Here is a 54,429-nt window from a genome sequence, read left to right as displayed (position 1 = left end):
CCGCGGAAGATCGCCATGTCCTCGGTGGCCTGGTGGCTCGGTCCGTACCCGGTGGTAAGGCCAGGGAGCCCCCCGATGATGTTGACGTTGAGGTTCGGCTCGGCGATGTCCAGGCACAGGAAGTCATACGCACGCCGTGCCGCGAACACCGAGTAGGTGGAAGCGAATGGGATCAAGCCAGTCTCTGCCATGCCTGCAGCGGCGCCGAAGAGGAGCTGCTCGGCCATGCCCATCTGGAAGAACCGCTCGGGGAACGCCTTTGCGAAGATGTGCATGTCCGTGTACTTACCAAGATCCGCGGTCAGACCCACGATCCGGGAGTCGGCTTCGGCCGCCTTGACCAGTGCATGCCCGAACGGGGCGGAAGTGGTCTTCTGGCCGGGATCGGCGAAGGATGCGATCATGGCCGAGGTCTTCAGCTTCGGTTTAGCCGTCGAGGCGGCGACCGATGAAGCAGCGGCACCGGCCGCCGTCGTAATTGTGCTCATGCTGAAGCCGTCCCTTCGTATCCTGCGGTCAACTGTTCGCGGCAGATCTGCCACTCGTTTTCTTCGATGCGCATGAAGTGCGCTTTCTCACGGGTCTCCAAGAGCGGCACACCGCGACCTACCTTGGTGTCACAGAGGATGACCGAGGGCCGCCCGATCGGCGCCGCCAGGGCAGCGATGTTGTCGAACGCTCCCAGCAGCGCACTCACGTCGTTCCCGTCGACGCGCTGGGTGTACCAGCCGAACGATTCCCACTTTTCGGTCACCGGTTCGGTGCGGAGCACAGTTTCCGTGGCCCCGTCTGCTTGGAGGGCATTGATGTCTACCATGGCGGTCAGGTTTCCGAGCTGGTGGTGGTGTGCACCCATGGCGGCTTCCCAGGTGGAACCCTCGTCCAACTCACCGTCGGACAGAAAGTTGATCACCCTTGACGTTGAGCTCTGAAGACGCAGGCCCAAAGCCATTCCGACGGCAACCGTCAGGCCGTGTCCAAGCGAACCGCCTGAGATTTCCATGCCCGGGGTGTAAGTGGACATACCCGACATCGGCAGGCGGGAATCATCGGAGCCGTACGTTTCGAGTTCGGCCACCGGAACGATTCCAGCTTCGGCCAGCGCTGCATAGTGACCAATGGCGTAGTGCCCGGTGGAAAGAAGGAAGCGGTCGCGTCCTTCCCAGTGCGGATCTTCGGCGCGGTACGTCAGCTGATCGGCGTAGACGGCGGCGAGCATATCGGCCGCACCGAGGGCCTGGCCGACATAGCCCTGCCCTTGGACTTCGCCCATATTCAGCGCGTGATGACGGATGCGGTAGGCGGCGGCGCGGATGCTGTCCACACGCTCGGGCGTAGGAGTGGCCACTGGTGCCACTTCGACTGAAGAGAGAGTCATTGGTTTCCTTCCGGAGTCGGGCGCGTGCTGATGGGGAGAACGCGCCTGACGTCGATGGCTGCTTAGGCGTTTACCGTCTGGGGAGTTTTGCTGGCGGCTTCTTCAGCGAGAGCACGCTCGCGCTTTCCCCAGGTTTCCCGGGTAATCAGTGCCGCCCACAGGCCGATGGCTGCGTAGATGCTGAACAGCAGGGCCGGCCCCATCCATCCCATGCTGACGAACAGCAGGGTGGTGATGAAGGGGGTGAAGCCGGAGACCATGGCGGAGATCTGGTAGGACAGCGAGGCGCCGGAGGAGCGGGTCTTGGCCTGGAAGAGTTCCGGGAACCAGGCACCCTGGGCGCCGGCAAGGGAGTTCTGGCAGACAGCGTAGGCGATGACGATGGTTGCGATGATCAGGAGGAAAAGGCCGGTGTTGACCAGCATGAACATCGGGATGCCGAACACAACTGCGAACGCTGTGGACCAGATGTAAACAGGACGGCGACCAACGCGGTCCGTCAGTTTGCCCCAGAAGTACGTTGCGAAGATACCGATGCCGGCCGCGATGCAGAGCGCCGCCAAGGTTTCGGTCTTGTCGGCCAGGTTGTTGGTGTGCAGGTAGGAGATCATGTACGTCACGGACACGGCGTAGCCGGCAGTTTCAGCGATGCGGAGGCCGATGCCGCGGACGATGTTGCGCCAGTCGGTCTTGATGACCTCGACGATGGGGGACTTCACGATGTCGCCCTTGGCCTTCACGTCCTCGAATACGGGGGACTCGGGAACCTTGGAACGGATGATCAAGCCCACAGCCACAAGGACAATGCTCGCGAGGAACGGCACTCGCCAGGCCCACTCACTGCCGAGGCCCACGCTGCTGAGGAAGACAAGGTTGGCGAGCAGTAGGCCCACCGGGAAGCCGGCCTGCACGATGCCCGTGAACTGGCCCTTTTTCCGCCACGGTGCGTGCTCGTAGCTCATCAGGATGGCACCGCCCCATTCAGCACCGAAGGCCAAGCCTTGAATGATGCGGACGAGAACCAGCAGTGCGGGAGCCAGGAGGCCCACTTGCTGGTAGGTGGGCAACAGGCCGATGGCGAAGGTAGCAAGGCCCATCAAAATGAGCGATGCAACCAAGACCGGCTTGCGGCCGAGCTTGTCGCCGAGGTGGCCACCGATGATGCCACCCAGCGGACGGGCAGCGAAGCCGACGCCGAGGGTCGCGAAGGAGGCCAGGGTGCCTGTTACCGGGTCGGCGCCCGGGAAGAACGCCGTACCGAAGTACAGTGCTGCGGCGGTGCCGAAACCGATGAAGTCGTAGGTTTCGATGACTGCGCCAACGCCGGAACCGACGGCGACGCGCTTTGCTTCCTTGGTTCCATGAACCGGACCACGCATGGTCAGAGCTTCATTGCTCATGTGTGTCTTTCCCTTTCAAGAGTGGGGTGCTTCTTCGGCAACCCCACTGTCGACAGTCAACATAATACGTCAACTGTGACCGACGACACCAGCAATGTCAACAGTCAACCTTGGAGGTTGACTGTTGACAGTCAACCTAGCTAACGTGGTGTCCATCACTAAGGTCCCTCTCTGGCGAGGGCCCCAATTTGAGGATCAACGACGATGTTTCATCAACGACTGGGCTGTTCGTCCATCAGCTTCCGCCACCAGGATCTGGCCACTGCCCTGCACACCATGCGTGGACTCGGTTTCGAGGAAATCGATCTCGGCGCACTCCCCGGCGTCTGCGACCATGTGCCCTACGTACTGGACGCCGAGGCTGTGGAGGCGGTTGCCGCCGTCGTAAAGACCTCGGGAATGCGCGTCCGCTCAGTGAACGGCGACGTCGGCGACCTGAACGCAACGCTCGACGCCGGCGCTCAGGAAGCGCGCGAAGGGCACCTCGATATGCTGCTCACCCTGGCCGCCAAGACCGGCGCGAGGGCGCTAGTCCTGCCGTGCGGGGCTATCGATCACGAGCCGCTGCGGAGCCTGGATGAGGACCTGGACCTCGTGGCCGCGCAACTGATGAGTGCCGATGGGCGCGCGGCGGAGTTCGGCGTAGAGCTGTGGACCGAATCCCTGCACTACTACCGGCTGTGCTGGAACACTGAGCGTGCACAGCTCCTCGCCGACCGCCTTGCCGGTTCCGACGTCGGAATCGTCATGGACTTCAGCCACATCGTCGCTTCCGGTGGCGACCCCGTGGACTTCATGGACCGTTTTGCCGGCCGGATCAAGCACGTCCACCTGCGGGACGCCGTGGCGGCAACCGTCTACGAGCCAGGGAACATCAACCTCAGCATCGGCAACGGCGAGGCCGACTTCGCCGCCGGACTCGCGGCACTACGGAGCGTTGGCTACACCGGCCACTTCTCCCTGGAACTGGAAACCCGGGACGTTACCCACGACGAACGCCCCGCCGCCGCAGCCAAAGCAGCCAGCTACATCTCAGACCTCATCTAAACCTCGTTACCTCATATTCAAGGAGCACCATGACCACCATCCAGCGCACCGCCGTCCTCACCGGAGCTACCTCAGATCGCGGCATCGGCCTGACCACCGCCCGCCGCTACGCCAACCAGGGCTGGGGCATCGTCATCCTGGACCTCGACGGCGAGAAGTCCGCCAAGGTTGCCGCCGAGATCGCCAACGAATTCAACGTTCCGGCCTTCGGCTATGAGATCGACGTCGCCAACGAAGCCTCCGTCACCGCAGCCCAGGCCGCAGTCGCCGCAGAAGTTGCCGCCGGAAACCTCCCGCCCGTGGGCGCCCTGGCCAACATCGCAGGTATCACCTCCCCCGTTCCTTTCCTGGAAACCACGCTTGAGCTGTGGCACAAGGTCATGGACGTCAACGCCACTGGCACCTATCTCGTCACCAAGGCGTTCCTGCCTGACATGATCGCCAACGGCTGGGGCCGCATCGTCAACATGTCCTCGGTCTCCGCGCAACGCGGCGGCGGCGTATTCGGCAAGGTTCCCTACTCCGCAGCCAAAGCCGCCATCCTCGGCTTCACCAAGGCACTCGCCCGCGAAATCGGCGAAACCGGCGTGACCGTCAACGCCATCACGCCCGGCGCCGTGGACACCAACATCCGCGTTGGCAGCACTGAAGAGCAGGAAGCCGCCATCAACGCCGGCATCCCCTTGGGCCGCAACGCCACCACGGAGGAAGTAGCCGCCGTCATCACGTTCCTCTCCTCCGAGGACTCCGCGTACCTCACCGGTACCACCATCGACATCAATGGCGGCAGCCACATCCACTAAGTCCCTCCCCCAGTCCGAAATCCACAACCAGGACCCACCATGACAAGAATCTTCAACGATCCCGCCGACTTCGCGGACGAAGCCCTCGCCGGTTTCTGTGACGCCCACTCGGACCTCGTCCGCCAGGTTGAAGGAGGCGCTGTCCGCCGCAGCCGCCCGGCAACGCCGAAAGTCGCCGTCATCGCCGGTGGCGGCTCCGGGCACTACCCGGCCTTCGCCGGCATCATCGGGCCGGGCTTCGCTGACGGTGCCGTGGTGGGCAATATCTTCACGTCACCTTCCTCGCAGCAGGGCTATTCCGTGGCCAAGGCTGCCAATTCCGGAGCCGGCGTTGTGTTCACCTACGGCAACTACGCCGGGGACGTCATGAACTTCGGCTTGGCCAGTGAGCGACTGAATGCCGAGGGAATCGCCACGGAGAACGTGCTTGTCACGGACGATATCGCCAGCGCCTCCCTCGATGAGATCGAGAAGCGCCGCGGCATTGCCGGTGACTTTGTGGTGTTCAAGGTCATGGGAGGAGCGGCCGAAGCCGGACTGGACCTGGACTCCGTGGTTCGCTTGGGGCGCAAGGCGAATGAGTTTACGCGGACCATTGGCACAGCCTTCAGCGGCTGCACCTTCCCCGGCGCCGATCAGCCCTTGTTCCGCCTTCCGGAGGGACAGATGGGCCTGGGCCTTGGTATCCACGGCGAACCGGGACTGTTCGATACCGAGCTGCCGTCCGCCGTCGAGCTTGGGCAGGAACTGGTGCGCCGCGTGCTCGCCGAAACGCCAGTGGGCGCCTCCACCCGTCTCGCCGTGATCCTCAACGGTCTGGGTTCCACGAAGCACGAAGAACTGTTCGTCCTCTGGCGCACCGTGGCTCCGCTGCTCCGCGAAGCAGGCTATGCCTTGGTGATGCCGGAGGTGGGTGAGTTGGTGACCAGCCTGGACATGGCCGGCGCATCGCTGACGCTGACGTGGTTGGATGACGAGTTGGAACAGTACTGGACCGCGCCGGCGCTGACGCCGGCCTACCGCCGTGGTGCTGCCGGGTTCGACGTCGCTGCTTCTCACGCGTCTGAAGCTGAGCTGGACGCCGTTACCGCTGCCAACTACTCCTCCACAGAAGAGTCCCGAGCTTATGCCTCACAGTGCCTTCAAGCTCTGGACACGACGGCGGCGCTCCTTCGCGATTGCGAAGCAATGCTGGGCGACATGGATGCGATTGCCGGCGACGGCGACCACGGCCGCGGCATGGTTCGTGGATCCGCGGCAGCCCTCGACGCCGCTACCGTTGCGTTCGAACGCGGCGCGGGTGCCGGCTCGCTGCTCGCAGCTGCCGGGGACGCGTGGGCAGACAAGGCGGGCGGAACGTCCGGCGTGCTGTGGGGCGCGGGACTGCGCGCCTTTGGCGAGCGGTTGGGAGATGCAGAGACCCCGACGCCGGATGTCCTCGCCCAGTCTGTTCGAGCCTTCGCGGACCGGATCTCGAACCTTGGAAAAGCCGAGATCGGCGACAAAACCATGATGGATGCGCTGCTGCCCTTTGCATCCTCATTTGAAGACCGCGTCCTGCCGGGCGCTGCTGCCGAGGACGCGTGGGCAGCCGCTGCATCGGACGCTACCGAGGCGGCTGCGTCTACCGCAGGTCTTCGTCCCCTCAAGGGACGCGCCAGGCCGTTGGCCGAGAAGAGCATAGGCACGCCGGATCCCGGCGCGACGTCGCTCGCCATGGTGTTTGCCGCCGTCGGGCCTCACTTCACCGCAATTCCCGTTCCCGCCGCAGCAAGCAATTAGGAGAATTTCCATGCGCATCATTGTGGGTGCCGATGAAGCCGGCGTCGACTACAAGAACCGAATCTTGGCCGACCTTGAGGCTGACTCCCGCATCACGGAGGTCATAGATATCGGCGTGAACCGTGCTGATGAAGACTTCACCAGGCCGTACCCCTACGTTGGCATCGCGGCAGGCGAAATGATCCGCGAGGGCAAAGCCGAGCGTGCCATCCTTTTCTGCGGCACAGGGATCGGCGTGGCCATCGCGGCCAACAAGGTCCCCGGGATCAGGGCCACAGCAGCACACGATTCGTTCTCCGTGGAACGCTCAATCCTGTCCAACGACTGCCAGGTCCTCACCATGGGACAGCGCGTTGTGGGCGTGGAGTTGGCCCGTCGCCTGGCCAGGGAGTGGATCGGCTACACATTCGATCCCGCGTCCAGATCAGCGTCGAAGGTGAAGGTGCTCAGCGACTTTGAGGGCTGCTGAGAACCTCTTGAAGGGCGTTGCGTCGGCGGCGTATTCTCCACGAACAGGCAATTGGGTGTCTTGGCTTCCGTCTGGAGGACGCGCTCATGAATCTACTGAGTCAGGTTCTGGCCGGCGCTACTGCGCTGGCACTGATCAGCGTCGGCCTGATGGAGATCTTCCGGCACGGTGATCAGCGTTTGCACCGGATTTTTCTGATCGAACCTGATGATGTTCGTGCCGTTCGCATGTGGGCAATGAACGTTGGCGCCTACAACGTAACCTTCGGGGTTGGCATGGCCGTGGGATTGTGGATGGTGAACTCCGGCAACCCGGCGGGTGGGGCAGCTATCGTCCTTTTTTGCTGTCTGAGCCATGTTTTTCTGGGTTTCTGGCTGTGGGTCACGGAAAAGCGCCTGCTGTTGAGCGCTATAGGGCAGGCACTCTTCCCTGGCCTTGCCGTGATCTTCTACTTGTTGTTCGGCTGAGCCAGCCCAGCCGTACCAGCCAGTCGAAATCGAACGCCCAGCCCTCGGGTTGGCCTAGAGTGTCAGGCATGTCTCCCACCACGTGCTTCAAGCGACCGGACACTCGATGGCTGAACTGATCCTGCTCAACGGCCCGCCCGGAATTGGAAAATCGACCCTCGCCGGAATGTACGCGGATGGCCATCCCGGTGTCCTCAACCTGGATGTCGATAAGGTTCGCTGCTTGATCGGAGGTTGGGAGGAGGACTTCCAGGCCGCCGGGAACCTGGTGCGTCCGATTGCGCTCAGCATGGCCGCCACGCACCTGATGGCTGGGCATACAGTGATCATGCCGCAGTATCTCGACTCCGGGGATGAAGTCTTGTTGTTCCGCAATGCTGCAGAAGAGGCCGGCGCAGGCTTCAGGGAAATCGTTCTGATGGACAGCCGCGAGGCATCTGTTGAGAGGTTCTACTCACGCAAGGACAGCCAGGACCCCTGGCACGCCCGCGTAACCGCCATTGTGGAACAAGGTGGAGGTTCACAGTTGTTGGAGTCGATGTATGAGCACCTCGCCATCGGCCTTGATTCCCGTCCAATGGCCACCACAATTACCAGCCGAAGAGGTCACATCGAGGAGACTTACGAGGACCTGACGGCGGCCTTGGCTCTGGCCGCCCCATAAAGGTAGAACGCAGGGCCGTTCTGGAGCAGTTAGAAGCCGCCACCGGCACCTGTTTCGCCCGCCATGTTGGCAAAGCGAGAGTAGTGACCTTGGAAGGCAACCACAATGTCCTTGGTGGGACCGTTACGGTGCTTGGCGATCAGAATGTCTGCCTCACCGGCGCGGGGCGATTCTTTGTCGTAGACATCCTCACGGTGGAGCAGGATGACCATGTCGGCGTCCTGCTCGATGGAGCCTGATTCACGGAGGTCGGACACCATGGGGCGCTTGTCCTGGCGCTGCTCGGAACCACGGTTCAGCTGTGACAGTGCGATGACGGGAACCTGCAGCTCCTTGGCAAGCAGCTTCAGGGCACGGGAGAACTCGGAGACTTCCTGCTGGCGGGACTCAACTTTCTTACCGGAGCTCATGAGCTGGAGGTAGTCGAGGATCACGAGTTTGAGGTCGTGCTGCTGCTTCAAGCGGCGGCATTTGGCGCGGATTTCCATGAGGGACATGTTGGGGCTGTCGTCAATAAACAGCGGAGCGTCGTTCATGCGGCCCATGGTGGTGGCGATCTTGGACCATTGCTCGTCCTTGATGGTGCCCTTGCGCAGATCCTGCAGACCGATGGTCGCTTCTGCGGAGAGAAGACGCATGGCGATCTCGTTCCGGCCCATTTCCAGGGAGAACATGACTGTGGCCAGGTTGTTCTTGATGGCCGCGGAGCGGGCAAAGTCCAGCGCGAACGTGGACTTACCCACGGCAGGACGGGCAGCGATAACAATCATCTGGCCGGGGTGAAGTCCGTGCGTCAACTCGTCCAGCTCGTAGAAGCCGGTAGGAACGCCCGTCATGCCTTCGCCGCGGTGACCAGACGCTTCAATTTCATCCACGGTGGATTCCATGACGTCCTTCAACGCCACGTAGTCCTCCGCAGTACGCTTCTCAGCTACCGCGTACACCTCGGCCTGGGCCTGGTTGACCAGGTCTTCCACTTCGCCGTCCTGGCCGTAGCCCATCTGGACGATCTTGGTGCCGGCGTTAACCAGGCGGCGCAGCACTGCGCGTTCAGCAACGATCTCGGCATAGTAGCCGGCATTGGCCGCTGTGGGGACCGTTTGGATGAGCTCGTGGAGGTAGGCAGGACCGCCGATCCGGTTGATCTCACCGCGTTTGGTCAGTTCATCTGAGACTGTGACGGCGTCGGCGGGTTCGCCCCGGCCGTAGAGATCGATGATGGACTCGTAGATGGTCTCGTGTGCTGGACGATAAAAGTCGTGCCCGCGGACGATTTCGACTACGTCGGCGATGGCGTCTTTGGAGAGCATCATGCCGCCGAGCACCGACTGTTCAGCGGGGATGTCCTGTGGAGGTTTCCGGCTCGAGTCCGAAGCGCGTGAGCCCTCGATTGAGTCCAAGTGCGTAACTGACAAAGCCGTCCTCCATTTGTGTACCGCTGCAGGTTTACTTCCTGGCGGTCCTTAAAGCGCAGTGTGGCTACAGGGTCCGCCTGATGCATCCCACGATGTCAGGCAGGTCCGACAGAATAGCCGTATCCACAAGTTATCCACAGTCGGTTCCGGAGACCCGTCACAAGTAGTGACTTTTCGGGAGTCCGAGAAACCCGGCACGGGATATTCATGCCCAAATTGGACACTTCAGACACGTTACAGCAGACGTCGCATACCCCCTGTGGAAAACCTGTGGAATACAAGCCCCACGTTGTGCACAGACTGTGCGTTACCCTGTGGATAGAGAAATTCTTTTAGGGGAAAATAGCCTCCGACCTGCGGAAACACTCTTCACAAGCTGTGGACCCAAGAAAGATTTGGGCGGAACTAATCCACAGAGGTCGCATGCCGCCAGGCCACCCGCACAAGCAAAATCATGCTAAACATGCCGAAATTGTGATGCATCTTACAAAGCGGACGTTAATTTGACACATCTCTCTCAGAAGCCTATGCCGAAAGTGGAATGTGCTGTGGATAACCAACTTCTGGCATAAGCTCTAAGCATGGGGATGAACTTTGGTGACGTACTGACGATTGTCCTTCCGCTTCTTGTCCTCGTGGGCCTGCTGTGGGCACTCACCGCGGCCTTCAAACCGCGGGACACGGGCGTCTCGGACGCCGAGAGGTATCAGCGTGAACTAGCGGCGCGTTCCGCTGCGCACCAAGCGTCCCAAGTACAGGAAGCGCTGGCCCTCCGTGCACGGATTGAAGCCACCACCAAGCCGAGCCAAAACGAGGCCAGTCAGAGGGAGCAGGCAGAGAACACCAGGACGGCCATCCAGGCGCAGGCGGCGCGGTCCCACGCAGCCGGCCAAACGGGTCGTCAACCTGCCGTCCTGCCCAATGGCCAGCTGAACCCGCAACTTGCCTTCGAGCTACAAAACCTGGTCCGGAGCGGGAAGAAGATCGAGGCCATCAAAGTCCTGCGCCAGGCCACCCACTCAGATTTGCTTACTGCCAAGAACTACGTAGATCGGCTCTGACAACGCCATGGATTCCATCCTCATCCCGCTATTGATCCTCATTGTGGTCATTGCGGGCGTGCTCCTGCTTATTCGCTCGTTCACCAAGCGCTCGGCTGAAAGCAAGGCAAGCATCGCAGCGGCGAATGCTCCCAAGGACCCAGTGGAGTTGGCCAAGGAGTCTGCGGCCAAACTCAATCAGGAACAGCACCGACAGCTCTACTCGCTCATCGCGCAGGGGCAGGGCATGGCGGCCATCAAGCTCTACCTGCAGGCTACTGGTGAGGGCCTGCGGGCCTCGCGTAACGCCGTCGGCGCCCTGGCGGCGCACCCTCAGCCGTTCACGCCGGAGGCTCCGCCCAAAGACTTACTGGCCGACGACGACGATGAGCCCGAACGCTTCCCCTACCGGTACAGGGCAATCGTCAGCAAGGGCGAAGTCACCCGGGAAGTGAGCAGCAACATGCTCAACGACGAGATCTACGGACGAATCCGCACGCTGGCAAAGAGCGGTGACGTGGAGGGCGCGGCACTTGCCTTGACGCGCCACTCAGACATCAACATTAAGCAGGCCCGTGAGTTCATCGAACTCTTGGACGACTAAACGCGACTAGAAGTCGAACAAGTCGCCCAGGAACCCTTCCTTCTTCTTGCGCTTGCGGCTGTACTGGTCGCGATCGTAGCCGTCACGGCGGTCGTTGTCCCTTCGGTCGTAGTCGCGCCTGTCCCTATCGTCGTACCGCGGCTGCTGGGGCCGCGACTCAAAGGGATTGTAGATGGGCGGCGGCGCGATAGGAGGCTGGGACGGCGCGGCGGCGGGCCGGACCGGAGCTGGGATGGTTTCCGCCGCGACGCGATCGATGATCTTGTCCAACTCCCCACGATCCAGCCACACACCCCTGCACTGGGGGCAGTAGTCGATCTCCACACCGCTTCGTTCGCTCATCACCAGGTCAATGGAATCCACAGGACATTTCATGTTTGCCCCAACGATCGGACCGTGGAATAAGTTCGGCCTATCTGCCTGCTGAGATACCGGCGAGCAGCTGTTCGAACGGCAGCGACTCGAGCGAGTCGTTCTTGCGGCGCGGCTGCGACCTGCTCAACAACTGCACGAGTTCACCTGCGGCCCGGTCTACGCGCACCGAGAGCGGCGAGGCGCCGTCGTCGGCGTTTCCCCAGTCCTGTGGCCCCGCGAAGACGCCGGTAGCCGCGATCCTGGTCCGCAAGTAGCTGAACAGGGGCCGCATTGCGTAGTCGAGGACCATTTGGTGGCGGTCGGTGCCGCCCGTAGCGCCCAGCAGCACGGCTTTGCCTTCCAGCGACTTCGGGTCCAGGACGTCGATAAACGACTTGAACAGACCACTGTAGGAGGCACTGAAGACGGGGCTGACTGCGATGATGGCGTCGGAATCCTCGACGCCGGCAATCACGTCCGCCAGGCGCGGTGCGGCATAGCCGGTGACGAAGTTATTGGCGATGTCCACCGCCAGGTCGCGCAGTTCGACGACGTCAATCTTCGCTTGGTACCCTGCCGCGCGCAGTTGCCGCTCTGTGGAGGCGGCCAGCTGGTCGGCCAGCAAGCGGCTCGACGACGGTACACCAAGTCCGGCGGAAAGTACGGTGATGCGGCGGGTTTCCATGGCGTTCTCCTGTTGCTCGTTCATCCAGCTTACATGCGTTTGCATCTAAATCAATGAACAGGGCCGTGCTACGAAGTATTCCCGAAAGGCCTGAATTGTGTCTTCTGCCGGGCGCTGGCTACCGCCTCGCGGCGTGAGTGGAGAGGAAATCGAAGGTCTTGTCCCGAGCCTCGCGCGCCTCATCGAAATTCAAGTGGAACTGGTACTCATGCGGCAGTTCAGGCTCGTGCGTAGCAGGCCAGAAGAGCTCCGTCACCGGGACCCCGGCGTCCTTCAGCCGATTGCTGTAGGGAACAGACTGCAGCCACGTGAGCCCGTCGCCATTGCCGCCGCTGATGAACGTCGGCGGGAAGTCGTCGGTCACGAAATCGATGGTGGACATGGTCGCGCCAGCGTAGGTAGCAGACCAATCCTTCGTGCCCGTATACGCCCACAAGGACGTCTTGAAACCCCAGGCAACGATTCCGCTAAGGTCCGCCATGGCCCGAAGGTCATAGACACCACAATGCAGGATGGTGGCCGCCAGCTCCGACTTCTGTAGCGCAGGTTGGATTCCCATCAGATTGGCATACTCGGGGTTCACGGTGAGCGTGGTCATCTGGCTCGCGAGTTGCGCGCCGGCAGAGTCGCCGGCCAGGACAATGCGGCTGGTGTCCACGTTCAGCTCGGCGGCATGGGCCTTGATGTAGGCAAGGGCTTCGTTGATGTCACCCACCGCCGTGGGATAGGTGGCCTCGGGGGCGATCGGATAACTCATGCCAATGGTGGTGTATCCCTCGGCCGCCAGGATCTGGAGATACGGATTCACATCGCGCTGGGCACCGGAAATCCAAGCGCCTCCATGAATCCACACCACGGTGGGAAGTGGCGCAGTAGTGCCTGCGGGACTGAAAACATCGAAGGTGGAACCGGGCTTGTACACGATGCCCGGCTGCGTTTGCAGCGGTGTATCAGGAACGTACGGTGTCATTTCGTCAATCGTTGCCTGCGCCCCGCGCTCAAAAACACTTCGGATCAGCATGGCCGAGGGCCATGGTGTAGCCGAAAGTGCCAGAGCGACGACCAGCACCAGCAATATCGCCAACTCCAGCTTTCGTTGCCGGTTAGACCGCTTCCGCTGGGTCTTCGAAGGCAATCCCTTTCGGGCTGTCTCACTCTGCCTCGTGCTCGCTTGAATTGATTCCAACGGCCCCATCACACTCTCCCCCGGTCGGCGCATCTGAAGACCATGCTAAGGCTGACGGGCGTCCCCGAGGGTCAGGACAGCGGCCGCGCCGCCTGCAGCAGGACCCCTTCGCCGCCGTCGAACGTTACCGTATGAAATCGGGGCCCCCGGGCCACCTCACGAAATCCCCACTTCCGGTGCAAAGCCAGCGACGCCTCGTTCTGCACGTTGACCACAAACCACGCGCGGTCAGCCCGCTCCCAAATCCACGCCATACGGGCGGCCGTCAGTTCCGCAGCTACTCCAAGGCGCCGGAAATCCGGCCGCACGGTGACACCACCCAAGTAGTGACCGGCCAACGCAGGGCCGTCGTCATAGTCCCAGTGATGGGTTTTCGCCCAACCCACGACGCCGGCCCCTCCGCCCACATTCGCGTCATCTTGCGCTTCTGCGACGACGACGAGACGCACGTGGTCCGCGACGGCGGCGCTAAGGCTCGCGGCGAATCTCTCAGCGAGGGCCTGCGAAGTCCGCACGGCCGCCATGTCCACGGCGATGATGCCAGGTACGTCAGCTTGGCTGGCGGGTCGGATCGCGAAGATCATGTTCCTATCCTGGTTTCGCGAAAGGACTGCATTATGAGTTCACGCTCATAATGGGGTTAACGATTTGGCCTCCCTCATCGCTCTTCATGGTCCCCCTGATCCTGCCATGAGCCTGCTGTACTGACCAGCCCCGCCAACCGCCTGCCGACCACGCACGAAAGAAGACCATGACACACCAATCAATCGCCCCTCTGGCTGGCGTCCGGGTCCTGGAACTCGGTAACTACATCGCCGCGCCGACGGCCGGCAGGCTACTCGCCGATTTCGGAGCTGAAGTCATCAAAGTAGAGCGGCCCGGGACCGGCGACGAACTACGCAACTGGCGCCTGCACAAGGGCAACACGTCAATGTTGTACCGCACGCTGAACCGCAACAAGAAGTCCGTGGTCCTGGATCTGCGCACAGAGGCAGGCAAGCAGGCAGTGCTGGAGCTCGTTGCCAAGTGCGACATCCTGCTGGAGAACTTCCGTCCCGGCACCTTGGAAAAGTGGGGCTTGGCCCCGGAGGTCCTCAACGAAGCCAATCCGGACCTGATCGTCACCCGCATCTCTGCCTTCGGGCAGACCGGGCCGCTGTCCGAGCGACCAGGTTTCGCCGCCGTCGCAGAAGCTTACGGAGGGTTCCGCAACCTGGTGGGCGACCCGGACCGGGCCCCGGTGCGGGTTGGCGTCTCCATCGGAGATTCCATCGCGGGCCTGTACGCCGCCTTCGGCTCCATGATGAGCCTGTTCCAGCGTGAAGCACGACGCCGGGACTCGGCTGGCGCCGTTCCGCTCACCGAGCGCATCATCGACGTCGCACTGAACGAGGCAATGTTCTCAATGATGGAATCGCTGATCCCGGACTACCAGGCGTATGGCGTGGACCGGCAACGTGTTGGTGGCCGCATGGAGGGCATTGCTCCTTCCAACGCCTACGTGTGCAAGGACGGCGCGAGCATTGTGGTGGCCGGCAACGGTGACTCGATTTACCAGCGATACATGCAGACTATCGGCCGCCCGGACCTCGCAGAGGATCCTTCCCTGCAAACAAACGCCGGGCGCTGGGAGAAACGCGAAGAACTGGATCAGGCCATAGGCGAGTGGGCAGCGACGCTTTCGGCTGCCCAGGCCCTTACGGCCCTCGAAGCCGCAGGCGTTCCTGCCGGCCCCATTTACACTGCTGCTGATATCAGCACGGACAGCCAGTACGCCGCCCGCAACATGATCCAAAAGTTCGATGTGTCCACGGGCGAGGAAATCCTTCCAGGCGTCGGGTTCCCGGGCATTGTCCCGGTGATCGGGGACCAGTCATTGCCCATTCGGAACCTGGGCCCGGACCTGGGCGAAAACACGCAGGAAATCCTTGGCGGACTCCTGAACATGGACGCCGAACAGATCAAGGCGGCTTCCGGCTGCGAGGAGGCGCTCCGACCATGAACCACTTTGAAAGCCCCCTTTCCTCAACGCTGGGCAACGTTCTCTTGCGGGACGTCACGCTGCGCGATGGGCTCCAGCTCACCGGCAAGCTCCTACCCGCAGAGCAGAAGATCGAGACCGTGCGGGAACTGCTGCGACTGGGAGTGCCCGCGATCGAGCTAGGTTCCATGGCCCGCGCAGACTTGGTCCCCACCATGGCCAACACATTGGAAGTGGTCCAGGCCCTCACCCCTGAGGAACTGGAAAAATGCTGGATTTGGGTGGCAACACCTGGTCACGTTGTCAAAGCGTCAGCCGCAGGTGCGAGGAACTTCCAGTACTGCTTGTCTGCCTCGGATACGCACAACAAGGCGAACATCGGGCGCACCACTGACGAGAGCTTGGCCGCTTTGCCCCTGGCCGTTGAGTACACCCGCGCAGTGAACGGCCAGATCCAGCTGTGCATAGCCACCTCCTTCACGTGCCCGTTTGAGGGTTACGTTCCGGAGGAGCGCATCCTCTCCATCGCCAACGATCCCCGGGCGGAGGGCACCACGGACATCGTCATCTGTGACACCCTGGGGCAAGCCGTACCGGCGCAGGTATCTCGGCTGATCACCCGGGTGCGGGATGAGTCCCCAGCGCGTCGGATCGTGTACCACGGCCACGACACCTGGGGTTTGGGTGTAGCGAACACACTGGCCGCCATCCAGGCCGGCGCCGCGATGGTGGACGGCGCCCTGGGCGGTCTGGGCGGATGCCCGTTCGCGCCCGGTGCCAGCGGCAACACCTCCAGCGAAGACATCCTCTTTGCGACACGTCCCGAGTGGCTGACTTCGGATGTTTTCCGGGAACTGGTTGTCCTTTCGGAAAAGCTGTTGGCGGAACTGGGTGAGCCCAACCGTTCCAAGGCAGCCCAGGGAGCCCGTTCCAAAGCTGAAGCCTTTGACTGGGCCATTCCTGGCGCAAATCAGCCTTCCGGTAGTCAGCCAGCCTCCGCTGGAGGTAACTGACCACGGGAAACCATTTCCTGGTAACTACTGCCCTGCCTTTAGTTCTTCCGGCCAGCCCCGCCCGCAGCCATGAGCCCCAGGCGCCTGAGGGTCTCGCGGTTTCGTACGGAAATCAGGGGATCCCGCAAGGCCTTGGGCACCACTTTTCCTGGCCCCCGCACCGCATCCTCAGCGATGGAGACACGGCATTGAGAGCCTCCCAGATCCTCAAGGGTGATCAGCACCTTTGCCTCACCCAAGGGCCACCCTCTTGCGAGCAGCTCCAACTTTTGGCCGGGTTCCATGCTTGTCACCCGGGTGCTGTCATCAATAAGGAAAGGCCAGGAGCCTACTGAATGGTGCAACTTTGCCCCCACGTGTGGCCACTGCTCGTCCACGGCACGGATTCTTGAGGCACCCACAACCCAGCCGGAATAGAGCCAACCATCTTCAATGACCTTCCAGATGTCGGCGGCAGGGGACTTGAACAGCTGCGTCACGGTAGACATGGTGTTCCTCTCTGCATACACATCAGGAAATGGCCTGACACCAAGCTAAGCATGCTTACTGTAGGCTCGCCACCATGTTTCAGGGAGTTGGCTTGCTGGCCTTCCCATCCAGCCAGAGCGTGTCCGAATCGTCTCCGTGGGTCCCGTCCGAACCAACGTGCTTGTTGTCGATCTTCGGCCCCTTTTTAATGACGTGCACCAGCGCCATTCCGTGGCCACGGCCAAGATCGTAATCGGCTTTAAGCCATTCAAGAATCACCCCGGCCTTAACCGAGGGGTCGTTGAATCCCTTGGTTTCCGCAATTTCAACCAGTTGTCGCGGGGTGAGTCCGGTTTTGTCTTCAATTGCGTCGAGATAAGCCTGGAATGACATCAACATCGCCTTTCGTCTTCTAATTCATGGAATTCCGGTCTAGGTGGGGACATCGTACCGGGCTGAACGACTCAGCTCTTGCTATCCGACTCGGGGTTGTTGACGTTCGACCTACACTGATCGCATGATGAGCTGGCGGTGGCGTTCTTTTGCGGTGAGTTCCGCTCTCGCCATGGCCATGCCGCTTGTGGCCGGATGTAACTCGGGCGGCTCCGGCAATACCGGATCGCCGACACCCAGCGAAATGTCCGGACCCATCACCGTGGAGGTCAATCAATCACGGGATCAATACGGCAAGCAAGCCATCCAAATACAGCTCACAAACACCACGGATTCACCCGTGACAGTGACCGGCGCACGGCTGCACTCTCCCCTATTTGAAGGAGACATCTCCTGGGAGCCGTCGGCGGGCAGCCTTGAACTACCACCCCGTCAGCCCAAGAGCGTTCCTGCTGTGTTGCCCGCGGCAACGTGCAATACGTCCGCGGACGAGTCAACGGAACTCAAGGCCGATGTCACCCACTCGACGCCTGGCAAGGACCCTGTGATGGTGAGCACGAGCGCATCCGATCCATTCGGCGTCCTGGAAAGGAACGCCTACGAGCTATGCATCGCAGCGGAAGCAGCCGCCGTGGCAACAATCGTCTTGGACCCGGGACTTGAACTGGCCGCTGACGGTCGCACCGCCGTCGTACGCCTTGTCATCACGCCAGCCACGCCGGGAGGGACAAGGCAAAGCCTCACTATTGCATCGATCGATGAAACCACGTTACTGGCCCAACCTCCCGCTGCCCCCTGGCCCAGGAATGTCGCCGTGCGCGCGGACAGGCAAGAAATCCCATTGACCATCCGCCCGGCCCGTTGTGATCCGCATGCTGTTGCAGAAGACAAAGTGGGTACCCTCTTGCCACTGAGGGTCGCCATTGGTGAAAGAAAGGGAGTACTGAAGGTTGCAGCGCCGAACGACCTGCGCAGCCGGATCTACGACTTCATCACGGACGCCTGCGCAGGCTAAGGGCCTAGCCGAGGGTGGCCAGGGCGCGGGGAGCGCACTCCACTTTGACCTTGACGTTGGCCCCTACGGACTTCACTTCGCCGTCCATTTGGTACGGCAGCGGCTTGAGCGTGGTGAATTCGTAGCTACTCACACTCGGCTGATCGCCCAGGCCCTGGGTGGTGGCCTTTAGCGCAGTGAGGACAGTGCGCCATTTGGGCATGTGCGGGAAGACGATCACCTCGAATTTCCCATCCGAGGGGTGGTCCTCTGCTTCGCTCAACGTGGCGTACTTGGCCATTTCATTGATGTTGGCGAAGACAAGACTGTCGAACTTTCGGCGCTTCCCATCAGCCAAGCGGATGCCAAAGGGCTCGAATTTGGAGAAGGTCTGGATAACAGCGACCATTTCCTTAAGAGCACCTTTGCTGCCCTTTTCGAGTTCAGTGGCAACCACGGGGGTGAGGCCAAATCCGATATAGGAATGCGCGTATTCAAGGGGCTCATTCTCTTTTTGGCCTGTGTGAATGCGGAGAAGGTCAATGTTGTGGACATGCCCCTCGGCGATGGCCTCTTCCAAAGATTTAGTCGCGATGATCCGGCTATGGTCGTTCGCGTTGCCGGCGGCCCTGACCGCGCAGACGGCCCGTGGGTTCCCGGCCTGCATCACACCGTTAACCACCTCGTTGTAGCCACCATCGCCACTCACCGAGACCACCAGGACGTCACCGCCCTTCGAGGCTGCTTCCCGCGCCAGGTCCACGGCATGCCCGGCGTGCTCAGTGGGCTGGAGTACTATTTCCGGCTGATATGTGAGCAGCTCCTTGAGCCTGTCGTGCAGTTGCTGCGCCAGCTCAGGCGCGTCCCCTGTGCTGTTGGGATTGAAGATGATGACAATCGACTCAAAGGTCCGTGCAGAATCCATACGTGCTCCTCCTAGGTGCGCCCGCTTAACTTCTACCCAATGCGCAGGGCGTCAATCAGGTGCCGGGTGGAGCGAGCGATGAAGGGGCGGCAAGCTCTCATTTGTTTGTCCAGCTCCTTGAGTTTGTCACGATAGCCCTCAACGGAGAAGTCGGGGACCTTTATCTCTTCCCTGCTGCCAGTTGGGCAGCAACCCTGGCTATCAGATCCAAGGGAATTTCTTTGGCCAGCGGGAATTTCAACGTCCCTTTGCCGGACAGGTAGGGGGCCAGCTCCACGGCTAAACCTTCATCACCACGAGGGACCGGATAGACGGAGATGTGGTGCGCCCAGGCAGCGAAATACACCACGTAGTGCCCGCCAATGGTGATGGTGGGAATGCCGTAACTAATCATCTCCCCGGCATCCGGCACGGCAGCGTGCATGGTCCGCCGTATTTCCTCAAGGATCTGCTGGGTGGCCGCAGGCTGGGCTGAGATGTACTCGTCCACTGTCGCGGGTTTCTCAGGCATCGTCATTGTCCTTAGGGTTGAGGATCCAGATCTATCCGGGGAACCGGCTGGACGTTAGAGGAGCACCGTACCTTCGATGCAGGTGGCCGACGCTCCACCAACCCAAATCTCTCCGTCTTCAGCTTTGATGTGGACCCTGCCAGCCCTGCCTAGGACAGTACCTTGAGCGGCTACGTACTCATCAGGGGCACGGCCGCTGCCAATCAACCACTGAGCTGCCCCGGCATTGAAACTGCCCGTCACCGGGTCCTCCACCATGGCGTCGCCCGGAATGAAGGTGCGGACTTCAAAGTCGACGGCGGCACCCGGCTCGTGGGGGCCAATCACCCCGACCTTGAGGTCGCCCATGGCAACAAGATCCGGTTCAATGGTCAGGACCTGGTCCGCAGAGCCCAGAAGCACGCCGATCCACCTAGGTCCGTTGACCAGCCACGATGCATCCAGCAAAGCATCCTTGGTCAACCGCAGGCCGGCAGCGAGCTGCGCCCGAACATCATCATCCACCGGGCCGAAGCGGGTCAGCGGTGGTGCAGCGAATGCCAAGCGACCGGCGTCGTGCTTTACCCTCACCAAACCCGCCCCGCATTCCTGGACCAGAACGCCGTCAGTCTTAGGCACTCCCCCGGCCTGCAACCACGTGTGCGCTGATCCGAGCGTGGGGTGACCGGCGAACGGGAACTCCTCGCTGCCTGTGAAAATCCGCACCTTATAGTCCGCTTGGGGGTCAGTGGGCGGGAGGAGGAACGTGGTCTCGGAGAGATTGGTCCAGTTAGCGAAGTGCTGCATCGTCTCCGTGCTGAGGCCTTCGGCATCAACGACGACGGCCAATGGGTTGCCGAGGTAAGGCACGTCAGAGAAGACGTCCACCTGGTGGAACGGGCGAATGCGCAGGGCTTCTGAACTCACCGGTGAAGGCTATCATCGGGTGCTGGCCGGTTTTTGCTGACGCAGCCTTCCCGCGTCTGCGAAACTACCCCTATGGCAGAGAACAAGACACAGCCTACGGACGTCTCCGTGGAAGAATTCCTGGCCGCAGTGGAGCACCCGAAGCGGCGCGAGGACGGCTTCGAGTTGCTGGAGATGATGCGTGACATTACCGGCCAGGAACCCGTCATGTGGGGGCCGTCGATCATTGGCTTCGGCAGCTATCACTACAAATACGAGACCGGGCGCGAAGGTGACTCAGCCGCCGTCGGATTCTCACCGCGCAAGGGAAATTTGGCACTGTACGGGCTCACCTACGGCCCAGATGCCGACCGCCTGCTTCCCGAACTCGGGATACACAAGACCGGGGCCGCCTGCCTCTACGTCAACAAGCTGGACGATGTGGACCGGGACGTCCTGGCCGAAATGATCCGCACCGGCTACAAGCACGTCATGGAAGAGCTCCACACTCCGTAAATCACGGCGTCGAGATGGCAATAAAAGACCCCCGCCACCGGAATCCGGTAGCGGGGGCCTTTAGGTGCAGTCAGAGACTACTTGCTGGCTACGACCTCGAGGTCGATGACAGCAGAAACATCCTCGTGCAGGCGAACGTTAGCCGTGTACGAACCAACAGACTTGATGTGGTTCGGCAGTTCAACGTTGCGCTTGTCGATGGCGCCGAGGCCAGCGGCCTCAACAGCAGCGGCGACATCAGCAGGCTTGACGGTACCGAAGAGACGACCGGACTCGCCGGCCTTCACCTCGAGCTTGACCTTCTTGGAGGACAGAGCCTGGGCCTGTGCCTGTGCAGCTTCAACAGAAGCGTGCGCACGAGCGGCACGAGCAGCCTTGATGGACTCAACCTGCTTCTCGCCACCCTTGCTCCAGGTCAGAGCGAAGCCGCGGGGCAGCAGGAAGTTACGTGCGTAACCGTCCTTGACCTCGACGACATCGCCAGCAGCACCGAGACCGGTTACTTCGTGGGTCAGAATGAGCTTTGCCATGTTAGTTAATCCCTTCCCTTAGCCGCGGCCAGCGCCGGAGTAAGGCAGCAGAGCAACTTCGCGGGCGTTCTTGATTGCCTGGGCGATCTTGCGCTGTTCCTGAACGGTAACGCCAGTGACGCGACGAGCGCGGATCTTTCCGCGGTCGGAGATGAACTTGCGCAGCAATGCTACGTCCTTGTAGTCGATGACAGTGATGTCAGCGGCCTTCAAGGGGTTGGACTTTGGTTTGGGCTTACGGAGTTCAGCCTTAGCCATCGTGGAGCTCCTTTTCTATGGAGCCCGTGGATATTGATCCACGGGATGGTGGTGTTCGACGGCGGTTGTCGCCATGGTGCCTTTCGGCACTTCCGGCGAGCGTCCGGCGTCGGACGTTTATTTGGTGTTTAGAAGGGAGGTTCGGAATCCGGGCCGTTGCCCCAGCCGCCAGCGTTGCTGACACCGGGCGTCGCCCAAGGGTCATCCTGCTGTTGTGCGGGCTGGTTGCCGCCCCAGGTTCCACCGGAGTTGCCGCCGCCTTGGTTTCCACCAGGAGCGCCACCTCCGAAGCCACCGGAATTACCGGCGTTACCGCCACCGAAGCCACCCTGCCCGCCGCCGGAGCGCTGGGTACGGTTGACCTTGGCGTTTGCGTAACGCAGGCTCGGGCCGATTTCATCGACCTCAAGCTCGATTACGGTGCGCTTCTCGCCTTCTTTTGTTTCGTAAGAACGGCTCTTCAAACGGCCGGAAACGATGACGCGCATGCCCTTGGTGAGGGACTCTGCTACGTTCTCGGCTGCTTCGCGCCATACCGATGCACGGAGGAACAGGGTTTCCCCGTCCTTCCACTCATTGGACTGGCGGTCAAAGGTCCGGGGAGTAGAAGCGATGGTGAAGTTCGCTACTGCTGAGCCAGACGGGGTAAACCGCAGCTCGGGGTCATTGGTGAGATTACCGATGACCGTAATAGTGGTTTCGCCTGCCATCTACTGCCTCCTTGTTCGTTCCTTCGGGGTAAAGATCTGGAAGGGGCTGATTACTCAGCAACGACCTTCTGGTCTTCAGGGCGGATGATCTTGGTGCGCATGATCGTCTCGTTGAGAGACAGCTGGCGATCAAGTTCCTTGGCGGTAGCCGGTGCTGCGGTGAAGTTCACCACGGCGTAGATACCTTCGGACTTCTTCTTGATGTCGTACGCCAGACGGCGACGGCCCCAGATGTCTACCTTTTCGATGGTTCCACCATCGGTGGTGATGACATTGAGGAACTTCTGAAGCGACGACTCTACGGTACGCTCTTCGACCTCGGGGTCGATGATTACCATCAATTCGTAAGGACGCATATGTGAACCCACCTCCTTTGGGCTAAGCGGTTACGGTATTTCCGTAACAGGAGGTTCATTTGCGATGCTGCGTTGGCGCTCCCCGACCGAAAACACGGCAAGAGGGCGTAACACAGACTTCAATATCTTAGTGCATCTCCTGCACTCAAAGCTATTCGGCGGGAACGTCGGCCAGAACCGGTCAGGTTGCGTATGTGGATAACTTGGCGTCGCAGCACGGAATACTGGGGATATGACCGTCCTGAAGTCCATCATTCTCTTCATTTTGGCCGCCGTCGCAGAGATCGGTGGGGCCTGGCTGATCTGGCAGTCCGTGCGCGAAGGCAAAGCCTGGTGGTGGGCGGGACTTGGCATAGTGGCCCTCGGCATCTACGGCTTTTTCGCGGCCTTCCAACCGGACGCACACTTTGGCCGGGTCCTCGCGGCCTACGGCGGCGTCTTTATTGCCGGCTCGCTTGCATGGGGAATGCTCATGGATGGCTTCAGGCCGGACCGCTGGGACGTCGTCGGAGCTGCAATCTGCATAGTGGGCGTAGGCGTGATCATGTTTGCCCCGCGACCGGGCGCCTAACCACACTGTCTGCCGGGTTGGTCGCTGAGGGCTATCAGCCTTGGGATCGACGTTTCACAACGATGCGACTCTCGTCTCCCGGCGCGCCTGGGTCGTACCAGACGTCCACCATTTCACCATTGACGATCGGATCGCCCGCCTCGATGATCGCTGCGCGTTTCAGGTACCGCTGGTCCCCTGCGCCATCCACGAACGAGTACGTCACCTGCGTAAGGATCCGGCTTGACTCGGAAAAGTGGGTGTATCCCTGATTTGTGACCGTCCCCAGCGCCCGCGATCCGGTGCGCATCATCTGAGCGGCACCATCGAGACGGGCCCTGCGTCGGACCCACGAAAAAATGGCCAAAATGCCAAGCACCACGGCTCCCGCCAGCAGCAATAACACCGTGAGGTTAGCGCGAGGTTCCCCGATCAGCTCACTCCTGGAGCGGGAGACCGATGCCCCGATCGCTGCTCCAAGCAAACTAAGCGCTGAAGGGATTGCCCAACCCGGGAGCGTTGGGTTGCGGGCAACGCGACTCACCCACGCGACCCAGGACAGCACCACCAGAATCCCGCCGACGGGCAGGAGCGGCATCATCACAACGAACCGGGTCATGGGCGATTCCGTGAAGTCCGGTTCACCGGCACCGGACATCCCCGTGAGTCCAAAGGCGAGAAGAGCGCCACCCACGAATGAGGCAATCGCCCACGGAATAAGATCGCGTAGCGTAGGCAGCCTCCGGGCACGATCGCGTTTTGCGGCATCCGGATCAACAAGGCTCATACTGGAGTCCCTTTCATTGCGGCCAGCCAAAGAAGTTCGTCGCACCGATGGGGAACGCGCGGATGCTGCCGTCAGGTGACACCACCACGATGATTCCCTTGCCATACGAACGATCGGCCGACGCCGCGGTGAACGCCACCAGGTTCTCTCCGGAGTATCCGCCGCCAACCGTGTATCCCACCTCGAGGCCGGCCCTTCCCAGCACAGCACCAGTGCTGAGGTCGACCGTGTCCACCCGGTAGGCGCTGCCACCAGCATTCGTCGCCGAGACCACGATGACGTAACCGGAACCACTACCGGCGGCGAGCTCCGTAATGCCGTCCTCCGGGCGATCCCGCTCAGCCGCGGCCTGACTCCGCCCGCCGTCGAGCACGAAACGTGCCTCGAAGAAGTCCATGTCGCCGAGGGTTTGGACGCCCGAGTCGCTGCTCAGCTCGAGCCGATCCTTGAGCGCGCCCGTGCTGATGGGCTGGCTGGCGATGGTGGTGCTTGCGTCAACACGGGCGGCATTTGCGTAGTCCGGAAGATCAAGGGCAAACCTGAAATCATCGGCAAGCACTGGGCCCCAGGTGCTGGTGGTCGACTGATCCGCAGGCTCAGCCGCGTCTTTTCCGATCGGAATCTGCCACAGCTCGCCCGACTGGTCGATCGCGACAACATGACCGCGCTCGGTGTCGACGTCGTACGCGCCCAGCTCTGGGACGTACTCGTCACCGAGGCCTTCGATGACATCCGGCTGCGCAACGGCAGATCCGTCCGCGAGCGAGCGAATGTGCAGCCCATCGCGGCCTGCGACGTAGACCCGCCCCGTTCCTGCGGCGAGCACGCGTACGTCGTTCGAGACCCTCTCGTCGAGCCGGACGTCCCAGACGTGTTCACCGGTGTCAGCGTCTACCGCGGCCAGTCGCGTCTGGAACATGGGCTGGAAGATGAGCTGAAACATGCCGCGCGAACTACTGCGGGAGTATGCGGCGACCACCACCTCCCTTCCTCCCAGCGTGGTCACGGCGACGGCCTCACTCACCGAGATCTCCGGTTCGGGCATCACGAGCCAGGAGAGTCCGAAGAACAGCCCGCAGAAGAGGATCAGTGAGGCGAGCGGTCCGCCGAGGAGGAGGAGCCGGCGCCGCGGGCGTTGTGGCGCGGCCGCTACGCTACTCTGACTGATGGTACTGAGCATGGTGCCCTCCTTGATCGACCGGCCTGCATCCTTCGTACCCGACGATAGGGCGCCGCCCCTGCCTCCCGATCACAGGTTTTGATGTGCGGATACAGTGGGGAGCGTGAGCATCGTCGCGTCACCCTCCCCGCACCCGGGGATCGGCGTGCCGCGAACCCTTGCTATTGCCGAGGCCTGGTCCGGGCTGGCGGGTGTCGAACCGTTCACCGGGCGCACGGGGTCACCTCTGGCCCGGACCGTGAAACTGGTGCTCGATCCTCTAATACTGCGTCCCGCACAGAACCCGCAACTGGCACCGGCACTGCTCTCACTCGAGGCCGCCGCAAGGTTGCGGGCGGCTATCAGCGCCGCCGGACACGACCTGGCCGCGGCCGCGTCGTGGTTCCTGCTGCTGAAGAGAGAGCGCCGTCGGGCGGGCATCACGGAGGGCAACCCGCAAGAACTCTACTTCCAGCGGGCGTACGAGCTCGCGCGCCTGCATGGCACACCGGAGGCGGATGCCGACGGCGTTGCCGCACACACCTTGGCCGGGATTCACGACGGCACGCGGCTGGCGTTCGCCGAATTGCGCGCCCATCTCTCCGATCCACGCGTCGGCCGTGAGGTGCGCCGCGCCGTCGAACAGGTTTGGGTCGCGGCCAAGTGCCCGGCGCCTGCCGTCCCTCGGGATCGGGTGATCCGCTTCCTCGAAGTCTGTGCGCAGGAGCACGGTGCTGCTGAGGAGTTCATGACGCTGGTGAAGGCCGGCGCCGGATCGGCGAGTGCCGTGCCGCTGATGCGTAAGGGCACGGCGCGCCACCTCGGCCTGACCGATCTGGACCTCCCGGAGGCGCCGGAACCCGGCGTCTCGGCGTCGAAGTCCACGCTGCCGCTGCCCTTCGACCGATCCATTCTCGAGCGCCTGTTCGCCTCCTATACCGCGATCGCTGACAGCGGTATTGAGGTGGAGGATCTGGTAGCAGCTGAGATCCAACGCTCGGCCGGAGGCTGGCAGCTGGCCGAGGAGTCACACCGGGTGCTGCTGCTCGCAGCTTCCCTCGCCACCAGCCTTCTGGCATCGGAGGACGATGCGGAAGCGGCGTGGGCGGAGCGGACGGACGCAGGCGAGCGTCTGCTTGCGCGCTGGCACCGCGAGCCGTTCGTGCGTCGGGCGCTGAGACTTGGTGAGCCCGCTTCTGAGACCAAGCACGTGCGCAAGGCCATCATGCGGCGGCTCTGGGCGCGCCTGCACGGGCGGGAGCTGCGAGCCGAACCAGTGCTCGCCAACGAAGCTTGGCAGCTGATCGACGGCGCCATGCGCTCGGTAATCCTCGATCGCCGGAGTCGTGTGAAGGCCGCTATCGCCCGCGATCTCTTGGAGGCGACCGCATGACAGTGCGCGTGACCAGAACGGACGACGGGCTCGTGCTGGGCAGCCCGGCAACGCGGCCGGAGTTCAGTGCCATCCTGGAGGCAGCCGGCGCCGTGCTGGTCTGGGATGTCGTCACTGAGGAGGCGCTCCCGGCAGCGATCGTGTGGGATCCGGTTCTCGCGACGGAATGGGCGTGGCAAATCTATGGGGTGGAGGTAACCACGGCGCTGCTCGCGGCTGATTCGAGTCCGTTCGCGGCCGTGCCGGGTGCGGCGCTCGAGTCGGCCAGAGTGGTGGCCCGCTGTCGGTGGGCACGGTCGTGGTGGCCGGCATCCCATCGTGCTGCCGTCCCAGCTCTGGATACAAGGCTGCTGGACCTGCAGGAGGCTGCTGAGCTGGTGGAGCTCGAACATCTGCTGGACGACTCCTACGGGGTTGACGACGAACTACAGAAGGGCTTGCGCGCCGCGGAGTATCTCGAGAATGAGGTGCCGCCATCGCTGCCAGGCGTAGTCGCGGAGCTCATCGAACGTATCCGATCGAGTGCGGATGACCGCGGTATCGGCCTCGATCCGATTCGCGCTGAGGCATCCGAGGGCGCGCAGGGCGAATTCGCCCTCGCCGCGGGCGCGATGAGAGCCGTCGACGTCGGGACGGACTCGACCAGGCCGATCGCGGCCGGCTCCGCTCCACTGGACCTCTCGCGCGTGGCGCCAGGAACGGCCGATGCGGCCGCGGAAGCACGCTGGAGCGTCCACCTCATCGACGGAGTGACCGTTATCGAAGTGGCGGTCGAGCGGGCACCAAGACGCGGATCGGAAAGTGCGCCGCAACCGCTCGGGGCCGATTTCGCCGGTGTCTCGCTGGAACTCGTGCCCAATGGGGCAAGCTTCTCCGGCCGGGCGACGGTACCGTCGGGCATACTGCTTACACGCCCCGAGGAGCGCACGCTCACCATCGCTTCACCGGGCTACGGCGATGGCTGGAGGGTCGACTCAGCAGCGCTCATCGACGCTGCACGGAAGGCATTGGCCCGGGCACTCACTGAGGCAGGCGAAGGCAGCGCGGGCAGCGCGTTCACCACCGTGGCCGAGCGCGAAGCAGCGGTGCGTGCATGAGCGTCTACGAGCCACTCGGACTGCGCGGGCCGGGCAGCGGCTCCGAACGCTGGCGGCATCTTGAGGCGATATTCGCCGAGATGACCGCGGCCTACGCATCCGGGGGCGCTACGGCATCTGAACCGGCAGCGCGTCGAATCCTCGAGACGACCCTCATGGATGATGTGGACGCCGCCGGCTTGGACATCCGTGCCCGCGCGCTCTCCAATCTGGCCGCAGTCGCCGAGGCGAAGGCGGATCTGGAGGAATCCATCGCACTGGCGACAGAGGCAATCGAACTGTGCAAGAGGGCCGAGGCGGTGCTGGGCTCCGAGCGCCGCACGGTGGACGTGCGGATCGGCTGCCTGATCAACCGCGCCCAGACCAAGGCACTTCGCGGCGACCACGCCGGCGGCTGCGCAGACCTCGCCGCAGCTGAGTCGGCCTTCGACGAAGAGACCCCCGCTCTGCTGCGATTCGGGCTGCACAACACCCGCGCCAATGCGCTGCTGTCTAACGAACATTTCCAGGAAGCTGATACGGAATTTAGGCGCGCAATTGAGATAGCCCTCGCCCACGAGCCCCGGGTGGCGTCCTACGGCTATGCCGGGCTGGCCGCTCTCGCGCACCGGACCGGTGATCGAGCGCTGGCGCGCGATCAGATGCGGCTGTCGAGGCAACTGCAAGCGACCGATCCCGCGTCCGCGGCGCAAGCCGGCGAGAATCTCGCCAGGATGCTGCTGGAGCAAGGTGACATTGCTGCGGCCGAAGAGCACTTCGCCGCTGCCGCAGAAGGGTATCAGCGCGGGGGCGACCCCCGGCGGGCGGCGGGATGCCAAATCGGACGCGCGGCCGTGCTCTTTACCCGCGGGAAGTTCACGCCGGCACGTAAACTCGCTCGGCAAGCACTCAGCAATTTCGCCGCGCAGGGCGCCATCGCGGCCCAGATCGAGACGCATCTGCTGCTCGGCGACATCCACGCAGGAGCAATGCGCTTCTACGACAGCGATAAGTCCTACCTTCAGGCCCGCACCCTTTGTGAGGCACAGGGGGCAATGCACGAGCTCGCACGCATCGACGTGCGCCGGGCGGGAATCGCGCATTTGGCAGCCTCCGCTGCGATCCGCGCATCTGAGAAGCAGCGCCGTCTTGACGTCGCACTGAATCTGGCCCTGCCGGCGGCTCTGGCAACCGACGCGATGCGCGCGAAATTCGCGCCGGGGCCCGTCCGGGAGCGGTGGGTGACGGAGGTTGCGTCGGTTGCGCTCTCCATTGCGTTGCAGATCATCACAGCGATGCAGCACACCCGGCTCGCAATCGAACTGATCGAGTTCGCAGCGTCATCGTCCACCCTTGAACCCGGCGGCACGACGGCGGAACAGAAGAGCCTGCCTCTGCTCGCACAGGCGCACTCTCCGTTCGGCTCGGACTTCGCTCTCACGGCGGGCTTCGGAGCAGATCAGAATGCCACCCTGCAGGCCGAGGAGGACGGCCTAGAACTCAGCCTCCCCCCGAGGCTGCGTGGTCTCCCGGACGGTAGTGGTGCGTTCCACCTCTGGATCGCAGAGTCCGAACGACGATACAGGCTCCGCATCCGCTCGGATGAGGTGATCGACGCGTGGTGAGTGCGATGGGAAGAAACCGGGAACCACAGCCCGATCTCAGCGTGGTGAGTGCAGATATTGCCGGGCAGCCGCGCGTGCAGCTTAAGTTCGTCGACGCCGGCGACCTCTACCTGGCCTGGCGCTGGGAGCACGATCCAGGCCAGCCACGGGCTATCGCGATGCCTCGGGAGCGTGTGCAACCGGTGCTCGACGAGCTCGATGACGCCATTCCATCGCAGAAAGCGGGTGAGGATGTGCGGGGCTCCCTGGAGCGTGCTTTCGCGGGCCCGTTCGGGGACCCGGAGCGGGAGGCTGCACTGTCTTCCAAGCTGGCGCAGGCACTGATCCCGTTCTCGCTCGCCGCCGAGGTCAACCACCTGCTCGAACGCGGCATCCGCCCCCACCTGCGGGTCCAGGTGTCGCCGTCGCTCGGCCGGGTGCCTTGGGAGACGCTCTTGGTGGACGGGGGGCGCCGCATGGTGCATGAAGCCGATGTGTCGATGCTGCCGCCGGCGGGCGTGCGCAACGCAATCGGACGGAAAGTCTCGGCATACGACCCCGCCGGCGTGGTGGTCGCTGTGCTCGATCCAAAGGTACCCGGGGGCGTGCTCGGCCGGGTCCTCCGCGAGGGGGCAGACTCCCCGGTGGCGGAGTTGGTTCGGCGGCTCGGTGAGCGGCGTCGTGGTGCCGACCCGGCGATCGGCGGGTCGATCGGCCGTGGTCGCCTCCGCGGTCTGCTGGAAGATGCGGATCGGCTGTTGTACGTCGGCCACGTGTCGAGCGCCCGGCACGGCCTCGACGTGCGGCTGCACCTGTCAGACGGCGCTGACACACCGGGACGTGCCGCGCCCATCGGCGCGCATCGCCCGCTGGCCGCCTCCGACCTGGCATTTGGGTCCAAGGGCGAGGGGCCGTGGCGAATACCTGCGCGGGTCGCGCTCATCGCGTGCGAGTCCGGTGGCGACCAGCGGTTCGCCGAACCGGTGGGCCTTGTTTCAGCCATGGTCAGACACGGTGCCGAACATGTCACGGCGACCCGCTGGACCCTGCCCACAGACGATGGCCTTTCCGCAGTGGCGGGCATTGACGAGCCGGTCTTCGCTTCGACCGTCTCGGCGATTGATCACGCTCAAGAGCAGCCGGAGCCTATCTTGGCGTTGGGCGCGTGGCAGCGCGACCAGGCCGAACGCTGGGCGGCTACCGGGTCCAACGCGCATTCCCCGCTGATGTGGGGTGCGTTTACAGCCACCTGGGCACCGGCGCACGTGCAGTGAACCTGTGGTCGGGAGGACCCTCAGGCCGGGAAGCTGGATGTCCTACGGTGGCGCGCCGCGCGGAGTGTCCACCTCGTGAAACGGGAGAGCCCCCTGCATCGCAGGGGGCTCTCCCGTTTATTCGTGTGCGCGGAGGGGGACTTGAACCCCCACCCCCTTTCGAGGACTAGCACCTCAAGCTAGCGCGTCTGCCATTCCGCCACCCGCGCAAGGTGATCAGGAGAACATGTTTCGTTATTCTCCTTGACAGCGTCAAAAACACTAACACGAAGAACGGCAATCTGTGGATTCCTGTTGACCCGGGAGCCTCCCATTAGGGTTGGGGCCATGGATGCCACACCCCTGAACGCTCTGGTCCTGACAGTTGTCTTCTCCGCGATCGCCCTCTATTTCTTGTACTACGTGATCCGTGCGGGTGTACGCGACGGCATTCTGCAGGCCGCCAAAAAACACAGCGAGCAAGCCGAGCAATAAAACGAAACGGAACAGCCGCCGTCGAACATTAACGGCGGCTGCCCCGCTGCAGAAAAGGCGACGGCGGTCAGGAACCGATCTTGGCGCGTTCGGCTTCCCGGCCAAGAACTGGAGTGGCAGGCGTATTTCCTTTACCGCGATAGCGCAGCACGCCGATGCCCACCACAATCGCGGCCAAGGCCAGCGACAGGAACAGCGATTCACGGGTGGATTCAATAATGACCATACCGATGATGAGAGCCACGATGGCGCCGATCGCAATCCAGGTGAGGTACGGGAAGAACCACATCTTGAGGTCGAGATCCTTGGCGGCCGCGCCCATTCGCTTACGCAGGATGAGCTGTGAGCTCGCGATGACCAACCAGACAAACAACGCGATGGCACCCGAGGTATTCACGAGGAACAGGAACACCGAGTTCGGGGCAATGTAGTTCGCGCCGACGGTGAGGAAGCCCACCACGGTGGAAGCGAGAACTGCCGCGGCAGGCACGCCACGCTTGGAGATCTTCATCCAGGACTTGGGAGCGTCGCCGCGCTGCGAGAGCGAGAACAGCATGCGGCTGGCGGTGTACAGGCCCGAGTTCAGGCAGGAGAGCACCGAGGTAAGGACAACAATGTCCATGATGGTGCCGGCGCCCGGGATTCCGTAGAGCTCGATGACTGCAACGTACGGGCTTTTGGCGACGGAGGCGTCATTCCACGGCAGCAAAGTCACCACAATGGCAATGGAGCCGATGTAGAAGATCAGGATGCGCCACACAGTGGACTTCACGGCCTTCTTGACGGCGTCCACCGGGTTCTCGGATTCGCCGGCAGCAATTGTTGCGATCTCCGCGCCGAAGAAGGAGAAGACCACAACGAGAATGCCCGCGAGGACTGCGCCCGGCCCATTCGGCATGAAGCCGCCCTGCTCCAGCAGGTTGGCGACGCCAGGTGCGGAGACGCCCGGCATGAAGCCGAGGATGGCCACGATTCCTGCCAGCAGGAAGATGACGATTGCAGCTACCTTGATGGACGCGAACCAGAATTCGAACTCGCCGTAGGACTTCACTGAGCCGAGGTTGGTCAGCGTGAGGAGCACCATGAGAATGAGTGCCCAGACCCATTGGTCAACGCCCGGAACCCAGCGATGCATGATGGCCGCACCGGCGGTGGCTTCGATGCCGAGCACGATGATCCAGAACCAGGCGTAGAGCCAGCCGATGCTGAATCCGGCCCAACGGCCTAACGCTTTGTCGGCATACGTGGAGAACGAGCCGGTCTCCGGGTTGGCAGCAGCCATCTCACCAAGCATGCGCATGACGAGAATGACCACGAGGCCCGCAGCAAGGTAGGCCACCAGGATGCCCGGTCCGGCCTGCTGGATAGCGGCGCCCGAACCGACGAACAAGCCCGCGCCGATGACGCCGGCGATGGCGATCATAGACAGATGTCGGGGCTTGAGGGACTTTGAAAGCTGTTGGTCAGCGTGCATGGATCGGCGCCGTCCTTTTGGTTTTGAGGTTGGCCGCAGTGGTGTGCCACGGGCCACATGACTAGATCACGCTAGCCTGCAAAACCTAAATCCTGTACAGCTGAACAGTTTGCTCTCTGGTAAACAGGGAACATGCACAAAATGTAAACCGCAACACACCGAAAGTTTCCTGTGGGAAACTTTCGAAACACCCCTGAAACGAGTCCTTGAGGCTTAGCGCTACACGGCAGTGCGGAAGAACAGCTCCACAACGCGGGTCAGATAGTGTGGGTCGTCCACGCCGCACAGCTCGCGCGCCGAGTGCATGGACAACAGCGGAATACCGACATCCACCGTCCGGATCCCCAGCCGGGTTGCCGTCAGGGGACCAATGGTTGAGCCACACGGCAGATCGTTGTGGGAAACGTACTCCTGATACGGCACCTCGGCCTCGTGGCTCAGCCTCGCCCACAGCGCAGCCCCCGTGGCGTCCGTGGCATAGCGCTGGTTGGCGTTGATCTTCAGGAGCGGTCCGCCGTTCAGCACCGGCTTGTTGGCGGGATCGTGCTTCTCCGCGTAGTTCGGGTGCACAGCGTGGCCGGCGTCCGCAGACACACAGAACGACGCCGCCAGGGCCTGCCGCCGTTGGCTTACCGTTGCGCCCAACCCATCGGAGATACGGGTCAGGATGTCCTCAAGGATGGGTCCACACGCACCGGAGCGTGAGTTGGAGCCGATCTCTTCATGGTCGAACGCGGCCAGTACGGCAATCGGCCCATCAGCGGGAGCCGCGGCTGCATGGCCAATAAGGGCCACCAGCCCAGCGTGTGTAGAGGACAGGTTGTCCATACGTCCGGAAGCAAAGAACTCCCCCTTGGCCCCGAAAACCGCAGGCGCCTGCGTGTCTGCCACCACGACGTCGTAACCGCCGATTTCCGCAGCATCAACGGCGGTGCCATCTACATGGGAGGCGAGGAGCCCCAGCAGGTCCTCACCGGCGGGGTCACCCTGACCAAAGATGGGATTCATGTGCTGCTGCTTGGAAAGGTGGAGGCCGTTGTCGTTAACGCCTCGATCCAGATGGATAGCCAGCTGCGGGAAACGCAACAGCGGTCCGGTAGCAGTCAGGTGCTGGGTGCCGTCCCGCATCACCAAACGGCCCGCGAGCTGCAGTTCACGGTCCAGCCATGAGTTCAGGAGCGGTCCGCCGTAAACCTCGACGCCGGCCTGCAGCCATCCGAACTTCCCGGTGGTGGGTTTGGGCTTGAGTTTGAAAGACGGCGAGTCGGTGTGGGCACCCAGGATGTTGAATCCGGTGGTGGGGCCTGCGTTCCGGGGCGTCACCCACGCGATGAGCGCACCGTCCCGGATCACGTAGAACTTGCCGGCTCCGCCATCCCACGGCTCAAGTTCATCCAGCCCCGTGAAACCAACCGCATCCAGCCGACGGGCGGCCTGGTGCACCGCGTGAAAGCTCGACGGCGACGCAGCTACATACGTACCGAGGTCCTGGATATGGTCAGTGGCGGCAGAGGCTTTCGGAGACATGCCCCCGAGTCTAGCCCCGCCCGCGGCCCATCGAGTGTCTAGACGGTGACGTTCAGGGCCGCCGTATAGCCCCCGGCAACCGAGCCGGATATAGTCGCCAATTGGTATATACCCCCATCGTCACCAAACACGTTGTCCGAGGCCAGAGTGGTATTGGGGAAGTTCCGCGCACTCGTCTCGTAGCCTTCAGAGGCATAGACCTCCTTGCAGGCCTTCTCCGTCAGGGCGATCTGCGAGACTGCCAACACCTGTCCGGCTCCGCTGGTGTTGCTCATGGATTCAAATACCTCAAAGTGAATATGTGGCCAGCGGCCGTTGTACGCTCCGGGATAGATGGTGCTGAAGGTGAGCTGGCCGTTGGCATCGGCTTCCTGAACACCCCGGAGGTAGTTCTCTTCCTCCACGCCGGAATCGTAGAGCGAGTACTTGCCGTTTTGATCGCAGTGCCACGCATACACTGCGGCGCCGGCCAGCGGCGAGCAGCCGTTCGCGTTGTCCAGGAGTGTCAGGGTAACCGTCAGGGGCACGCCCTCCGCTGTGGTGGTGGATGTCCCGAAGCTGGATCGGATGTCCCGCCGGACAACCCCCGAATCTTCAAGGACGTTGGGGCCGTTCGATCCATCGCCGGGGTATGGGCCCAGCGTTTCCTCCGGGATCTCAACTCCGCACTCCGCGAACGCACGGGTAACGGTACTTGAAGCGGACGGCGACGCGGCCGCCGTCGTACTTCCCGTGGCGCTGGCAGCACCCGACGTCGGTGCGCTGCTGCCGCTGGCGCCTCCCGACCCGGGGATGCAGGCGGCCAGGGCGGCCGCCGTTCCTGCGCTGAAGAGAACACCCAGGGTGCGTCGCCGGTTCAAGAGCGTAGAGAGATCGAACTCGAGGCCGCGATCGTGGTTGGGGTGTGGCTGGCCCTGGTCTGCGCTATCCGGGGACTGGTGAGGTGAGGTCATGCATCCATGAAACGCGTGCTGCCTATGCCTTGTACATGGGGCAGGTGTGCCGGGGCTGTGATCACAACCAGAGTCCAACAACCCTCACCGTGCAGTATAAGCAATTTCATATGCTTGTAATGCTCGTCACGTTGTGTCACGATAGCTCACAGAACGCACATCCACGGAAGGTTCCACCCATGAAGATTCACTTGAAGCCAGTGCGGAAGCTCCGCATCCACTGGCCAATCCCGGTAGAAACCATGACGCAACTTGCTGGCGGTGACCTCGCCGCGCTCGAAGCGGACGCCGGCATCTCGTCCCTGCTGCAGGCACTGACCGAGAGCCCCGAGCTGGGCGGTTTCGGCAACTACCACCACGTCTTCGAGTCCTCCGCGGGTTACGAGGGCTTCACCGTTGCCGAGGGCGCAAACCCCACACTGGGCCGTGTAGGCCAGCGAACCATCTCGCCGACCTTCGTTTTCACCTCCTATTTTGACGACTCACTGGATGACGAGGCGGTCCAGCAACTGGTCCAGAGGATCGTAGACATCCACCCCTGGGAGGTCCCCGTTATTGAAGTGTCCGGGCCCCTGAACGTCTCCAGCAGCGTCCTGACCCCGGTTGCCGAAAGCCGGGTGGCCTCATGACCACAGGACTTTGGCAGGAGCTCGCTCCCCTGCTCCGCGACAGAACCTTCACGGACCTCACCCACGCCTTCCACCCCGGCCAGCCCCGGTTTGCCGCCTTTCCGGACGAATCCCGCGAAGCCCTCTTCGATATGGAGAAAGGCGACGGCTTCACTGCCCACCGCTATTCGATAGTGGGCCAGTGGGGTACCCACGTGGACCCGCCGTCGCATTTTGTGCGCGGCGGACGGACGCTGGACCAGATACCCGTGGACGAGATGGTGCTTCCCCTTGTTGTCCTGGATATCAGCAACCGCGTGCACACGGACAATGACGCCACCCCCACACTGGGCGACGTTAAGGCCTGGGAGGCGCGAAACGGCACCATCCCCAATGGTTCATTCGTGGCCCTCCGTACAGGGTGGAGTCACCGATGGCCCGACTCCGTGGCCATGGCCAACAAGGACGAATCCGGAACGAGCCATACTCCCGGCTGGTCGCAGGAAGTCCTTGAATACCTGATCGAACAGCGGGCTGTGGCGGCGGTGGGTCACGAACAGACCGATACGGACCCTGGCATGGCCACCTCCCGGCAGGACTTCAGCCTGGAGACCTACGTCCTTGCACAGGACAAATGGCAGATTGAGCTCCTGGCACATCTGGATGATCTGCCCGAAGCCGGTGGCGTTTTGGTGGCCACCTGGGCCAAACCCCTGGGAGGCAGCGGCTTCCCAGCCAGGGTTTTCGCCATTCACTAGGGCTGCGTGTCGCTAGAATCGTTCCATGTCAAAGACCTCCAGCATGGGCCGCGGGATGATGGCTATCCTCGCCGTGGGGGCGCGCCACGCAGAAGGGCACGACGGCGGTACTGTAGCCGACGTCGCGGCCCACCTGGAGAAGGACCGCAGCCAGGTGTCGCGAAGCCTCAAAGGCGCCCTGCAGGAAGGCTTCCTTGCCCGCACCGACAACAGGGAATACAGCCTGGACTGGTCCATCCTGACGGATGCCCAGTTGGTCACGGAGCAACGCCTGAAGACCGACGGGCTCACAGCGCTGGAGGGCTTGGCAGCGGAAACCAACGAAGCATGCTTCCTGGGTGTGCTGAGTGGAAACAGTACGGTCACCATTGGCGAACAAGTACCGGCCAGCGCCAACCTGGTGGGTTCATGGCTGGGCCGGCCCTATCCTGCCTATTGCAGTGATGCCGGCCAAGCGCTCCTTTGGGATGCCCCGGATGAGGAAATCCGGAAGCTCTTGAGGACCGTGGAGTTCGTCAAGCACGGGCCCAACACGCCATCGTCCGTTGAGGACTTCCTGGAACGGCTCAACCAAGCCCGGGCACGTGGATACTCCATTGTTGATGAAGAAGCCGAGCCAGGACTCTATTCACTGGCCGCGCCCGTCCGGGACTTCAAGGGAGAGATCGCTGCTGCGCTGCAGATCGTTGGCCCCAAAACGCGGTTAGAGCCACAACGCGAAAGCTACGCCATCGCACTCCGGTCATGGTGCGAGTGGCTGGAAGCCATGGTGGGCGGCCGCACCACGCTGCCGCTCTAGGCCGGCATGGTACCCGGGGCGCCGAGCCTCCGGGAAATTGCATGGAGCACCCCGGCGATCTCCGGCGCTGCCTTCTCAATGCTGGATCGGTTGCCCAGAATGCTGAGTGCCGCGAGAATGCTCCCCCCGGCGGACCGCACGGGGACAGCCAATTCCCACACGTCATGCTCGAATTCCTCGGCCGCAACAACAAAACCCCTGGGCTTGTCGCGTTCCATCAGGTCACGGACTTCCAGCACGGAATGCGCCGCAGCAGGGCCACCCACACCGATGAAATTCACGTCGCGGAGAAGGGATTCCAGCTCACCCTGCGTATGGTCCCACAACAAAGCCCTGCCCGCGCCAGTACACCAGACCGGCGTCACCATACCCGGCTTGGCGAAGCCACCCAGGACAGAGTTGTTAGTGGATGAACGCAAAAGGAGCACCTTGACGCCGTCGCGCACTGAAAGCCGCGATCTCAGGCCAAAGGTGGACACCAACTCCTCCAGCTCTGCCCGCGCCTCCTGAACCCAGCCAACGTTGAGGGAAGCTGCCAGGCCAAAGAATCCTGGACCCGCGCGGAATGGACCCCGGTCCACCCGTTCCAACAGCCCAAGGTCGCATAGCTCCTGAGCCAGGCGGGAGACCCGGCTTTGTTCCATATCCAATTCAGCGGCCAGTTGCGAGACACCTAGAAGCTGGCGACCCTGCTTTTCGCGGTCCGTTATTAAGCGAACCAGGCGAAGGCCCTGGGCCAACGACGACGCCTCCGGTGACACCTCCACGAATCCGCTCCTTCCACCAAGCGCTCACGCCATTCTCACATGGCAGTGTCACCGGCAAGGATCCGGGAGTCCTTTGCCCACACTGTGTATAGATCTGCGAGTATCCCGCGATTGGCAGACTCCAGTTCCCCGGCCGTGATTTCCGCGCCATCCTGAGAGCCAAACAGCACCACCTCATCACCTGGCCGCACGTCAGGGATGGCCGATACGTCTACCACCATGGAGTTCATGGAGATCGCATCAACAACCGGCACCCGATGGCCCCGGACCAAGACAGTTCCGCCCCGCCCCAGTGCACGCCGATACCCGTCCCCATATCCCACCGTCACCGTGGCAAGCTTTGAATCCGCCCGCAGCGTATGGGTGTGCCCGTAACCCACTTTGCTTCCCGCCGGGTAGTTGTTCACGGAGCCGATCCGGGCTTTAAACGCCAGGCAGCGCCGGAATCCCGGGTGACTGGGATCCGAATCGCCGTACAGCACGGCGCCAGTCCGCACCATATCCAGCCAGGTTGCCGGAGCATTCAGCGTGGCAAACGAATTCGCTGCATGAAGAAGAACCTGCCTCCGCGGCACGTTGGCCGACCGCAAGATGGACATGGCTTCAGCTTTGAAACGCACCAGACCTTGCTCGATATGCCCAACGTCATCCAGGGGAAAGTGCGTCATGATGCCGGCGAGTTCCAGCTGCGGGTGGCTCACCACTCCTACCGCACTGGCCCGGCCCAGCGGCGACGATACGTCAAGGCTGTGCCTGCTTATTCCGGAGGAGTTGATGTCCAGGTGGATCCGGATCTTTCGTCCAGCCTCACCGGCGATCCGGCTCAGTTCCCAGGCGCTCTGCGGATCAGCCACGAGTTCTTCCACATCATGGGCCACCGCTGCCGCTATTTCCTGGGGCGCAGCGGCGCGGACCCGCAGCAGCCGGCCGGTATAGCCATGGAATCGAGCCGTCTCTGCTTCTGAGTTGGAGCCCACTCCGATGTAGGGCACTCCCAGGCGCACCAAGGACGGGATCAAGAGATCCGCCCCGTGGCCGTAGGCATCAGACTTGATCACGGCGCACAGCATGGCGCGCTCCTGCAGCATGGCCAGCATGGTCCGGACATTGGATTCGAACGCGTTGCCGTCAATTTCGAGCCAACTGGAAAGGTTCTCGATCCCCAGCCGGTGGTTCACAACCTGCGTCATCATTTCCCCTGGATCAGCGCCATGCGGCCGGGCTCAGGACCCGGCCGCATGGCTCAGTGAATGGATGTTCAGGACGTCCGTTTGGACTGTGCCGGACGCCGGTACCTGAAGTAGAAGTAGGCATAGCAGGCCCCAACAAAGGGAACGCCGAAGTACAGCGCGGCGATCTGATGTGGGTCAAACGCAATGCCCACCAATGAAATCAAGCAGAGAGTGAAGGCCAGAATCGGAACCAGCGGGAAGAGTGGCGCCTTGTAGGCAAGGTCCTTCACCCGCCCGCCGTTCCGCACGAAGGCCCTGCGGTGGAAGAAGTGGGAGGCGGTGATGGACATCCACACGCCAACAACTGCGAAGCCGGCCACGGAAACCAAGGCCAGGTACACCGTTTCCGGTGCAACCACGCTGCTGATCAGCGATGCAATGCCGCCAACCATGCTGACCGAAAGGGCTATGAGCGGTATACCCCGCCGGGTGAGCCTCTTCAATGCCTTCGGTGCGTGTCCCTCATCAGCCAGGGAGTAGAGCATACGGGCGCAGGAGAACAGTCCGCTGTTCCCGGCCGACAGCAGCGCCGTGATGATGACGAAGTTCATGATGTCAGCGGCGTAGGGAATTCCGACGGAGGAGAACACGGTCACGAAGGGACTCTCGTCAAGCCCCACCTGGTCATACGGGACGGTTGCTGCAATCACTGCGATGGCGCCAACAAAGAAGATCAGCAGCCGGATGACGGTGCTGCGCATGGCCTTGGGAATGTTCCGTGCAGGATCAGTGGTCTCCCCCGCGGCCACGCCAATGAGCTCCGATCCGGAGAACGCGTAGAAGACCGCCAAAGCCGTCACCAGGACTCCGGTGAAGCCATTGGGGAACAGTCCACCGGAGGTGTTGAAGTTCTCAAAGAGGAACGGATGGTTGCCGGACTCCGAGAGTGGGTGGAATCCAAAGAGGGCTGCGCCACCCAGCACGATCAGGGCAATGATCGCGCCCACCTTGATGATGGAGAACCAGAACTCTGATTCCCCGAAGAACTTGGAAGATACGGCATTGAATCCGAACAGGATGGCGGCGAACACGAGGCACCACACCCATACCTCAACGTCAGGGAACCAGCGCTGCATGAGGAGACCCGATGCCGTGAATTCCGAGCCGATAGCAACTGCCCAGCACAGCCAGTACAGCCAGGCTGTGGCGAAGCCCGTGGCTGGACCGATGGATCGGGACGCGTAAATGTGGAAGGCACCTGAAACGGGATAGGCGATGGCCAGCTCGCCAAGGCATGCCATGACGAGGTAGACCACGAAGGCTCCCACAAGATAGGCGATCACAGCCCCGAGCGGGCCGGCTTGGGAGATCGTGTAGCCAGAGCTCAGGAACAACCCGGATCCAATGACACCTCCCATCGCGATCATGATGAGGTGCCGTGGACCCATTGACCGACGCAGTCCGGTTTCGGCAGGAGCAGGGGCGGCCTGGGGTTGATGGTCCAGTTGCAAGGGTGCTGAAGATCCCATGTGGTGTCTCCGGTTTGTGGCAGATGCGAACGGTACGCCTTGTGAAGTCCGGGGCTGGGGTGCCGGGGAGGGCGTCTGTAGTGATGAAGGTAACACAAAACCTCGCAAGATGGTCATTAAAAACATTTGTTAATGCGTATAGCGCACATGTCGAGGCGGCTTGGGAGGCAAAACGGCAGTCAAATGGTCAGAATGGCCACTCTTTGAGGCGTTTCCGCATGCTCCCACGGACACCGAGGGGCCACAGGATTGAACCAACACCCCCCACCTACCTGAGGAGCACCATGAAAACCTACGACCTCGCGCTGATCGGCTTTGGCGGCGTCAACCGGACCCTCGCCGAAATCATCGCCAGACGGGAAGATGCCCTCCGTTCGGAGTTGGGGTTCGGCCTCAGGGTTGTGGCCATCACCGATCTCAGGCTCGGCTCCCTGGTCGAGGCCGAAGGCATCGATCTTCACATGGCGCTGAACCTGGGCGCCGGCGAGACGTTTGCTGAGCATGGCGGTTCCCTGGATACCAACAACGAAGCTGTGATCCGTTCCTGCACGGCAGACATCGTCTGCGAAGCAACCTTCACCAATCCCGACGACGGCGAACCCGCCGTCTCGCACGTCCGGTGGGCCCTGGAATCGGGCAAGAGCGTGTGCACCACGAACAAGGGACCCGTGGCCCTGCGGGGTCCTGAACTGGCCGGTTTGGCCGAGAGCAATGGCGTTCACTTCGAATTTGAAGGCGCTGTCATGAGCGGCACCCCCGTCATCCGCCTGGCCAAAAAGATGTTCGCCGGCCTCAAGATCGATGGCTTCGAAGGAATCCTGAACGGCACCAGCAACTACGTACTGGGGCGCATGGAGTCCGGCCTTGACCTGGACGCCGCTATTCGTGAAGCCCAGGATCTGGGGTACGCGGAAGCCAACCCTGCCGCTGACATTGAGGGCTACGACGTTCGACTCAAAGTGCTAATCCTGGCCAATCAACTGCTCGAGGCAGGCATCACCTTGCAGGACGTCTCATGTGAGGGCATCTCCTCCTTGACCCGGGACGACGTCGAAGACGCAGCCCGCCAAGGCCTGCGCTGGAAGCTCATCGGCTCAGCGAAGAGATCTGCCGGCGGCGCGGTAACAGCCAGCGTGAAGCCCGTGGCGGTGCCCTTGGCCCATGGACTGGCTGGGATCTCCGGCGCCACCAACGCAGTTTCGTTCAGCACCGATCTCCTGGGCCCCGTGACGGTTTCCGGGCCCGGCGCCGGACGCGTCGAGACGGCCTACGCCCTGCTCTCGGACATCATCGCCATGCACGCCACCTCGGAGGTTCCCTCCCATGCCTAAGACCGCACCCAGCACCCCCGACGCCTCGGTTCTGCCGATGTTCCAGAACGTCACCAGCCCCTACGACCACCGCGTGGTGGGTGCCGTTCCGCTGACCGATGCCACCGCCGTCGAAAGTGTCCTGAATACTGCCCGCGCGGGAGCCAAGGTGGCTGCGGGCCTCTCCCGGGACGCGCGGGGAAAGATACTCGACAGGGCAGCCAACCTGGTGGAGGACCGGCGCGATCTCTTTACCGAAACCATCGTCGCTGAAGCTGGCAAGACGGTGAGGCAGGCCCGCAAGGAGGTCCTGCGTGCAGTCAATACGCTGCGGCTTTCAGCGGCAGAAACCCGCCGCAACGCCGGTGAAGTGGTCCCCTTTGACGCCTACGAAGGGTCCGAGGACCGGCTGGGCTGGTACTCCCGTGAACCGCTGGGCATCATCCTGGCAATCACGCCCTTCAACGATCCCCTCAATCTGGTAGCTCATAAGGTGGGGCCGGCCATTGCAGGCGGAAACGCCGTTATTCTCAAACCGTCGGCCCTCACTCCCCTCTCCGCGCAGCTTCTCACCGAGGCGCTCCTGGAGGCCGGGCTCCCCCAGGACGTCCTCACGGTGGTTCATGGCGACCGCGAAATTGCCCGGAGGATCATCGCTGCGAGGGACGTGCGGATGGTGTCGTTCACCGGCGGGTTCTCTACTGGAGAGGACATCGCCTCAACAGCCGGACTGAAGAAGCTCTCCATGGACCTGGGCGGAAACGCACCGGTCATCATCATGGCGGACGCCGACCTCCAGGAAGCCGTGGCTTCCTGCGTTTCCGGCGCGTTCTGGGCTGCCGGCCAAAACTGCGTGGGCGTTCAACGAATCCTGATCGACAAGTCCATCTACGGCGAATTCCGGGAGCTCTTCCTCGCCGCGACCAACGAATTGGTAGTTGGCGACCCCTCCGACGAGCTGACGGACGTGGGGCCCATGATCACCTCACGGTCCCTGGAAGATGTCCGGGCGAAAGTCCACCAGGCGACCGAGCACGGTGCCGTTGTTCTGACAGGAAACCAGGCCGCCGGGAACATCCTCCACCCCACGGTTCTTGAGGACGTTCCGGAGGACAGCCGCCTGTGGTCCGAGGAAGTATTCGGCCCGTTGGTGATGCTCCGCCCTGTGGACACCCTTGAGGAAGCGATCGGGATTGCCAACTCCATCGAGTTCAGCCTCCATGCCGGGATCTTCACCGCATCCCTTGGGGATGCGATGAAGGCAGCCAAGGAAATCCAGGCCGGGGGTGTGATGATCAACGACTCATCGGACTACCGGTTCGACGGTATGCCTTTCGGCGGTTTCAAGTACGGAAGCCTGGGCCGCGAAGGTGTTCACTTCGCCTACGAGGAAATGACCCAACCCAAAGTCATCTGCATCAAGAACTGACGGACCACCTATGACGAATCGCCTCGAATCAGATTCCCTGGGATCCATACGCGTCCCAGCCGATGCCTTGTGGGGCGCGCACACTGCCCGGGCCTTGGATAATTTCCCCATCAGCGGGATCCCCGTATCCCGCTACCCCGGGCTCGTGGTGGCCCTGGCGCAGGTAAAACGGGCAGCCGCCCACGCCAACTCCGGCCTTGGAGTCCTGGATCCCGCCATAGCTACCGCTATTAGTCACGCGTGCCGTGACATCGAAGAAGGGCAGCATCACCAGCACTTCTGCGTGGACATGATCCAGGGCGGCGCCGGGACCAGCACCAATATGAACGCCAACGAGGTCATCGCCAACGTGGCCTTGGAAACCATGGGCCATCCCCGCGGCAGCTACCAGCATCTGCACCCCATCGACCATGTGAACAAATGCCAGTCAACCAACGATGTCTACCCCACCGCCATCAAGCTCGCATTGATCACCGCCGTGCAGGATCTGGACCAGGAACTAGGCCAATTGACGCAGTCCATGCGGGAGAAAGGGGCCGCCTTCGCCCACGTGCTGAAGATAGGGCGCACCCAGCTACAGGACGCCGTCCCCATGACGCTCGGTCAGGAGTTTGGAGCCTTTGCGGCAACGATTGAGGAAGACCGGTGCCGGCTGAGGGAGTCCGCGGGGCTCATGCTCGAATGCAGTCTGGGAGCCACCGCGATCGGGACAGGGATTACTGCCGAGCCCGGCTACCAGGAGCGGGCCATCGATGCCCTCTGCGAAATCACCGGGTTGCCCCTGATACCGGCAACTGACCTGCTGGAAGCGACATCCGACGTCGGGGTTTTCATGCATGTGTCCGGGATGCTCAAGCGATCGGCCATCAAGATCTCGAAAATCAGCAGCGACCTGAGACTGTTGTCCAGCGGCCCACAAAATGGCTTCGGGGAGATCCAACTACCACCCCGCCAGGCGGGTTCATCCATCATGCCGGGCAAAGTAAATCCGGTGATTCCCGAGACCTTGAACCAGATCGCCTTTGCCGTTGCTGGTGCTGACACCACCGTCACCATGGCCGCTGACAACGGTCAGTTGCAACTGAATGCCTTTGAGCCCGTCATTGCGCATGCCTTGCTGCAGGGCTTTTCCTGGCTCACCAACGGCGCGCGGATTCTCAGGACCCACTGCGTCCAAGGCATCACGGCAAACGAGGAACTGCTTGGGGGGCGGGCTGCGGGCTCAGCTGGGTTGGCCACCGCCCTGATACCCGTCCTTGGCTACACGGCCGCGGCGGAGGTGGCCAAACGGGCGTTGAACGGCCAGGTGGCGGTGGTCGATGCCGTCGCGTCGATGGGACTCATGGAACGGGACGCCGCCCAACTGATTCTTGACGGCGTCACTACGCGTGGCACCTAAGTTACTTCGATACCCGTCGAATCACGTTGGACAGCGTCATGGCAGTGACAGTGTTAGTGACACCGGGGAGGGCAGAAATCTGCTCCCAAATCTCCTGCACCCTGCCATGGGAACGGGCTTGGACTCGCACGATCAAATCAAAGTCACCGCTCAGGACATCACATAGGACGATTTCGGGGATCGCCCTGAGCTCACTCAGAACATCGGCCCCCCGCATGCGGTCCTTCCGGTAGACCATCAGGAATGCAGACACAAGATCCTGGGTCTCTTCTCCGGCAACGACGGTGTAGCCCTGGATGTAGCCCTGCCGCTCCATGCGCTCGATCCGCTGACGGACAGCGTTCCTGGAAAGCAGGACCTTTCCTGCCAGCTCGGCGTGCGGGACACGGGCGTTCTTGGTGAGCTCTGAAAGGATCCTCTGATCGATGCCGTCCAGGCCCGCTCGCTCCATGAATGCCTTCCAGAAAATAGCCCCTCAGGAGCCCCGAAGCTCCTCCTTGACCGAAAGGCCACGAAGAAAATGATACGTCCAGAGCACAACAAACCACTCCCGGGGGCCTACTCATGCATCCTGTTCGACATGGATGGCACGCTGGTGGACTCGGCCAAGGGAGTCACCGCCAGTGCGGCCGAAGCGCTGACCTCCGTGGGAGCCGCCGTGCCGGGTCCTGACCAGTTGCGCCGGTTCGTGGGGCCACCCATGATGGACTCTTTCCGGACCGTTGTTGGGCTGGACGAGGACGTAGCGAAGGTGGCGCTCAAGCACTACCGGACGGCCTATGCCAGGACCGGAGCTCTTCAGGCCCAGCTCTACCACGGTGTTGAGGCGCTCCTTCATCAGGTGCACTCACAGGGCATACCCATGGCTGTGGCAACATCAAAAGTAGAGGACCAGGCCATCAGGCTGACCCGCCACTTTGGCTTAGCACACTTCTTTGAAGATGTCTGTGGCGCATCCGACGCCCTGGGCCGGTCGCGCAAAGGCCAGGTGATCGCGGAGTCGCTGAGCCGGCTCCAATCGCGGGGCGTGGACACATCGCGTCCAGTCATGGTGGGCGACCGGATCCACGACATCCAGGGAGCCGCCAGCCTCGGAATACCAACCATCTTTGCGCTCTGGGGCTACGGGGAACCCGAGGAGTCCGCCCACGCCGCGGCCGTGGCATCCTCACCCGGCGAACTCCTACCGCTGCTGCAGGAAGCGCAGCAACGACAGACGACGGGTCAGTAGTCCGGGTTGCTCGGCACCACCAGGCCTGTCTCATACGCGTACACCACAACCTGCACCCGGTCCCGCAGTTGGAGCTTGCTCAGGATGCGGCGCACGTGCGTTTTGACTGTGGCCTCGGACAGGAAGAATTTGTGGGCGATCTCAGCATTGGAGAGGCCCTCCGCGATGGTGGTGAGGATTTCGGTTTCCCGCGGTGTGAGTTCATCCAAGAGCGGGTCCCGGTGCGGACTCGGTGAGTGCCCAGGTGTAACGGTGCCGCGCACATACGTTTCCAGCAGCCGTTGGGTAACACGCGGCGCCACTACGGCATCGCCACTCGCGACCAAGCGCACAGCGTGGACCAGCTCAGAGGGAGCAACATCCTTGAGCAGGAATGCGGAGGCCCCGGCTTGCAGCCCGGTAAAGGCGTACTCATCAAGGTCGAACGTGGTGAGGATGATGACCCGCGCCTCGGCGCCTGAATCCGAGATTCGGCGCGTCGCCTCTATACCGTCCATGCCGGGCATGCGTACGTCCATCAGTATGACGTCCGGCTGCAGGGCTTCCACCTGGCGGACGGCTTCAATCCCATCTGACGCCTCGCCCACAACGTGGAAGTCCTCTTCGCCTTCAAGAATGAGCCGGAAGCCCATCCGCAGCAACGGCTGATCGTCAACCAGCAGCACTTTAATGTTGTCTTCGCTCATGATTCCCCCTTTTCGCCGTTCCAGCGGAGCTCGGCATGGACTGCCCAGCCTCCCCTTTTTCCTGGACCGGCAGTAACGATTCCAGCATAGATTCCGGCACGTTCATTCATTCCGGCAATACCCTGTCCGGTTCCCAGGCTGCCCACGGATTCGCTGCTGTCCTCGCGGGTTCCGCGGCCGTCGTCGAGCACGTCAATGGTGACTAAATCGCCGTCGCGGGCCACGTGCACGTCGACGCGGCTCAGCGATCGACCGTACCGCAGGACGTTGGTCAGCGACTCCTGCACGATCCTGTAGACGGTCAGTTCAAAAGCGGGGTCGGCAGGGAGGCCCGGCCCCGTATGGGCGTAGTGCAGCGGCAGCCCGGCGGTTCGGAAACCGTCGAGTAGTTTCGCCAGGTTCTGACCGGATTCGAGGGGCGTCAGCGGTGCCGGCCGCCCGGAATCGTCCCGCAGGACCCCGAGTACCCGGCGCATATCGGCCAGCGCGGCCCGGCCTGTGCGGGACAGTTCACCGAGAACGTCGCCGGCTCGCTCCGGGTCCTTCTTGACCACCACGGCGGCCCCGTCCGAGAGGCTGATCATCACTGTCAGCGAGTGCGCCACGACGTCATGCATCTCGCGGGCGATCCTGTTTCGCTCGGTGACCTTGCCGAGCTGCGTAGTCCGCGCGGCCCACGCCGCGATTTCTGCTTCATGCTCCCTGCGCTGCCGCACCGAGATGCCGATGCCCGTGGCCAGGAGATTGGAGAGCATGATGGTCACGGCAGTGGCGATGTTGTTGATGAGATGGAAGTTCTCCGGGACGTCCTGCAAGTTGTTCATCTCGCTGGGACTCGTCCACATGAACAAATAGAGAAGGCTCAGCGGCAAGCTGGCTGTGGCAAAAACCACCAGCGTCAGCGCACGCTTCCGGAGGGACGCTACGGCATAAAGCGCGAACCAAAGACCCGCAGAAACGTTCGAACCCCATGGGTTCAAGATGGTGGCCGCTATTTCCAGAAGTGCGACGGCGAGAACCACTTGAAGCGGGAACCGGCGCCTGAAAATCAACGCGGTGGCAATCAACAGGAGTATCGCGACAACGAGCCATTTGCCGTCGACGGCCGACGGAATGATGGTGGGCAGCGCCAACAGAAGGTAGCAAAGTATCACCACTGCATCCATGGCGCGAGGGCGCTTGTAGAAGTAGCGGCGGATCCGGCCCCTGCGACGCTGGGCAATTTCAGCGAAGGACGCGTCGGCCGTGGTGGCTGACGCGTCCTTCATCTGTGGTGCTTCAATCATGAATTGAGCCTAGACGGCAACCCGTCCTAGACGTCCCGCTTCTTGAGCAGGATCATGGCCAGAGCTACGGGCACAACCACCCAGGCACCGAGAACCAGCGTAGCCTGCCAGACTTCCAGGGTGTCCGGGACATGCTCGACGGCGGTCAGCGGGTTGATGGTGTTACCGGGAAGGTACTTACTGGCCTCCTTGAAAAAGTCTCCGGGGATGAGCTGGAAGGCGATCGGCAGCACGAAGAAGATGCCCACCAGGCTCATAATGCCGCCGGCCGAGTTGCGGACGATGGTTCCCAGCGCCATACCAATGGCGGCCACGGCTGCGATGTAGATGCTGTTCACCAGCAGAAGCTTGACCGACTGCGAGCTGCCGAGGTCCAGCTTGAGGTTGTAGCTGTCAACGATCGGCAGCGACACCAGGCCGGCGATGTAGGTGGAGACTGCGGTGAGAACAAAAGCGCTGACCATGACCACAATGAGTTTGGCCAGGAACGGCGACATGCGCTTGGGCACGGCGGCAAAGGTGGAACGTGCCATGCCGGTGGTGAACTCGGAGCTCATGAGCAGGACGCCCAAGGAACCGAGGATGAGCTGCGCGAAGGCGATGCCCGAGGTTGGGATGGTGACCGCGAGGTCCCCGCCCTGCGCGGCGATGGCCGCAGCGGCTTGGGGATCCTGGGCCGCCTGCTCTGCGAACTGGCCCGTTCCCCACGCGCCAAGTGCTGCGAAGCCAACCATGACAACCGCAGTGGAGGCCAGGAGGATCAGGGTGGACATCAAGGTGCGGAACTTGATGAATTCCGAGTTGAGTACGCGGTGGAACGCCGGTCCGGGACCGACGGAGTTACGGATGGACTTGCGGTCCAAGGTAGTGGTGCTCATGTCTATTTCCCTCCGGCCTGAGCGGGAACCGAGGCCCCGGTGGTGATGTGCGAGTGGTATTCGACCTCGTCCTTGGTCAGTTCCATGTAAGCCTCTTCCAGGCTTGCCTGGAGCGGGGTCAGCTCGTAGACCATGACCTGGTTGTCCAAGGCGGTTCGGGCGATTTCTCGGGGATCGAGCCCGGAAACCTCCAGAAGCTCGCGCTCGTGGACCTCCACGGAAACACCGGTTCCCGCAAGGAGCTGCATGAGGCGTTCCGGCTGATCGGTGCGGACACGGGTGCGTGCGTTGCCCTTGCCGGTGATGATTTCGGCAATGGGTGCGTCGGCGATGATCCTGCCGCGACCGATCACTATCAGGTGGTCTGCCGTCAGGGCCATCTCACTCATGAGGTGGCTGGACAAGAAAACTGTGCGGCCTTCGGAGGCCAGGTACTTGACGAGGTTGCGAACCCAGACCACACCTTCAGGGTCGAGGCCGTTGACCGGCTCGTCCAGGATGATGGTCTGCGGATCACCCAGCAGCGCGGCGGCAATACCGAGGCGCTGGCCCATTCCGAGCGAGAATCCCTTGACCTTCTTCTTTGCAACGTCACCCAGGCCGGTCATCTCGATGACTTCACGAACCCGGCTCTTGGGGATGCTGTGCGTTGCCGCCATGGCAAGAAGGTGGTTGTAAGCGGTGCGACTCGTGTGGACAGCCTTGGCGTCCAAGAGGGCACCAATCTCGCGCAGCGGCGCCTTGTGCTGGGCGAAGGGCTCACCGTTCACAGTTACAGAGCCTGACGTAGGAGCGTCCAGTCCCATGATCATGCGCATAGTGGTTGACTTGCCGGCACCGTTTGGGCCCAGGAAGCCCGTCACCCGTCCGGCTTGGACAGTGAAACTGACGCCGGCAACGGCGGTCTTCTCGCCGTAGACCTTGGTCAGGCCTTTTGCTTCGATCATGGAAGCGTTCCCTCCTCGGAGCACATGTGTGTGCAAGTGAGTTTTGAATGTACCTACAACGCTACTCACGGAGGGGACGTAAATCGCCTGTCTCAGGGATGATTCAGGGTTCAGTCAGGGTAGTCCTCGCGGATGACAGGCAGCGCCGAGTACACGGTGAGCTCGCGTGGTTTCACAGTAAACGTTGCACGTCGTACTCCGGGCTTGGGTTCCCCGTCAACCGCCAGGACCAAAGGTTGCCCAATAGCCTCCACCGTGATGGAGGTGGTCTCGGTCAAGTGGGTAACTTTGGAGGCGGCGACGGTGCCGGTCACTACCGCCCACAGCAGTCGCGCCCGGGCGAACGGCTCGTCCGCAGTGATCATGCGCAGATCAAAAACACCGTCGTCCAGCACAGGCCTGCGAAGCGGTGCATGGTCGCTGGGATAAAACCTGCCCCGGCCCATGTAGAGGATCCAGAGTTTGTGCTTCACCCCGTCTACCAAGAGGGTGGTGGGGGAGTTCACTCCGAACGTTCGCAGTGATGCAACCAAGCTGGCCAGCGGTTTGCCCATGGCTGGCTGGAGCCGCTCCCGCCGCCTCACCAAGTTGGGGTACACGCCTACGCTGGCTGTGTTTAGCATGGCCAACTCGGTGGTCTCCGGTGTCTCAGGAAGCCCCCGTTCCACCGCTACGTGTCCAAGGTCGACATACGCTGCATGTCCTTTAGTCACGGCATCAATCGCGTCGTCAATCGAGCTGGTGCCGAGGTCGCGGGCAAAGTGGTTGAGGGTTCCGCCCGGGAGTACCAGGAGGGGCAGTGAATGCTCGACGGCGGCCGCCGCCGCAGTGCCCACCGTTCCGTCACCGCCCCAGACACCGAGCGCAAAGGTGCCAGGCCGGACTGCGACTGCACCGATCTCTGCAGCTACGTCTTCGCCCTCCACAATCTCCCTTATGTACGCTTTAGGGAATATATTCTTCAGCAACTCGGCAGTCTCGGGGGAGTAAGACCCACCTAGGACGTTGACCGCGATACTCAACCCTTCGCCGTCGGATATTGCCGGTGCCTCCGCAGGCATCCGCCGGGGAGTCGGCTCGGGCGGTCGGGCTGGCCACCATTTGCGGGTCAGCAGAGCTGCGCCCGCGCCGAGAGCGGAACCGAACACCACATCGGAGGGCCAATGGGCACCCGTATGCACTCGCGAGTATGCAACGCCGGCAGCGACGGGAGCCAGTACGGCGCCCAGTGCCGGGGAGACCATACCGGCCCCTACCGCAAACGCCACTGCGGACGCGGAATGACCGGACGGCATGGAAGAACTGATCGGCTGGGGGTGCACGAAACGGAAGATTGGCAAGTGCTCCGGCAGTGGACGAGTGCGGGGCAACGCCGTTTTGAAGACCAGGTTCGTAATCCCGGAGGCGACGCCCAAGGCAAGGAGCCCGTGCAGGGCTGCCCTCCGGGGCTTTCCGGGGAACGTGGCCATGATCCCCGCGATACCAAACCATAGTTTGCCTTTTGTGGCTGCGGCAGAGAGTTCGCGGAAGAACACGTCGTGATCACCTTGGGGCTGCCGGGACACCGCCCGGACCAGGTAATGATCGAATCCAGCAACCCGTTTGGGGCCTTTGCCCAAGAAGCCTCGCATCCCATCACACTAACGCGTGCCGTCGCCGTTCAGTTGCCGTGGCTACGATGAATGGATGATTCGTGTACTCGAGCCGCGCCAACGGCCCAGCTGGCAGGTGGTCACCACCGGAGTACTCCTGCTCTGTGCCTTCGCAGTTCCCGGGGTGCTGCTTATGGCCGGGCAAGGCGAGCCGGCTTTCAATGGCGTGGACACCACGTGGCAGGCCTACGCCTTCACCTTGCACTCACCCTTCTGGGATGGCGTAAACGTGGTCCTCAATTGGGCTGGGTATGCGGGGATGCTGGTTTTCCACGTTGTGCTGGCGATTTCGCTCGTCGTTTGGCAGCGACCCATAGCCGCAGTGTTCGCCGCCTTGAGCGGCGTCGCAGTGCTGGCTCTGACACAGCTTGCCAAAGCCGTGGTGGGTAGAGATAGGCCGGAGGGCGCCAGGGTTTTATCTGACACTGGTTCATACCCCTCAGGGCATGTATCCACCACGACAGCGTTCCTTGTGGTGCTTGCTCTCTTGATCGGACGCTGGTGGATGGCGCTGACAGCAGTCATTGGTGTCATCGCCATGATGATCAGCCGCACCTACCTGTCGGCCCACTGGCTAAGCGACGTACTGGGGGGTGCCTGCCTCGCCGCTGGGATTGTTCTGCTGATGTGGTGGCGTTTTCGCAATATATGCATCAAGGAGAATGCCGGAGCGGACGGACAGACTATTTGGGCGGCAAGGGCTTCGCAACGCCGGCAAGTAGCAGGGCAAGCAAAATAGGCGCTCCGATGGCCAGCAACGCCATGTGGATTCCGGTGTGGTCGCCCAAGTAGCCCAGCAGGGGAGGGCCAGCAAGGAACGCGACGTAGCCGATGGTGGAGACCACCGAAACGCGTGCAGCTGCGTGCTTGGGATCGTCCGCTGCGGCCGACATTCCCATGGGGAAGGCCAATGCGGCGCCGATGCCCCAAAGGGCTGCACCAACGCCGGCCAGGATCACGTTTCCGGCGAACACAAACAAGGCCAAGCCCACGGCAGCTGCGGCCATGCTGGCCCGGAGGACGTTCACTCGTCCAAACTTGTCGATCGCCTGGCCGCCCAGGAAGCGCATCACGGTCATGGCCAGGACGAAGAGCGCGAATAGCAATGCGCCAGTGGATTCCGAGGCACCAAGCCCGTCCACTGCGGCCTTCGCAATCCAGTCGTTGCCCGCACCTTCGGTGAGCGTGGCCCCCAGGACTACGACGCCGATGAGCAGCGTCCTGGCATCCCGCCAAGCCGTGGGGCCCTTCTCAGCCGCCACGCCGCCGTCGTGAATTTGTTCTACCTCGTGTGGCAGGAAGTACTTGGGGACTGTCAACGCCAAGGCGACGGCGATGGCCGCGACGACCAGCAAGTGCGCCGGCAGGCCGACACCCAGCTGCGAGAGGCCGGCGCCGATCAGTGCGCCAAGGAAAGCACCCCCGCTAAAGGCGGCGTGGAACTGCGGCATGATGGTGCGCTTCAGCCGGTGCTCGACGTCTGCGCCCTCAATGTTCTGGGCCACGTCCCACAGGCCGATGCCAATGCCAAAGAAGAACAGGGCGACCGCCGTGCCGGGCACGGAGGCGGCCATCAGGGAGAAGGCAATGGCCGCGCCCGCAGTGCCCGCCACGATGCCGGCCAACCGGACGGTATTGGCTGTACCGATCCGGCCCACCACCCATCCGGCTGATGGCAGCGCCAGCAGAGACCCGACGGCGGTGCAAAGCAACAGCGTGCCCATCTGGCCGGATGTCAGGCTGAGTGCCTCGGTCACGGCAGGAATCCGGGCGGCCCAGCTGGCGAAGACCAGGCCGTTCATGCCGAAGATCAGGAACGTTGCCACGGCAGCGGCGTTGACGTTGGTGGTGCTTCTGGTGTTGGTGGTCATGCAATCACAACTTCCACGGAAAGTTCGTTGAGCCGGGCAAGATCTTCGGGAGATGGTTCTTGGTCTGTCACGATGACGGCCACGGTGTCCATGGCCGCAACGAGCGCTAGCGCGTTGGCGTTCCATTTGCTTCCTGAGGCCGCCACTATCACCCTCACTGCCGATTCCAGTCCGGCGCGTTTGACTGCAGCGTCCTCGAGGTCGTGGGCCAGCAGTCCATCCTTGAGGTTGAGAGCGCAGGGAGTTACGACGGCGGTGTCGAACCTCAATGAGCGAACATTTGCTTCAGTCATGGGTCCCCTGAACGACTGTTCGCCAGGGGTAAGGCGGCCACCAGGCAGGATGAGCTCCGGAGTGTGGCCCTCATTGTTGCTTGTCAGCGCCTCGACGCCGTGCAGGGACATGGGCATAACCGTGAGTGCCCTGGTGCTCAGGCACCGTGCGATCTCCGTCGCCGTTGATCCACTGTCCAGCCACACGTGCTCGCGGTCTTTGATCAGCTGGTCTACCGCAGACGCGATTCGGACCTTGGCTTCCCGGTCTTCCAATTCGCGCTGCCCGTAGCCGGGGTTGTCTCCTCGTGCCAGCAAGCTGCGGGCGCCGCCGTGGACACGTTTCAGCACTCCGTTAGCTGCGAGAATTTCGAGGTCTCGTCGGACGGTAGCCCCGGAGGCTCCCGTAGCTTGGACAAGTTCATCCACTGTGGCTTCTTCGCGGGTGCGCAACAACTCGCCAATGAGTCGATGGCGGTCAGCAGTTCCCATGCTTCAACCGTAGCAAGGTTTGCTCAATTAATCATTCTGCGTGATCATTTGCTCACCAACGCTCTCTCACATCCCAAGTCCTAAAGCCGCACCCTCTCGCAGCAGGTGCAGGAGCGTTCGCGGAATACCGTTGGAATGTGAGAGAGCGTCCGCGGTCAGCGGGCGCGCTCCACCCGCTTCTCGTCCCAAACAGGTTCCTCGGACTCGTAGACCTTGCCATCGGAGCCGAAAATCAGGA

At 62.4% G+C, this 54,429-nt stretch carries 59 protein-coding genes and 1 tRNA gene (1 of these 60 only partly in view); 26 read left to right on the top strand and 34 right to left on the bottom strand.

The features are described 5' to 3' along the window. From RIF72_RS07255 to RIF72_RS07245, 3 genes are all read right to left on the bottom strand, one after another. Positions 1 to 488: the 5' portion of a transketolase C-terminal domain-containing protein gene (locus tag RIF72_RS07255; protein ID WP_309074166.1), read on the bottom strand. 550 nt of this gene lie to the left of the window's left edge; 488 of the gene's 1,038 nt are visible here — the first part of the coding sequence; the start codon lies at positions 486 to 488; its stop codon lies off the left edge, out of view. Further along, positions 485 to 1,378 (bottom strand): transketolase, encoded by an 894-nt coding sequence (locus tag RIF72_RS07250; RefSeq protein WP_309074165.1) that lies wholly within the window; start codon positions 1,376 to 1,378, stop codon positions 485 to 487. The genes RIF72_RS07255 and RIF72_RS07250 overlap by 4 nt, the downstream gene beginning before the upstream one ends. A gap of 62 nt (positions 1,379 to 1,440) precedes the next feature. Next, on the bottom strand, positions 1,441 to 2,778 hold the full coding sequence (locus RIF72_RS07245) for an MFS transporter (protein WP_309074164.1): 1,338 nt from the start codon (positions 2,776 to 2,778) through the stop codon (positions 1,441 to 1,443). Positions 2,779 to 2,982: 204 nt separating this feature from the next. On the opposite strand from RIF72_RS07245, the gene RIF72_RS07240 reads away from it, so the two are divergent. The 6 genes from RIF72_RS07240 to RIF72_RS07215 all read left to right on the top strand — a co-directional run bounded on the left by RIF72_RS07240 (position 2,983) and on the right by RIF72_RS07215 (position 8,010). After that, positions 2,983 to 3,825 (top strand): sugar phosphate isomerase/epimerase, encoded by an 843-nt coding sequence (locus tag RIF72_RS07240; protein ID WP_309074163.1) that lies wholly within the window; start codon positions 2,983 to 2,985, stop codon positions 3,823 to 3,825. A gap of 29 nt (positions 3,826 to 3,854) precedes the next feature. Continuing rightward, positions 3,855 to 4,628, top strand: a complete 774-nt coding sequence (locus RIF72_RS07235) for an SDR family NAD(P)-dependent oxidoreductase (protein ID WP_179017986.1) — start codon at positions 3,855 to 3,857, stop codon at positions 4,626 to 4,628. A gap of 39 nt (positions 4,629 to 4,667) precedes the next feature. Beyond that, complete coding sequence (locus RIF72_RS07230; protein WP_309074162.1) at positions 4,668 to 6,410, top strand: dihydroxyacetone kinase family protein; 1,743 nt, start codon at positions 4,668 to 4,670, stop codon at positions 6,408 to 6,410. Between the two features lie 10 nt (positions 6,411 to 6,420). After that, a complete protein-coding gene (locus tag RIF72_RS07225; protein ID WP_309074161.1) occupies positions 6,421 to 6,879 on the top strand; it encodes a ribose-5-phosphate isomerase in 459 nt (152 codons plus the stop codon). A gap of 86 nt (positions 6,880 to 6,965) precedes the next feature. Further along, positions 6,966 to 7,346, top strand: coding sequence for a DUF1304 family protein (locus tag RIF72_RS07220; protein WP_309074160.1), 381 nt, complete (start codon positions 6,966 to 6,968; stop codon positions 7,344 to 7,346). 106 nt (positions 7,347 to 7,452) lie between these two features. Further along, positions 7,453 to 8,010 (top strand): AAA family ATPase, encoded by a 558-nt coding sequence (locus tag RIF72_RS07215; RefSeq protein ID WP_309074159.1) that lies wholly within the window; start codon positions 7,453 to 7,455, stop codon positions 8,008 to 8,010. A 29-nt stretch (positions 8,011 to 8,039) separates the two neighbouring features. Here the strand turns inward: RIF72_RS07215 and dnaB are convergent, their stop codons facing one another. Further along, the gene (gene dnaB / locus RIF72_RS07210) at positions 8,040 to 9,425 is read right to left on the bottom strand and encodes a replicative DNA helicase (RefSeq protein WP_309074158.1); all 1,386 of its coding nucleotides are present in this window, start codon (positions 9,423 to 9,425) and stop codon (positions 8,040 to 8,042) included. A gap of 587 nt (positions 9,426 to 10,012) precedes the next feature. Between dnaB and RIF72_RS07205 the strand changes: the two genes are divergently transcribed. Together RIF72_RS07205 and RIF72_RS07200 are read left to right on the top strand one after the other, a co-directional pair. Beyond that, the gene (locus tag RIF72_RS07205) at positions 10,013 to 10,486 is read left to right on the top strand and encodes a hypothetical protein (RefSeq protein ID WP_309074274.1); all 474 of its coding nucleotides are present in this window, start codon (positions 10,013 to 10,015) and stop codon (positions 10,484 to 10,486) included. Positions 10,487 to 10,493: 7 nt separating this feature from the next. Continuing rightward, positions 10,494 to 11,069, top strand: coding sequence for a hypothetical protein (locus tag RIF72_RS07200; protein ID WP_309074157.1), 576 nt, complete (start codon positions 10,494 to 10,496; stop codon positions 11,067 to 11,069). A gap of 6 nt (positions 11,070 to 11,075) precedes the next feature. Here the strand turns inward: RIF72_RS07200 and RIF72_RS07195 are convergent, their stop codons facing one another. From RIF72_RS07195 to RIF72_RS07180, 4 genes are all read right to left on the bottom strand, one after another. Beyond that, complete coding sequence (locus tag RIF72_RS07195) at positions 11,076 to 11,432, bottom strand: zf-TFIIB domain-containing protein (protein ID WP_309074156.1); 357 nt, start codon at positions 11,430 to 11,432, stop codon at positions 11,076 to 11,078. Positions 11,433 to 11,481: 49 nt separating this feature from the next. Next, entirely contained in the window at positions 11,482 to 12,108 is a 627-nt protein-coding gene (locus RIF72_RS07190; RefSeq protein WP_309074273.1) for an FMN reductase, read from the bottom strand. Positions 12,109 to 12,226: 118 nt separating this feature from the next. Next, positions 12,227 to 13,078 (bottom strand): alpha/beta hydrolase, encoded by an 852-nt coding sequence (locus RIF72_RS07185; RefSeq protein WP_309074155.1) that lies wholly within the window; start codon positions 13,076 to 13,078, stop codon positions 12,227 to 12,229. A 287-nt stretch (positions 13,079 to 13,365) separates the two neighbouring features. After that, positions 13,366 to 13,878, bottom strand: a complete 513-nt coding sequence (locus tag RIF72_RS07180; RefSeq protein ID WP_309074154.1) for a GNAT family N-acetyltransferase — start codon at positions 13,876 to 13,878, stop codon at positions 13,366 to 13,368. A gap of 167 nt (positions 13,879 to 14,045) precedes the next feature. Here RIF72_RS07180 and RIF72_RS07175 point away from each other — a divergent pair, with 167 nt between their 5' ends. Together RIF72_RS07175 and RIF72_RS07170 are read left to right on the top strand one after the other, a co-directional pair. Further along, on the top strand, positions 14,046 to 15,296 hold the full coding sequence (locus tag RIF72_RS07175; protein ID WP_309074153.1) for a CoA transferase: 1,251 nt from the start codon (positions 14,046 to 14,048) through the stop codon (positions 15,294 to 15,296). Beyond that, positions 15,293 to 16,288 (top strand): hydroxymethylglutaryl-CoA lyase, encoded by a 996-nt coding sequence (locus RIF72_RS07170; protein ID WP_309074152.1) that lies wholly within the window; start codon positions 15,293 to 15,295, stop codon positions 16,286 to 16,288. Before RIF72_RS07175 ends, RIF72_RS07170 begins: the two co-directional genes overlap by 4 nt. A 38-nt stretch (positions 16,289 to 16,326) precedes the next feature. Here RIF72_RS07170 and RIF72_RS07165 read toward each other — a convergent pair whose 3' ends face one another. Together RIF72_RS07165 and RIF72_RS07160 are read right to left on the bottom strand one after the other, a co-directional pair. Further along, positions 16,327 to 16,776, bottom strand: coding sequence for an SRPBCC family protein (locus tag RIF72_RS07165; protein WP_309074151.1), 450 nt, complete (start codon positions 16,774 to 16,776; stop codon positions 16,327 to 16,329). Between the two features lie 79 nt (positions 16,777 to 16,855). Then, complete coding sequence (locus RIF72_RS07160) at positions 16,856 to 17,149, bottom strand: DUF4287 domain-containing protein (RefSeq protein WP_309074150.1); 294 nt, start codon at positions 17,147 to 17,149, stop codon at positions 16,856 to 16,858. A gap of 124 nt (positions 17,150 to 17,273) precedes the next feature. On the opposite strand from RIF72_RS07160, the gene RIF72_RS07155 reads away from it, so the two are divergent. Next, on the top strand, positions 17,274 to 18,164 hold the full coding sequence (locus tag RIF72_RS07155; protein ID WP_309074149.1) for a hypothetical protein: 891 nt from the start codon (positions 17,274 to 17,276) through the stop codon (positions 18,162 to 18,164). 4 nt (positions 18,165 to 18,168) lie between these two features. Here the strand turns inward: RIF72_RS07155 and RIF72_RS07150 are convergent, their stop codons facing one another. The 3 genes from RIF72_RS07150 to RIF72_RS07140 form a co-directional block, all read right to left on the bottom strand. Continuing rightward, positions 18,169 to 19,068: a diacylglycerol kinase family protein gene (locus RIF72_RS07150; RefSeq protein WP_309074148.1), complete on the bottom strand. Its 900-nt coding sequence runs from the start codon at positions 19,066 to 19,068 to the stop codon at positions 18,169 to 18,171. Between the two features lie 160 nt (positions 19,069 to 19,228). Then, positions 19,229 to 19,579: a DUF1801 domain-containing protein gene (locus RIF72_RS07145; RefSeq protein ID WP_309074147.1), complete on the bottom strand. Its 351-nt coding sequence runs from the start codon at positions 19,577 to 19,579 to the stop codon at positions 19,229 to 19,231. Positions 19,580 to 19,633: 54 nt separating this feature from the next. After that, on the bottom strand, positions 19,634 to 20,485 hold the full coding sequence (locus RIF72_RS07140; protein WP_309074146.1) for a PhzF family phenazine biosynthesis protein: 852 nt from the start codon (positions 20,483 to 20,485) through the stop codon (positions 19,634 to 19,636). 72 nt (positions 20,486 to 20,557) lie between these two features. Between RIF72_RS07140 and RIF72_RS07135 the strand changes: the two genes are divergently transcribed. Beyond that, the gene (locus RIF72_RS07135; RefSeq protein WP_309074145.1) at positions 20,558 to 20,980 is read left to right on the top strand and encodes a DUF1801 domain-containing protein; all 423 of its coding nucleotides are present in this window, start codon (positions 20,558 to 20,560) and stop codon (positions 20,978 to 20,980) included. Positions 20,981 to 21,057: 77 nt separating this feature from the next. Here the strand turns inward: RIF72_RS07135 and rplI are convergent, their stop codons facing one another. The 4 genes from rplI to rpsF all read right to left on the bottom strand — a co-directional run bounded on the left by rplI (position 21,058) and on the right by rpsF (position 22,834). Then, the gene (gene rplI / locus RIF72_RS07130) at positions 21,058 to 21,510 is read right to left on the bottom strand and encodes a 50S ribosomal protein L9 (RefSeq protein WP_024818808.1); all 453 of its coding nucleotides are present in this window, start codon (positions 21,508 to 21,510) and stop codon (positions 21,058 to 21,060) included. A gap of 18 nt (positions 21,511 to 21,528) precedes the next feature. Continuing rightward, complete coding sequence (gene rpsR, locus RIF72_RS07125; RefSeq protein ID WP_003800144.1) at positions 21,529 to 21,768, bottom strand: 30S ribosomal protein S18; 240 nt, start codon at positions 21,766 to 21,768, stop codon at positions 21,529 to 21,531. A 128-nt stretch (positions 21,769 to 21,896) separates the two neighbouring features. After that, positions 21,897 to 22,478: a single-stranded DNA-binding protein gene (locus tag RIF72_RS07120; protein ID WP_011776754.1), complete on the bottom strand. Its 582-nt coding sequence runs from the start codon at positions 22,476 to 22,478 to the stop codon at positions 21,897 to 21,899. Between the two features lie 50 nt (positions 22,479 to 22,528). Next, positions 22,529 to 22,834, bottom strand: a complete 306-nt coding sequence (rpsF, locus tag RIF72_RS07115) for a 30S ribosomal protein S6 (RefSeq protein WP_011776755.1) — start codon at positions 22,832 to 22,834, stop codon at positions 22,529 to 22,531. Positions 22,835 to 23,066: 232 nt separating this feature from the next. On the opposite strand from rpsF, the gene RIF72_RS07110 reads away from it, so the two are divergent. Further along, positions 23,067 to 23,405: a YnfA family protein gene (locus tag RIF72_RS07110; protein ID WP_309074144.1), complete on the top strand. Its 339-nt coding sequence runs from the start codon at positions 23,067 to 23,069 to the stop codon at positions 23,403 to 23,405. Between the two features lie 34 nt (positions 23,406 to 23,439). Here RIF72_RS07110 and RIF72_RS07105 read toward each other — a convergent pair whose 3' ends face one another. Then, positions 23,440 to 24,171 carry a DUF3592 domain-containing protein gene (locus RIF72_RS07105; protein WP_309074143.1) on the bottom strand — a complete coding sequence of 244 codons (732 nt, stop codon included), beginning with the start codon at positions 24,169 to 24,171 and terminating at the stop codon, positions 23,440 to 23,442. A 13-nt stretch (positions 24,172 to 24,184) separates the two neighbouring features. Then, on the bottom strand, positions 24,185 to 25,351 hold the full coding sequence (locus RIF72_RS07100; RefSeq protein ID WP_309074142.1) for a PA2928 family protein: 1,167 nt from the start codon (positions 25,349 to 25,351) through the stop codon (positions 24,185 to 24,187). Between the two features lie 103 nt (positions 25,352 to 25,454). Here RIF72_RS07100 and RIF72_RS07095 point away from each other — a divergent pair, with 103 nt between their 5' ends. From RIF72_RS07095 to RIF72_RS07080, 4 genes are read left to right on the top strand one after another with little or no spacing between them, the layout of a single operon-like run. Further along, the gene (locus tag RIF72_RS07095; RefSeq protein ID WP_309074141.1) at positions 25,455 to 26,723 is read left to right on the top strand and encodes a hypothetical protein; all 1,269 of its coding nucleotides are present in this window, start codon (positions 25,455 to 25,457) and stop codon (positions 26,721 to 26,723) included. Between the two features lie 8 nt (positions 26,724 to 26,731). Further along, positions 26,732 to 27,820 (top strand): hypothetical protein, encoded by a 1,089-nt coding sequence (locus RIF72_RS07090; protein WP_309074140.1) that lies wholly within the window; start codon positions 26,732 to 26,734, stop codon positions 27,818 to 27,820. After that, positions 27,817 to 29,424 (top strand): tetratricopeptide repeat protein, encoded by a 1,608-nt coding sequence (locus tag RIF72_RS07085; protein WP_309074139.1) that lies wholly within the window; start codon positions 27,817 to 27,819, stop codon positions 29,422 to 29,424. The genes RIF72_RS07090 and RIF72_RS07085 overlap by 4 nt, the downstream gene beginning before the upstream one ends. Positions 29,425 to 29,465: 41 nt before the next feature. Next, on the top strand, positions 29,466 to 30,677 hold the full coding sequence (locus RIF72_RS07080) for a CHAT domain-containing protein (protein ID WP_309074138.1): 1,212 nt from the start codon (positions 29,466 to 29,468) through the stop codon (positions 30,675 to 30,677). A gap of 126 nt (positions 30,678 to 30,803) precedes the next feature. Here RIF72_RS07080 and RIF72_RS07075 read toward each other — a convergent pair. Then, positions 30,804 to 30,886: transfer RNA gene (locus tag RIF72_RS07075), tRNA-Leu, on the bottom strand. A gap of 118 nt (positions 30,887 to 31,004) precedes the next feature. On the opposite strand from RIF72_RS07075, the gene RIF72_RS07070 reads away from it, so the two are divergent. After that, on the top strand, positions 31,005 to 31,151 hold the full coding sequence (locus tag RIF72_RS07070) for a hypothetical protein (protein WP_309074137.1): 147 nt from the start codon (positions 31,005 to 31,007) through the stop codon (positions 31,149 to 31,151). A gap of 67 nt (positions 31,152 to 31,218) precedes the next feature. Here the strand turns inward: RIF72_RS07070 and RIF72_RS07065 are convergent, their stop codons facing one another. The 3 genes from RIF72_RS07065 to RIF72_RS07055 form a co-directional block, all read right to left on the bottom strand. After that, complete coding sequence (locus tag RIF72_RS07065; protein ID WP_309074136.1) at positions 31,219 to 32,625, bottom strand: amino acid permease; 1,407 nt, start codon at positions 32,623 to 32,625, stop codon at positions 31,219 to 31,221. A 219-nt stretch (positions 32,626 to 32,844) separates the two neighbouring features. Continuing rightward, a complete protein-coding gene (locus RIF72_RS07060) occupies positions 32,845 to 34,152 on the bottom strand; it encodes a M18 family aminopeptidase (protein ID WP_309074135.1) in 1,308 nt (435 codons plus the stop codon). A 38-nt stretch (positions 34,153 to 34,190) separates the two neighbouring features. Continuing rightward, positions 34,191 to 35,105, bottom strand: coding sequence for an intradiol ring-cleavage dioxygenase (locus RIF72_RS07055; protein ID WP_309074134.1), 915 nt, complete (start codon positions 35,103 to 35,105; stop codon positions 34,191 to 34,193). 179 nt (positions 35,106 to 35,284) lie between these two features. Here RIF72_RS07055 and RIF72_RS07050 point away from each other — a divergent pair, with 179 nt between their 5' ends. The 3 genes from RIF72_RS07050 to RIF72_RS07040 are packed head-to-tail and all read left to right on the top strand — an operon-like array spanning position 35,285 to position 37,270. Continuing rightward, positions 35,285 to 35,734: a hypothetical protein gene (locus RIF72_RS07050; protein WP_309074133.1), complete on the top strand. Its 450-nt coding sequence runs from the start codon at positions 35,285 to 35,287 to the stop codon at positions 35,732 to 35,734. After that, positions 35,731 to 36,471, top strand: a complete 741-nt coding sequence (locus RIF72_RS07045; RefSeq protein ID WP_309074132.1) for a cyclase family protein — start codon at positions 35,731 to 35,733, stop codon at positions 36,469 to 36,471. The genes RIF72_RS07050 and RIF72_RS07045 overlap by 4 nt, the downstream gene beginning before the upstream one ends. 25 nt (positions 36,472 to 36,496) lie before the next feature. After that, a complete protein-coding gene (locus RIF72_RS07040; RefSeq protein WP_309074131.1) occupies positions 36,497 to 37,270 on the top strand; it encodes an IclR family transcriptional regulator in 774 nt (257 codons plus the stop codon). Here RIF72_RS07040 and RIF72_RS07035 read toward each other — a convergent pair. The 3 genes from RIF72_RS07035 to RIF72_RS07025 form a co-directional block, all read right to left on the bottom strand. Next, on the bottom strand, positions 37,267 to 38,037 hold the full coding sequence (locus RIF72_RS07035; RefSeq protein ID WP_309074130.1) for an IclR family transcriptional regulator C-terminal domain-containing protein: 771 nt from the start codon (positions 38,035 to 38,037) through the stop codon (positions 37,267 to 37,269). The genes RIF72_RS07040 and RIF72_RS07035 overlap by 4 nt on opposite strands. A gap of 35 nt (positions 38,038 to 38,072) precedes the next feature. Then, complete coding sequence (gene alr / locus RIF72_RS07030) at positions 38,073 to 39,230, bottom strand: alanine racemase (RefSeq protein WP_309074129.1); 1,158 nt, start codon at positions 39,228 to 39,230, stop codon at positions 38,073 to 38,075. 65 nt (positions 39,231 to 39,295) lie between these two features. Beyond that, a complete protein-coding gene (locus RIF72_RS07025) occupies positions 39,296 to 40,738 on the bottom strand; it encodes an amino acid permease (RefSeq protein WP_309074128.1) in 1,443 nt (480 codons plus the stop codon). Positions 40,739 to 41,022: 284 nt separating this feature from the next. Here RIF72_RS07025 and RIF72_RS07020 point away from each other — a divergent pair, with 284 nt between their 5' ends. The 3 genes from RIF72_RS07020 to RIF72_RS07010 are packed head-to-tail and all read left to right on the top strand — an operon-like array spanning position 41,023 to position 44,876. After that, on the top strand, positions 41,023 to 42,069 hold the full coding sequence (locus RIF72_RS07020) for a homoserine dehydrogenase (RefSeq protein ID WP_309074127.1): 1,047 nt from the start codon (positions 41,023 to 41,025) through the stop codon (positions 42,067 to 42,069). Beyond that, a complete protein-coding gene (locus tag RIF72_RS07015; RefSeq protein ID WP_309074126.1) occupies positions 42,062 to 43,477 on the top strand; it encodes an aldehyde dehydrogenase family protein in 1,416 nt (471 codons plus the stop codon). Before RIF72_RS07020 ends, RIF72_RS07015 begins: the two co-directional genes overlap by 8 nt. Before the next feature lie 10 nt (positions 43,478 to 43,487). Beyond that, a complete protein-coding gene (locus tag RIF72_RS07010; protein WP_309074125.1) occupies positions 43,488 to 44,876 on the top strand; it encodes an aspartate ammonia-lyase in 1,389 nt (462 codons plus the stop codon). 1 nt (position 44,877) lies between these two features. On the opposite strand, the gene RIF72_RS07005 is transcribed toward RIF72_RS07010, so the two are convergent. Next, the gene (locus RIF72_RS07005; RefSeq protein ID WP_309074124.1) at positions 44,878 to 45,327 is read right to left on the bottom strand and encodes an Lrp/AsnC family transcriptional regulator; all 450 of its coding nucleotides are present in this window, start codon (positions 45,325 to 45,327) and stop codon (positions 44,878 to 44,880) included. A 69-nt stretch (positions 45,328 to 45,396) separates the two neighbouring features. Here RIF72_RS07005 and RIF72_RS07000 point away from each other — a divergent pair, with 69 nt between their 5' ends. Further along, a complete protein-coding gene (locus RIF72_RS07000; protein WP_309074123.1) occupies positions 45,397 to 46,107 on the top strand; it encodes an HAD hydrolase-like protein in 711 nt (236 codons plus the stop codon). Here the strand turns inward: RIF72_RS07000 and RIF72_RS06995 are convergent. From RIF72_RS06995 to RIF72_RS06975, 5 genes are all read right to left on the bottom strand, one after another. After that, positions 46,101 to 46,793 carry a response regulator transcription factor gene (locus RIF72_RS06995; protein WP_309074122.1) on the bottom strand — a complete coding sequence of 231 codons (693 nt, stop codon included), beginning with the start codon at positions 46,791 to 46,793 and terminating at the stop codon, positions 46,101 to 46,103. The two genes, RIF72_RS07000 and RIF72_RS06995, sit on opposite strands and share 7 nt — an antisense overlap. After that, positions 46,790 to 48,079 (bottom strand): histidine kinase, encoded by a 1,290-nt coding sequence (locus RIF72_RS06990; protein ID WP_309074121.1) that lies wholly within the window; start codon positions 48,077 to 48,079, stop codon positions 46,790 to 46,792. The genes RIF72_RS06995 and RIF72_RS06990 overlap by 4 nt, the downstream gene beginning before the upstream one ends. A gap of 26 nt (positions 48,080 to 48,105) precedes the next feature. After that, complete coding sequence (locus tag RIF72_RS06985) at positions 48,106 to 48,957, bottom strand: ABC transporter permease subunit (protein WP_309074120.1); 852 nt, start codon at positions 48,955 to 48,957, stop codon at positions 48,106 to 48,108. Positions 48,958 to 48,959: 2 nt separating this feature from the next. After that, entirely contained in the window at positions 48,960 to 49,904 is a 945-nt protein-coding gene (locus tag RIF72_RS06980; protein WP_309074119.1) for an ATP-binding cassette domain-containing protein, read from the bottom strand. 110 nt (positions 49,905 to 50,014) lie between these two features. Next, on the bottom strand, positions 50,015 to 51,535 hold the full coding sequence (locus tag RIF72_RS06975) for a phosphatase PAP2 family protein (RefSeq protein WP_309074118.1): 1,521 nt from the start codon (positions 51,533 to 51,535) through the stop codon (positions 50,015 to 50,017). A 55-nt stretch (positions 51,536 to 51,590) separates the two neighbouring features. On the opposite strand from RIF72_RS06975, the gene RIF72_RS06970 reads away from it, so the two are divergent. Next, positions 51,591 to 52,295 carry a phosphatase PAP2 family protein gene (locus tag RIF72_RS06970; protein ID WP_309074117.1) on the top strand — a complete coding sequence of 235 codons (705 nt, stop codon included), beginning with the start codon at positions 51,591 to 51,593 and terminating at the stop codon, positions 52,293 to 52,295. Here RIF72_RS06970 and RIF72_RS06965 read toward each other — a convergent pair. Together RIF72_RS06965 and RIF72_RS06960 are read right to left on the bottom strand one after the other, a co-directional pair. Beyond that, positions 52,240 to 53,427 carry an MFS transporter gene (locus RIF72_RS06965; RefSeq protein WP_309074116.1) on the bottom strand — a complete coding sequence of 396 codons (1,188 nt, stop codon included), beginning with the start codon at positions 53,425 to 53,427 and terminating at the stop codon, positions 52,240 to 52,242. The genes RIF72_RS06970 and RIF72_RS06965 overlap by 56 nt on opposite strands. Next, positions 53,424 to 54,191: a DeoR/GlpR family DNA-binding transcription regulator gene (locus RIF72_RS06960; protein WP_309074115.1), complete on the bottom strand. Its 768-nt coding sequence runs from the start codon at positions 54,189 to 54,191 to the stop codon at positions 53,424 to 53,426. The genes RIF72_RS06965 and RIF72_RS06960 overlap by 4 nt, the downstream gene beginning before the upstream one ends. Between the last annotated feature and the right edge of the window lie 238 nt (positions 54,192 to 54,429).

Source organism: Paenarthrobacter sp., assembly GCF_031180005.1.
In the GTDB taxonomy this organism is placed as follows: domain Bacteria; phylum Actinomycetota; class Actinomycetes; order Actinomycetales; family Micrococcaceae; genus Arthrobacter.
The sequence above is the reverse complement of the archived record's forward strand: the minus strand, read 5'-3'. Positions and strand labels throughout refer to the sequence as shown.

Bases quoted from the DNA above. Each gene is read 5' to 3' on its own strand.
- RIF72_RS07250 (WP_309074165.1), bottom strand. From the start codon at position 1,378: ATGACTCTCTCTTCAGTCGAAGTGGCACCAGTGGCCACTCCTACGCCC.
- RIF72_RS07245 (WP_309074164.1), bottom strand. From the start codon at position 2,778: ATGAGCAATGAAGCTCTGACCATGCGTGGTCCGGTTCATGGAACCAAG.
- RIF72_RS07240 (WP_309074163.1), top strand. From the start codon at position 2,983: ATGTTTCATCAACGACTGGGCTGTTCGTCCATCAGCTTCCGCCACCAG.
- RIF72_RS07235 (WP_179017986.1), top strand. From the start codon at position 3,855: ATGACCACCATCCAGCGCACCGCCGTCCTCACCGGAGCTACCTCAGAT.
- RIF72_RS07230 (WP_309074162.1), top strand. From the start codon at position 4,668: ATGACAAGAATCTTCAACGATCCCGCCGACTTCGCGGACGAAGCCCTC.
- RIF72_RS07225 (WP_309074161.1), top strand. From the start codon at position 6,421: ATGCGCATCATTGTGGGTGCCGATGAAGCCGGCGTCGACTACAAGAAC.
- RIF72_RS07220 (WP_309074160.1), top strand. From the start codon at position 6,966: ATGAATCTACTGAGTCAGGTTCTGGCCGGCGCTACTGCGCTGGCACTG.
- RIF72_RS07215 (WP_309074159.1), top strand. From the start codon at position 7,453: ATGGCTGAACTGATCCTGCTCAACGGCCCGCCCGGAATTGGAAAATCG.
- RIF72_RS07205 (WP_309074274.1), top strand. From the start codon at position 10,013: ATGAACTTTGGTGACGTACTGACGATTGTCCTTCCGCTTCTTGTCCTC.
- RIF72_RS07200 (WP_309074157.1), top strand. From the start codon at position 10,494: ATGGATTCCATCCTCATCCCGCTATTGATCCTCATTGTGGTCATTGCG.
- RIF72_RS07190 (WP_309074273.1), bottom strand. From the start codon at position 12,108: ATGGAAACCCGCCGCATCACCGTACTTTCCGCCGGACTTGGTGTACCG.
- RIF72_RS07185 (WP_309074155.1), bottom strand. From the start codon at position 13,078: ATGACACCGTACGTTCCTGATACACCGCTGCAAACGCAGCCGGGCATC.
- RIF72_RS07180 (WP_309074154.1), bottom strand. From the start codon at position 13,878: ATGATCTTCGCGATCCGACCCGCCAGCCAAGCTGACGTACCTGGCATC.
- RIF72_RS07175 (WP_309074153.1), top strand. From the start codon at position 14,046: ATGACACACCAATCAATCGCCCCTCTGGCTGGCGTCCGGGTCCTGGAA.
- RIF72_RS07170 (WP_309074152.1), top strand. From the start codon at position 15,293: ATGAACCACTTTGAAAGCCCCCTTTCCTCAACGCTGGGCAACGTTCTC.
- RIF72_RS07165 (WP_309074151.1), bottom strand. From the start codon at position 16,776: ATGTCTACCGTGACGCAGCTGTTCAAGTCCCCTGCCGCCGACATCTGG.
- RIF72_RS07160 (WP_309074150.1), bottom strand. From the start codon at position 17,149: ATGTCATTCCAGGCTTATCTCGACGCAATTGAAGACAAAACCGGACTC.
- RIF72_RS07155 (WP_309074149.1), top strand. From the start codon at position 17,274: ATGATGAGCTGGCGGTGGCGTTCTTTTGCGGTGAGTTCCGCTCTCGCC.
- RIF72_RS07150 (WP_309074148.1), bottom strand. From the start codon at position 19,068: ATGGATTCTGCACGGACCTTTGAGTCGATTGTCATCATCTTCAATCCC.
- RIF72_RS07145 (WP_309074147.1), bottom strand. From the start codon at position 19,579: ATGCCTGAGAAACCCGCGACAGTGGACGAGTACATCTCAGCCCAGCCT.
- RIF72_RS07135 (WP_309074145.1), top strand. From the start codon at position 20,558: ATGGCAGAGAACAAGACACAGCCTACGGACGTCTCCGTGGAAGAATTC.
- rplI (WP_024818808.1), bottom strand. From the start codon at position 21,510: ATGGCAAAGCTCATTCTGACCCACGAAGTAACCGGTCTCGGTGCTGCT.
- rpsR (WP_003800144.1), bottom strand. From the start codon at position 21,768: ATGGCTAAGGCTGAACTCCGTAAGCCCAAACCAAAGTCCAACCCCTTG.
- RIF72_RS07120 (WP_011776754.1), bottom strand. From the start codon at position 22,478: ATGGCAGGCGAAACCACTATTACGGTCATCGGTAATCTCACCAATGAC.
- rpsF (WP_011776755.1), bottom strand. From the start codon at position 22,834: ATGCGTCCTTACGAATTGATGGTAATCATCGACCCCGAGGTCGAAGAG.
- RIF72_RS07110 (WP_309074144.1), top strand. From the start codon at position 23,067: ATGACCGTCCTGAAGTCCATCATTCTCTTCATTTTGGCCGCCGTCGCA.
- RIF72_RS07105 (WP_309074143.1), bottom strand. From the start codon at position 24,171: ATGAGCCTTGTTGATCCGGATGCCGCAAAACGCGATCGTGCCCGGAGG.
- RIF72_RS07100 (WP_309074142.1), bottom strand. From the start codon at position 25,351: ATGCTCAGTACCATCAGTCAGAGTAGCGTAGCGGCCGCGCCACAACGC.
- RIF72_RS07085 (WP_309074139.1), top strand. From the start codon at position 27,817: ATGAGCGTCTACGAGCCACTCGGACTGCGCGGGCCGGGCAGCGGCTCC.
- RIF72_RS07070 (WP_309074137.1), top strand. From the start codon at position 31,005: ATGGATGCCACACCCCTGAACGCTCTGGTCCTGACAGTTGTCTTCTCC.
- RIF72_RS07065 (WP_309074136.1), bottom strand. From the start codon at position 32,625: ATGCACGCTGACCAACAGCTTTCAAAGTCCCTCAAGCCCCGACATCTG.
- RIF72_RS07060 (WP_309074135.1), bottom strand. From the start codon at position 34,152: ATGTCTCCGAAAGCCTCTGCCGCCACTGACCATATCCAGGACCTCGGT.
- RIF72_RS07055 (WP_309074134.1), bottom strand. From the start codon at position 35,105: ATGACCTCACCTCACCAGTCCCCGGATAGCGCAGACCAGGGCCAGCCA.
- RIF72_RS07050 (WP_309074133.1), top strand. From the start codon at position 35,285: ATGAAGATTCACTTGAAGCCAGTGCGGAAGCTCCGCATCCACTGGCCA.
- RIF72_RS07045 (WP_309074132.1), top strand. From the start codon at position 35,731: ATGACCACAGGACTTTGGCAGGAGCTCGCTCCCCTGCTCCGCGACAGA.
- RIF72_RS07040 (WP_309074131.1), top strand. From the start codon at position 36,497: ATGTCAAAGACCTCCAGCATGGGCCGCGGGATGATGGCTATCCTCGCC.
- alr (WP_309074129.1), bottom strand. From the start codon at position 39,230: ATGATGACGCAGGTTGTGAACCACCGGCTGGGGATCGAGAACCTTTCC.
- RIF72_RS07025 (WP_309074128.1), bottom strand. From the start codon at position 40,738: ATGGGATCTTCAGCACCCTTGCAACTGGACCATCAACCCCAGGCCGCC.
- RIF72_RS07020 (WP_309074127.1), top strand. From the start codon at position 41,023: ATGAAAACCTACGACCTCGCGCTGATCGGCTTTGGCGGCGTCAACCGG.
- RIF72_RS07015 (WP_309074126.1), top strand. From the start codon at position 42,062: ATGCCTAAGACCGCACCCAGCACCCCCGACGCCTCGGTTCTGCCGATG.
- RIF72_RS07010 (WP_309074125.1), top strand. From the start codon at position 43,488: ATGACGAATCGCCTCGAATCAGATTCCCTGGGATCCATACGCGTCCCA.
- RIF72_RS07005 (WP_309074124.1), bottom strand. From the start codon at position 45,327: ATGGAGCGAGCGGGCCTGGACGGCATCGATCAGAGGATCCTTTCAGAG.
- RIF72_RS07000 (WP_309074123.1), top strand. From the start codon at position 45,397: ATGATACGTCCAGAGCACAACAAACCACTCCCGGGGGCCTACTCATGC.
- RIF72_RS06995 (WP_309074122.1), bottom strand. From the start codon at position 46,793: ATGAGCGAAGACAACATTAAAGTGCTGCTGGTTGACGATCAGCCGTTG.
- RIF72_RS06990 (WP_309074121.1), bottom strand. From the start codon at position 48,079: ATGATTGAAGCACCACAGATGAAGGACGCGTCAGCCACCACGGCCGAC.
- RIF72_RS06985 (WP_309074120.1), bottom strand. From the start codon at position 48,957: ATGAGCACCACTACCTTGGACCGCAAGTCCATCCGTAACTCCGTCGGT.
- RIF72_RS06980 (WP_309074119.1), bottom strand. From the start codon at position 49,904: ATGATCGAAGCAAAAGGCCTGACCAAGGTCTACGGCGAGAAGACCGCC.
- RIF72_RS06975 (WP_309074118.1), bottom strand. From the start codon at position 51,535: ATGCGAGGCTTCTTGGGCAAAGGCCCCAAACGGGTTGCTGGATTCGAT.
- RIF72_RS06970 (WP_309074117.1), top strand. From the start codon at position 51,591: ATGATTCGTGTACTCGAGCCGCGCCAACGGCCCAGCTGGCAGGTGGTC.
- RIF72_RS06965 (WP_309074116.1), bottom strand. From the start codon at position 53,427: ATGACCACCAACACCAGAAGCACCACCAACGTCAACGCCGCTGCCGTG.
- RIF72_RS06960 (WP_309074115.1), bottom strand. From the start codon at position 54,191: ATGGGAACTGCTGACCGCCATCGACTCATTGGCGAGTTGTTGCGCACC.